Source organism: Kitasatospora sp. NPDC127121 (assembly GCF_042677305.1).
Classification (GTDB): Bacteria; Actinomycetota; Actinomycetes; order Streptomycetales; family Streptomycetaceae; genus Kitasatospora.
In genome coordinates, this window is sequence record NZ_JBHXTQ010000065.1 from 1 (window position 1) to 50,410 (window position 50,410).

A 50,410-nucleotide genomic window follows, 5' to 3' on the forward strand; every position below is an offset into this window, starting at 1 on the left:
GGGGACCCTGTGGGAGAGTAGGACGCCGCCGAACAATCATTCACAGAGAACCCCCATCCGGGAAACCGGATGGGGGTTCTTTGCATTTCCGGGGCCGTGGCCTGGTGGCCGGCTCTTTTCCGATGGGCAGCGTACGGCGGCGGGGCGCAGGACGGACAGGCCCCGGGGTGTCGCATGCGTGTTCGTGGGGGGCGCGTCGGCGCGGGTGGATGCGGGAAGAACAGGGGGAGAGGTCGCCTCTCGGATGCCCTGGAGGACCGATGCGCCGGAACGGACGGGTGGCGGATGCCCTGCTCGCGTTGCTGAGCCGGGACTGGCTGGGAGTGCCGGTCGCGGTGCTGGTGGTGGGTGTGGGGGCCGGGCTGGTCGGGGGCGGTGCGGGCTGGCTGGTGGCGCTCGGGTGCTTAATGGTGGCTGTGGGTGTGATGCTGGCGGTCGGCGCGGTGCGGCATCTGGTGCTGGTGGGCCGGGGAGTGGGGGCGGGCGGGGAGCCGGGGCGGCTGGTCGGGGTGGGCGGGCGCCGGATGCACGTCCTCGCGGAGGGGGTTGCCGGGGATGGGCCGACGGTGGTCTGGATGCCGGGCGGGCACGCGCCGGGCGAGGAGTTCGGGCAGTTGCACACGATGATGGCGGCCCGGACCCGCTCGGTGCTGGTCGACCGGTTCGGCTCGGGCTGGAGTGAGGTCGGGCCCTTCCCGAGGACGACGGCGGCCGAGGCGGAGGAGCTGGTGGCCGCGCTGGAGGCGGCGGGGGAGCGGGCCCCGTACGTGTTCGTCGGCCATTCCTTCGGCGGGCTGCTGGTCGCGAATGCCGCCAGGCGGCGGCCGGATCTGGTGGCCGGACTCGTGTTGCTGGATCCGACGCCCCTGGAGGTGATCGCCTTCGCGCCGCCCAACCGGTTGGTCGCGGGCATGCGCCGGGAGTTCCTGCTGACGGCGGTGCGGCACCTGTTCGGTGCTCACCGGGGCCGCGGCCGTGGCGCTCGGACCGGCCACTACTGCGCCGCCGCGTCGATCTTCGCGGAGCTCTCGCCCGCCGGCCTGGCGGAGGTGGGCTGGGAGACCGTGGTCTACGACGGGGACCTCGGCGACCTGCCGCTGGTGCTGGTCATACCCCGCGACCTCACGGGCGGGGAGACGGTGCTGGCCGCCGCCGGGGACGCCGCCGAGGCCGAGCGGATCGGCCGGTTCTACCTCGGGGCCCGGACCCGCTACCTGGCGGCGTCGACCGCGTCCCGGGTGGTGCACACGCCGGCGGGAACCGGCCATGACTTCCCGACCGAGGAGCCCGGGTTCGTGGTCGGGGTGGTCGCGGATCTGGTGAGCGAACTGCGCACCCTCAGCCCATGACCGTGCGGGCGGAGCCGGTCCGGACCGGGCGGCGGCGGGAGAACGCGCCCAGGTCGACGACGTTGCCGGTGTGCTCGCAGCGGTAGCGGACCGGGTCGCCGTCGTGGTCGTGGCCGGCTTCGACCAGGTCGATCAGGGTCGCGAGGTAGCGGCCCACCAGCGGGGCGTTCTTGAACTGGTTGCCGCTCGTGCCCATGGCGACGTAGTAGCCGTCGAGGGCGGTGCGGTCGTAGATCGGGGTCCAGTCGTCGGCGACGTCGTACACGCCCGCGACGCCGACGGGCCGGTTGGGGACGGTGATCCCGGGGAAGCGGCGGGCCGCGCGGGTCACCTGGGTGCGGAAGCGGTGGGCGGTGGGGCGCGGGTCGGCCTCGTCCGGGTCGTCGATCCACTCCGGCGGGTCGCAGGCCGGCTGGGTGCCGCCGATGAGCAGGCGGCCCCCGGCGGCCGGGCGCAGGTAGGTGCCGAGGTCGACGTCGGCGACGACGGGAAGCGGCCCGGAGTCGATGGCGGGGCCGGCGGCGAGGTCGGTGGTGGTGGTGTCGGGCGCGGCGATCTGGTGGACCTCCTCGCGCAGGGGACGTACCCCGATGGTGAAGTCGCTGCCGACACCCGCCAGCCGGTTGAGGCCCCCCGACCACGGGCCGGCGGCGTTGACCACGACCGGCGCGGCGATCCGGGCCCCGTCGGCCAGGCGGAGGCCCGCCACGCGGTCCGAGCGCCGGTCGACAGCCACCACGGTGCGGTGGAACAGGAAGCGCGCACCCAGCTCGCCCGCCGCATCGGCGAGGTTCTGGGCCGCGAGCTGCGGGTCGTCGACGAACCCGGCGTCCGGGGTGAACAGAGCACCGAGTTCACCGGCCGGGCCGTCGAAGAAGGCGTCGTCGTCCACGGGCTTCGGCGGCCAGTACCGTCCGGCGTCGATCCCGGGCAGGCGCTCGCGCAGGGCGGCGGTGTCCCACCGTTCGTACGGGACGCCGGCCAGGTCGAACAGGGCCGTGGTGTCGGCGGGTTCGGGGAAGGGCGGGTCGAGCAGCACGGCGCCGGTGCGGCGGAAGGCCGCGAGCGGGCGGCGGCCGGTGGTGAGCCCGAGGTGCTCGGGCCAGGACGCCCACAGGTGGAGGGACTCCCAGGCCGTGGCGACGCCGTCGAAGGTGGAGTAGTTGAACCGGACGATCGCGCTGGACGCGCCGGTCGATCCGTGGCCGGGCGCGCCGGCCTTGTCCACGACGACCACCTGCCGTCCGGTGCGGGCGAGTTCGAGGGCGACGGCGGTGCCGATCACCCCGGCCCCGACCACCACCGCGTCGGGTCGGTCGACGGTCATCGGGACCTCCGGGAGGGCGGTGGGCCGGACAGGCGGGGGACGGCGGCGAGGAGCTCCCGCGTGTAGGGGTGCTGCGGGTCGCGCAGGAGGGCGTCGGTGGGGCCCGTTTCGACGATCCGACCGAGCCGCATCACCGCCACCGTATCGGAGACGTAGCAGACCGCGGGCAGGTTGTGGCCGATGAACAGCATGGACAGGCCGAGCCGTCGCTGGAGTTCGCGGATCGTGTTGAGGACGGACGCCTGCACCGAGACGTCGAGGGCCGAGGTGATCTCGTCGGCGATCAGGAGGCCGGGTCCGACGGCCAGGGCGCGGGCGACGGCGACCCGTTGGCGCTGGCCGCCGGACAGCTGCCGGGGCAGGCGGCCGGCGAGCCGGGGGTCCAGCCCGACGAGGTCGAGCAGCTCGGCGACGCGCTCGGTACGGGCGTGCCGGTCGAGCCGGTGGAAGACGGTGACGGCCTCGACGAGGCTCTGGCGGACGGTCATCCGGGGGTCGAGCGCGGTGTCCGGGTCCTGGAGGACGATCTGGACCAGTCGGCCGAGCCGGCGCCGGGCACGGACAGTGTGGACCCGCACGTCCTGGCCGTCGACGAGGACCCGGCCGCCGTGCACGGGGGCGAGCCCGACGATCGCGCGGGCCAGGGTCGACTTCCCCGAGCCGGACTCGCCGACGAGCCCGAGCGTGGTGCCGGCCGGGACCTCCAGGGAGACGCGGTCCACGGCGGTGACCGGGCCGCGCGGGCCGTGGTGGCGGACGGTGAGGTCGCAGAGCCGCAGGCTGGTCATGACGGGTCCGCCTCCACCTGATGTTCCGTCGCCTGGTCTGCTGTTGTCTCCACCGGCTGGGGGTTCCAGCAGGCGACCTGCTGGAGCGCGTCGACGTCGTCCAGCCGCGGAGCCTCCCGGGCGCAGCGGTCGAGCCGGTACGGGCAGCGGGGCTCGAACGGGCAGCCCGGGGTGGGGGCGATCGGGTCGGGCGGCGCGCCCGCCACGGTGGGCAGCGGCCGGTCGCGCTCTGCGGTGAGGTCCGGCACCGAGGCGACCAGGGCCCGGGTGTAGGGGTGCCGGGCGGCGGTGGGGAGCCGGTCGGCGGGGAGGGCCTCGACGATGGAGCCCGCGTACATCACCAGGACGCGTTCGCAGAATCCGCTCACGAGCGCGATGTCGTGGCTGATGAACAGGACGGCGGCGGAGGTGTCCCGCCGCAGGTCGGAGAGCAGGTCGGTGATCTGCCGCTGCACGGTGGTGTCGAGGGCGGTCGTCGGCTCGTCGGCGATGATCAGGCCGGGCCGCATCATCAGGCCGGCGGCGATCATGACGCGCTGGCGCTGGCCGCCGGAGAGCTGGTGGGGGCGTGACCGCAGCAGGGTGGGGGGCAGGGCCACCCGGTGCAGGGCGTCCTCGGCGTCCCGCAGGGCCTGGGTGCGGCTCGTGCCGAGATGGGTACGGGGTGCCTCGGTGAGCTGGGTGGCGATCCGGAGTGACGGGTTGAGTGCCGTGGCCGGGTTCTGGAAGACCATGGCCAGGCCGGTCGCGAGGTGCCGGTCGCGCTGCTTCGGCGTCATGGCGTCCAGGTCGGCGCCGAGCAGCCGGAGGGTGCGGTGGGAGACCCGGGCGCGCTCGGGGAGCAGGTCGGCGATCGCGAGCGCGGTGAGCGACTTGCCGGAGCCGGACTCGCCGACGAGTCCGACGATCTCGCCCGGCCGCAGGGAGAGGCTCACGCCGCGGACGGGCCGGATCACGCCGTCGGGGGTGGGGAGTTCGACGCTCAGGTCCTCGACCTGGAGCACGAGACCGTCCTCGGCGGGCCCGCTCGGCGGGATCGGCGCGATCGGTCGCAGGGGCGTACGGGCCGCCGGGTTGCGCCGGGCGGCGCCTCCTGCCAGGACCTCGCCGAGCAGTTGGAACGTCACCGCCGCGTAGAGGATGGCCAGGCCGGGGGCGAGGGCGGGCAGCGGCTGGGCGTAGATCCGGTCGAGCCCCTGGTTGAGCAGTTGCCCCCAGTCGTAGCCGGGCGGCTGGACGCCCAGGCCGAGGAAGCTCAGCCCGGAGAGCGCGACCAGGGAGGTGCCCGCCGCCGTGGTCGCGCTCAGCAGCAGCGGTTCGGCGATGTTGGGCAGGACGTGCCGCCACAGCAGCCGGTGCCGGCGCAGGCCGAGGACCCGGGCCGAGGCCAGGTGGTCGGTGCCCGCGACGGTGGCGGCGAGGGTCTGGGCGAGCCGGGCGAAGCCGGGTACACCGGCGACGGCGAGGGCGAGCATCGCCCCGGCCGCGCCCGCGCCGAACACGACCGCGAGGAAGAGCGCGACCAGGAGTGCGGGGAAGGCGAGCAGGAGGTTGATCACTGCCGCGAGCAGGCGGCGGGCGCGGGGGCCGACGACGGCGGTGGACGCGCCGAGGAGGATGCCGGTGCTCGCGCCGATCGCGGTCGCGGCCAGCGCGAGCAGCAGGGAGGGCCGGGTGGCGGTGAGGACTCGGGCGAGGAGGTCCCGTCCGAGGTTGTCGGTGCCGAAGGGGTGGGCGGTGGAGGGGCCTTGCAGTACCGCCGAGGGGTCGGGGAGGTCTGCCGCCGCGCCCCAGAGGAGCGGGCCGGCCAGCGCGAGCACGATCAGAGAGGCCAGCATGGCGGTGGTGGCCCAGGCCATGGGCGAGCGGAGGTACCTGGTGGGAAGGGGCATCGGCACCTCAGCTCTCCCGGATCGTCGAGCGCGGGTCGAGCAGCGCCAGCAGCACGTCGACCAGGAGCGCGGCGAGCAGGACGGTCGTGCCCAGGATCAGCACCATCGCCTGGATCACCGGGTAGTCCTGCGAGCTCACGGACTGCGCCAGGGCCGAACCGATGCCGGGCCAGGCGAAGACCTTCTCCACCAGCACGGTGCCGGCGATCAGGGCGGGCAGCAGGCCTCCGGCGACGGTGAGTGCGGCGGTGGCCATGTTCGGCGCCGCGTGCCGCAGGTAGCGGCGTAGCGGTGACAGCCGTTTTCCACGGGCGGTGCGCAGGTAGTCCTCGGACAGCACTTTCAGCGCCTCCACCCGGACGATGCGCACCAGGACGGCGGTGGGCGCGACGGAGAGCGCGAGGACCGGCAGGACGAAGGATCCGGCGCCCGCCGTGCCGGCCACCGGCAGCAGTTGGAGGCCGACGGCCAGCAGCGCGGTGAGCCCGGCGGCCAGGACGAAGTCGGGGATCCCGGCCAGGCCGGCGGTGAGCGTCGTGAACGCCAGCTCGCTGCGCGGGTGCCGGCCGTCCCGGGTGCGGACGGCGGCGAGCAGGCCGCAGGGCAGGGCGACGGCGAGGGTGACGAGGAAGGCCAGGCCGGCGATTTCGAGGGTGGCCGGCAGCCGGGTGCGGACGAGCTCCGCGACCGGTGTCGAGGTGACCAGCGAGGTGCCGAGGTCGCCGTGCACGAGGCCGTCGACATAGTGCCGGTACTGGGACAGGAAGGGTTCGTCGAGCCCGAGTTGGTGCCGGCGTGCGGCCACCAGGGCGGGGGAGGCGTCGACGCCGAGCGCCGCGCGGACCGGGTCTCCGGGCACCAGGCGGATCATCGCGAACGAGGCGGTGAGCACGACCCCGAGGGAGAGGAGCAGCCGGGCGGTGCGCCGGCAGAGGAACACCGTCCACGGGTGCCGCAGGAGGTGGGGCATGAGGTGCCGCGGCAGACGCGGCAGAGGCGGCGAACGACGGGGTGTGGTCACGCGGGATCCCCCGGTCATCGGTGCAGGCGGATGCTGGTGGGGATGACCTGGCCGCCGAAGGTCGTGGCGAAGGTGGTGCTGCGCCCGTACACGGTGCTGCGGCCGTCGGCGATCGGCAGGGCGTCGGCGGAGCGGAAGAGCGCGGCGGCGGCCCGGTTCCAGGTGGCGCAGCCCGCGGTGTCCGGCTCCCGAAGGGCCTGGGCGACCAGGGCGTCGTATGCGGGATTGGCCACGCCCGCGAAGTTGAGGCCCTGGGCGGGGATTGGGCCGGAGAAGAACGGGATGAAGCCGACGGGCAGGGCGAAGCCGGGGGAGGTGCCGACGACGACGTCGAAGTCGCCGGTCTGGTACATGGCGTTGACGAGGGCGGGCAGGCTCTCGGTGACCAGCTTGACGTCCGCGCCCAGGGCCGTCCAGGAGCGGGCCATCAGCTCGGCGACGGGTGCCAGCGTCGGGCCGAGGTCGGGGCTGGTGATCAGGCGCAGCCGGAGCGGTCGGCCGTTCTTCGTCAGTCGGGCGTTGGCGGCGCGGGTCCAGCCGGCGGCGCGCAGCGCCTCGGTGGCGTCCTGTGCGGGCAGGTTGGCGGCGGCGAGGTCGGCGTGGCAGACGGCGCCTTGCGCGCCGAAGTCGGTGGCGGGGGTGCCGGTGCCGCCGACGGCGACGTTGGCGAGCCCCTGGCGGTCGAGTGCGGACACCAGGGCCCGGCGCAGGGCCGGGTCGGCGAGGGGGCGGCCGGGGCGCTGGTTGAAGAAGGTCAGCCCGATGACGGTCGCCACATCGGCGGTGGCCAGGCCGTGGTCGGCGAGCCGGGCGCGGTCGGGTCCGTTGACGCTCGCGATGTCGATGCCGCCGGTGAGCAGCAGGTTGGCGGCGGTGGAGGCCTGGGGCAGCACGGAGATGACGATGCGGGCGGGGAGGCCGGGTTCCGCCGTGGTCGCCCCGGCGGGCCCCCAGGTGTAGTCGTCGCGCACGGTGAACTCGTACGGGCCGCCCGGGGTGTAGTGGGTCAGCACGTACGGTCCGGTGCCCCGGGTGGAGCGGTCCAGCGACTGGGGCCGGTCGAGGCCGGCGGGGCAGACGATCGGCAGCAGTCCGAGGGTGCGGGTGAGGAAGGGGAAGGGGGCGGTGGTGGTCGCCGTCACGGTGCCGGTCGAGTCGTCGGCGCTCGCGGTGTACGGGACGGTGGGCAGGACGGTCTGGGCGCCGGCGAGCTGGTGGGCCGGGTCGCCGGCGTAGGTGAGTGCGCGGGCGACGGCCGTGGCGGTGAGGGGGGTGCCGTCGGAGCAGGTGATTCCCGGGCGGAGGGTGAAGGTGGCCGTGGTGGTGGTGGCCTCCCAGGAGGAGGCCAGGCCGGAGACCAGGGTGGCGTCGGCGGAGACGTTGACCAGCGAGTCGTAGGCGTAGCGGGCCGGAGCGGCGCCGAAGGCCGTGTACGGGTTGAAGCTGGGCGTCTCGCTGGCGGCCGCGATCCGTACGGTCCCGCGGTCCACGAGGGGACCGGTCGTGGAGGAGGGGGCGACGCTGCCGCAGCCGGTGAGTGTGCCGGCCGCGACGGCCGCGGTGGTCAGGGCAGCCGCCAGCGGGACCGGCAGGGGGCGACGGGGCATGGCGTCATGGTGCCACCGAGTGCTGACGATGGCGAGTCAACTCACCTGTACGGCAAGCCTGTTCGAAAGGTCTTGGCCGTGTGCCGCCTTGGCGGGCGGAAGGGGGCGCGGGTGGCGGGGGCCGATCCGGTTCACCCGTTAGGGGGATGCTGTGGCCGATTGTCCGCGGACCGGGGTGGCCGGGCGGCGCGTCCTCGACAGGATGGCCGGATGAGGACGAATGAACCGGGCCGGGAGATCGGTCGGCTGGCGGACCGCTACTGGGAGTTCCTGCTGGAGCGCGACCCGCTGCTGCGGGCCCGGCAGGGGCTCCCGGTCGAGTCGCTGCCGAGGGAGTCGCCGGCCGAGGCCGAGGAGCGGGCGCGGTTCGCCACGGGCGTCGTGGAGCGGGTCCGGGTGGTCGTGGAGGGGGTCCGGGCGCTCGACGGCGCGGGGCTCTGCGGCGCCGATGCCGATACGGCCGCCTTCCTCGTCGGGTCGGCCGAGCAGGAGCTGCGGGCCCACCGCTGCTACTGGCTGACGCCCGCCGTCACGCCGTACCGGCTGTTCCCGTTGTCGCAGTACGTCGATGCCGCCCTGCGGCCCCACCGCTTCGACCAACCATCCGACGCCGAAAGGTACTTGGTGCTCGTGCGTGAGCTGGCCCGGGTGGTCGGCTCGATCGGCGACAAGGCGGCGGGGCAGGCCGTGCGCGGCTTCCGGGTGCCCGCCCCGGCCCTGCCCGGGGTGCGCGCCACCCTCGCGGGCCTGCGGGCGTCGGTGGCGGAGCGCGTGGAGGTGGACGAGGGCCGGCTGGGCGGGCTGGGGCCGGCCGAGTGCGGACGGGTCCGAGACGGCGTGCGGCGGCTGGTGGAAGCCGAGTTGCTGCCGGCCTTCGACGGCCTGCTCGCCGCCGTCGACGGTCCGGACCAGCTGCGCGAGGCGCCGCAGGCCGTGGGCTGGGCGCGGTACGAAGGCGGTGAGGAGGCGTACCGGGAGTTCGTCCGGACGCACACGGGCGGTGGGACGCCGCCCGAGCGGCTGCACGAGCTCGGCCGCGAGCAGTGCCGCGAACTGGCCGAGCGGATGCGGGAGGTCCGTACCGCCCTCGGATTCCCGGGCCCCGAGGAGGAGTTCCACGAGCGGCTGCGGAGCGAGCCCCGGCTGTACGCCCGCACGCCGGAGGAGGTCGAGGCCCGCTACCGCCGGTACCTCGACCGGCTGGCGCCGCTGCTGCCGCGGTGGTTCGTTGCGCTGCCGGGCGCCCCGTACGGGCTGGCCCGGCTGGATCCGGCGCTGGAGGCGGGGCTGACGTTCGGGTACTACCAGCAGCCCACGGCGGCGGACCCGGTCGGGCGCTACCGCTACAACGGCGCGGGGCTGGAAGGGCGGTCGCTGCTGGGCGCGGCCTCGCTGATCTACCACGAGCTGGCTCCGGGCCACCACTTCCACCTGGCCCGCCAGGCGGAGAACCGGTCGCTGCCCCGGCTGCGCCGTGAAGTGGCCGGGTTCGGCGCGTTCAACGAGGGCTGGGCCGAGTACGCGGCCGGTCTGGGCTGGGAGATGGGCCTCTACGACGACCCGTGGGACGCGTACGGGCGCCTCGCGCAGGAGCGGTTCACCGCGCAGCGCCTGGTCGTCGACACCGGGCTCAACCTCGGCACCATGGGGCTGGAGCAGGCGCGGGACTTCATGCGCGCCAACTCCACCGAGGCGGACGCCCAGATCGCCTCGGACCTGCTGCGGTACTCGACGGACCTGCCCGGGCAGGCGCTGTCCTACCGTGCGGGGTATCTGGAGTTCGCCCGGCTGCGGGAGTGGGCCGAGGCCGGTCCCGGGGTCCGGGCCGAGGCCGGTCCGGGCGCCGGGTTCGAGGTGCGGGCCTTCCACGAGGCGGTCCTGGGCGGCGGCGGGCTGCCGTTTCCCGCCCTCCGGCGGCGGGTGGCACGTGAACTCGGCAGGCCCCAATGAGTAAAAAAGAATATAAGTGGATTGTCGGGTGGGTATTTGTTCGTTAATCCGAGCTACAAAAACGGGCCGAGAGCACTCGCACGAGTGAAACCGGATGGGAAGGTTTGGCTTCGACGGGCCCGGCTCGACTACGGTGAAGCGAGAGCGGGCGGTTGATCCATCGAGTGCGGAATTCATTCCGGCGGGAAATCCGGCGGGGAACGTCGAATTCCGCAGTCGGGTGCTTCCGTCCGCCTAGTCGTGCGGTGCTCCGGTGCGTCCGCAGTTGCCCGGGGTCCCTGTCATACGTCCGCGTAGAGAGGATGGAGCATCATGCCGCCCCTAGTACCGCCCTTCCTGGTCGGCCTCATCGTCGCGCCACTGGCCAAGCGTCTCCTCAAGCCGCTGGTGCGAGGCGTCGTCAAGACGTCCGTCGGCCTCGTCCTTGAGGTGAAGAAGGCGGCCCACGAGGCCGGAGAGAACATCCACGACCTCGCGGCCGAGGTGGCCGCCGAGGTGGTGGCGGCGCAGGTCTCCGCCGGCGACGGCGCAGCCCCCTCGGGTGACGGCCAGCGCGCCGCCGAGGGCGCCGCCCCGAGCAGCGGGAAGGACGAGGCCGCCGCCCGGGCCGAAGCCGAGGCGAGGAGCCCGAAGATCCGCGTGGGCGCCGGCGCCGGCAAGGTGCACTGACGGTCTGCCCGGCGACCCCGGCCGCCGCGTGAGCGCACATTCCGGTCGATTCGGAATGCGGCTCCCGCGCGGCGGCCGGCTGCGGGCCTTTCGGCAGCAGCAGTTTCCCCTCAAGAATTCCCACTTCGTCGCAGCGATCCCGTCGTGCCCGTGACGGTCTTCCTCGCGACCTCCGCAAACAGGTGATCGTACACATGCCCTCTCTGCTGGGTGCCGCAGCCGGATACCGCTCCGTGGACGTGGAAGCGGACGTGCGCCCGCGCTCGGTCATTCCGGGCCGGCAGCGCTGGGACGTCAAGCTGGTCGTCGGGCGGCCCCGGACGGCCGAAGTCCTCGCCGCGGCCCTGCGGCGCGTCCCCGGGATCAGCGAGGCGCAGGCCAGCCCGGTCACCGGTGGGGTCCTCGTCCGGCACGACGCGCGGGTGAGTGCCACGGACGTCGGCCGGATCGTCCGCAGAGCCGTCACCCTGGTCGCGCAGGGCCCGGCCGGCGCGGGACACCAGGCGCCCGACCGGCCCGGCGCCCAACCGGCTCCGCGGGTGGACCGCGGCGTCGTCGTGCGCCCCGTGCTCGCCGTCGGGGGCGGCGTGGCGGCCGCCGTCGCGCTGATCCGCGGGTCGGCGCTGAGCAGGCAGCTGGTCGCGCTGGGCGGCGTGGCGGCGGCGACCGCGGCCGTCGCCCGGAAGGCCTGGCGCCGGACGGTCGACACGACCCGGGAGCTGTCCGGGGCCGGAGCCGAACGCCACCCCCTGCTGGAGATCGTCGGACCGCACCGCCGACGGCTGCGCCGCGCCTGCGCGCTGTCGGTCGCCTGCCAGGTCTCGGAGATGGCGCTGGGCACCTTCCTCGGCTGGACGGGACTGGTGCTCATCAAGGGCGAGGCCGCGCCGCTGGTCAGCCTCGGCCTGGCCACCGCGTCCGCCCAACTCTGGGGTCTGGCCGGGCTGGTGGCGGCCGCCTGCGCCGCCGTGGCGGGCCTGTCGTACGCGTCGAACCTCCAGTGGCGCGCGCTCGGCCAGGACATCGAGCACGACTGGCGCAGCCGGACGTACGCCCACGTGCAGCACCTCGAACTGCGGCACCTGGAGGGCGAGCGGACCAGCCGGGTGGCCGGTGTGCTCACCGAGGACGTCGGTCAGCTGGGCGCGTTCTTCGCGACCTCGGCCAACGACGTGCTGCACCTGGGCACCAGTCTGGCCATCCTGGTGCCGGTGTTCCTGCTGATGGCGCCGCAGATCGCCTGGATCGCGTTCCTGCCCATCCCGGTCATCGCCTGGCTCTCCTTCCGCTACCAGGAGAAGGTCGCGGGCGACTACGCCGTCTCCGGTGAGCACCGGGCCCGGCTGCACAGCCAGCTGGTCAACACGCTGGAGGCCGGTGCCACCGTCAAGAGCTTCTGCACCGAGGACTACGAGGCCGAACGCATCGACGGGTTGAGCGCGGTCGCCCAGGACAGCCGGCACCAGACCGACCGGAGCACGATCCGCCACGCCGAGACCGTCCGGGCCTGCACGACCGCCTCGATGGCCGGCACCCTGCTGGTCGGCGGCCGCGCGGTGCTCAACGGCACGCTGCGCTTCGAGGTGTTCAGCCCGTTGATCGGGCTGCCCCAGATGGTGCTGTTCCGGATGAGCCGGCTCGGCGGCATCGTCGACCAGTACCAGCGCACCCTGGCCGCCTACGACCGGGTCCAGCGGCTGCGGGCCCTGCCCGTCGAGGCCGAAGGCACCGGCGGACCGCTCGACGTCGAGAAGGTCCAGGGCGAGATCGTCCTCGACGACGTGACCTTCGCCTACCCCGGCCGGCCGCCGGCGCTGGAGAACCTCTCGCTGACCATCCCCGCCGGGCAGGTCACCGCCCTCGTCGGCGCCACCGGCTCCGGCAAGACGACCGTCGCCAAGCTGCTGATGCGCTTCCAGGACGCTGAGTCCGGCGCCGTGTTGCTCGACGGGCGGGACGTGTCCGACGTGCCGCGCCGGGACCTGCGCGACGCGATCGGGTTCGTCGCCCAGGACCCGTTCCTCTTCGACGGCAGCATCGCCGACAACATCCGCTACGGCAGCTTCGCCGCCTCGGACGAGGCCGTCGTCGAAGCGGCCGCGACGGCCGAGGCGCACACCTTCATCGCGACGCTGCCGGACGGCTACGACACGGTGATCGGCGAACGCGGCGCCGCGCTCTCGGGCGGCCAGCGGCAGCGGATCGCCCTGGCCCGCGCGATCCTCAAGGACGCGCCGGTCGTCATCCTCGACGAGGCCACCTCCGCCGTGGACAACGAGACCGAGGCCGCCATCCAGCGCACGCTCCGCGGCTTCGCGGTCGACCGGACGATGGTCATCATCGCCCACCGGCTCTCCACCGTCCGCCACGCCGACCGGATCTACGTCATGGACAAGGGCGGCGTCGTGGCCGAACAGGGCACCCACGACGAACTCCTCGCCCGGCACGGACTCTACGCATCCCTCTGGCAGCTCCAGGCCGGCGAACTCGCCGCCTGACCGCAGCAGCCGCGCCACCCGCCACCCGCCCGCCGACCGCGTGACGCCACCGCGGTCGGCGCGCCCCGGCGCGTCCTCACGCCTGCCCACATTCCTGGAGGTACCCCCATGTCCCGTCGCGACGGCGACACCCTTCCCCTGACAGCGGCCCAGCGCGAGATCTGGCTGGCCGAACAACGGGCCCGCACGGCGATTCCGGCCTACCGCATCGGCGATTACCTGGAGATCCACGGCCCGGTCGACCCGGACCTGTTCGCGACCGCGCTGCGCCGCGTCGTCGACGAGGTCGACGCCCTGCACGTGGGTTTCGTCGACGGTGCCGAGGGCCCACACCAGGTCGTCCGCGCGCACACGCGGTGGGAGCCCGCGCAGGTCGACGTCAGCGGGGAGGCCGAGCCGCTCGCGGCGGCCCGGGAGTGGATGGACCGGGACCGGCTCCGGCCGCTGGACCTCGCCCGCGACCCGCTCTTCCGCTACGCGCTGATCACGCTGGCGCCGGACCGGTCCGTCTTCTACCAGAGCTACCACCACCTGGTGATGGACGGGTTCGGGTACTCCGTCGTGGGCCGGCGGGTGGCCCAGGCGTACACGGCGCTCGCCGAGGGGCGGCCGGTGCCGCCGTCCCCGTTCGGCTCGCTGGGCGACCTGGTCGCCAGCGACGAGGCCTACCGCGACTCGGAGCAGTACCTCGCCGACCGTGCCTACTGGACTGGACGGTTCGCCGACCGGCCGGCGCCGACCCGGCTGTCGGAGCGCCGGCCGGGCGGCCCCTCCGCGCGGTTGCGGCGCACCTCGCCGGCCGGACCGCTGCGCCCCGGGGCACTGCGCGATGCGGCCGAGCGCCTGGGGGTCCGCTGGTCCCGCGTCGTGCTGGCGGCGACGGCGCTGTACGCGCACCGGCTCACCGGGGCCCGGGACGTGCTGCTCGGCCTTCCCGTCACCGGCCGGGTGGGCGACCCGGTGCTGGCGGTGACGCCCGGCGCGGTGTCGAACCTCGTGCCGCTGCGCCTGTCGGTGCGGCCGGACCTGCCGTGGTCGGAACTGGTCGAGCAGGTGGACCGGGAAGTCGCCGCCGCGCTGGCGCACCAGCGGTACCGCAGCGAGGACCTGCTCCGGGACCTCGGGCAGGCCGGCACGATCGAGACGGCGTTCCCACTGGTCGTCAACATCATGTCCTTCGACTCCGAACCGAGCTTCGCCGGGCAGCCCGCCACGGTGTACGCGCCCCTGGGTACCTCCGCCGACGACTTGGCGGTCTGGGCCGTGGGCGGGCGCGACGAGTACGCCCCGAGGATCGAGCTCGGAGCCTGCGCGGAGGTGTGCACGGAGAGTGAACTCCTCGGCCACCAGCGGCGTTTGCTCGACCTGCTGGACACCCTCGCGGACTGCGACCCGCAGCAGCCGCTCGGCCGCATCGGCCTGATCGGGGCCGACGAGCAGCGCGAACTGCTGGCCCTCGGCACCGGGCCGACGGTCGAGCTCCCGGCCGAGACCCTGCCGGAGCTGTTCCGCAAGCATGTGCGGGCGACGCCGGACCTGGTGGCGCTGGTGTGCGGGGACGTTTCTCTGACCTATGCGGAGCTGGACGAGCGGGCGAACCGGCTGGCGAACGCCCTGGTCGCCCGGGGCGCGGGGCCGGAGCGGCTGGTGGCGGTCGCCCTGCCGAGGTCGGCCGAACTGGTCGTGGCGATCCTCGCGGTGCTCAAGACCGGGGCGGCCTACGTCCCGCTCGATCCCGAATACCCGGCCGCCCGGATCGCACTCCTGCTCGATGACGCGTGCCCGGCCCTGGTGGTGACCGACACCCTCAGCGAGGGCCGGCTGCCGGGGGAGGGTTCCGTCGACCGGCTGGTCGTCGACGACCCGGCGACGGCCGACCTGGTGAGTGGTCTGTCAGCGGCTGACCCGATGGCGGCCGTCGACCCGGGCCACCCGGCGTACGTCATCTTCACCTCCGGCTCCACCGGCCGGCCCAAGGGCGTGGTGCCGACCCACGGCGGCCTGCTCAACCTGCTCACCGACCTCCGGCAGGTCCACTTTCCGCCGGCGATGGGCGGACGGCAGCGGCTGCGGGTGGCCCTGACGACGTCGGTGTCGTTCGATGCCTCGTGGAACCAGCTGCTCGCCCTGTTCGCGGGCCACGAGCTGCACGTCCTGGACTACGAGACCTGGATCGACCCCGACGCCTTCGTCGGCTACGCGGCGCGCCGCGAGCTGGACTACATCGAAGCCACCCCTTCCTACCTGCACGTCCTGGTCGCCCACGGGCTCCTGGGCGACCAGAGGTGGCGTCCGGCGCTGGTCGCGGCCGGTGGCGAGGCCGTCCCGGAGCGGCTGTGGGAAGAACTACGGTCGGCGGACGGGGTCTCCTGCCTCAACCTCTACGGACCGTCCGAGTGCACTGTCAACCCGGTGATCGCCTCCGTGGGATCGAGTCCGCGCCCGGTCATCGGCCGGCCCGCCGGCAACGTCCGGTTGTACGTGCTCGATGGTGCCCTGCGGCCGCTGCCGGCCGGTACGCCGGGAGAGCTGTACGTCGCCGGGTCCTGCCTGGCGCGCGGCTACCTCAACCGGCCGGGCCTGACCGCCGGGCGGTTCGTGGCGGACCCGTTCGGTCCGATTGGCACGCGGATGTACCGCACCGGCGACCTGGTGCGGTGGGGCACGGACGGGAACCTGGAGTTCCTCGGGCGCACGGACGAGCAGGTCAAGATCCGGGGCTTCCGGGTGGAGCTCGGCGAAGTCGAGGCCGTCCTCGCCGAGCACCCGCAGGTCGCCCGGGCCGCCGCCGTGGTGCGCACCGAGGACGAGCCCCGACTGGTCGCCTACGTCGTCCCGACCGCCGGGGATCGGGTCGAGCCGGACGGGCTCCGCGCCCACCTGCGCGAACGGCTGCCGGAGCACCTGGTGCCCGGCGCGTTCGTCCTGCTGGACGGGCTCCCGCTGACGCCCACCGGAAAGCTCGACCGCCAGGCGCTCCCGGCCCCAGGCCCGGCGCCGGTCACCGCCGGACGGGCCCCGCGCAGCGCGGCCGAGCAGGTGCTCGCCGGCCTCTTCGCCGACGTCCTCGGCGTGTCCGGGGTCGGCGCGGACGACAGTTTCTTCGACCTCGGCGGGCACTCACTGCTGGCCACCCGGCTGATCGCCCGGGCCCGCTCGGTGCTCGGCGTGGAGCTGGCCCTGGCCGACCTGTTCGACGCGCCGACCGTCGCGGGCCTGGCGGCGACCGTGGACCGGGCAGGCCGGGCGCGGCCCGCGCTGTCGCGACGCGAGCGGCCCGACACGGTGCCGCTGTCCTTCGCGCAGCGCCGGCTGTGGTTCCTGCACAGCATGGAGGGGCCCGGCGCCACCTACAACGTGCCGCTGGCCCTGCGCCTGTCCGGGGACCTCGACCGGCGGGCCCTGGAAGCCGCACTGGCCGACGTCGTCGAGCGGCACGAGAGCCTGCGCACCGTCTTCCCGGTGGTCGACGGCGAGCCGTGCCAGCGGGTGCTGGACCCCGACGCCGCCCGGCCCCGGCTGCGCGTCACCGCGGTCGCCGCGGGCGACCTGCCGCAGCGGCTGGCGGAGGCGGCCCGGCACGGCTTCGACTTGGCGGCCCAGCCCCCGCTGCGTACCGAGCTGTTCGAGCTGGGCGCGGACGAGCACGCCCTGCTGCTGGTGGTGCACCACATCGCGGGCGACGGCTGGTCGATGGGCCCGCTGGCGCGGGACCTGACCGCCGCGTACGCCGCACGGGCGGCGGGCGGGAAGCCCGAGTGGGCCCGACTGCCCGTCCAGTACGCCGACTACACCCTGTGGCAGCGGGAGCTGCTCGGCGCGGAGAGCGACCCGGACAGCCTCCAGAGCCGGCAGCTCGCCTCCTGGTCGCAGCGGCTCGCGCGGCTGCCGGAACAGACCGAGCTACCCTTCGACCGGCCCCGGCCGGCCGCGATGTCCTTCCGGGGAGCGCAACTGCCGGTCCGGCTCGACGCCGACCTGCACCAGGGCCTGCGCGAGCTCGCCCGGGGCGGCGGCGCCAGCCTGTTCATGGTGCTCCAGGCCGGGCTGGCCGCCCTGCTCGGCAAGCTCGGCGCCGGCACCGACGTACCGATCGGCACCCCGATCGCCGGGCGCACCGACGAGGCCGTGGACGAGCTGGTCGGCTTCTTCGTCAACACGCTGGTGCTGCGCACCGACCTGACCGGCGACCCGACCTTCGCCGAACTGCTGGGCCGGGTCCGGGCCGGTGCGCTGGCCGCGTACGCCCACCAGGACCTGCCGTTCGAGCAGCTGGTGGAGGCGGTGAACCCGACCAGGTCGCTCGCCCACCACCCGCTCTTCCAGACCATGCTCGCCCTGCAGAACGCGCCCACGGGCACCTTCGACCTGCCTGAGCTCCAGGTGACGAGCGAACTGGTCGCCACCGGTACCGCCAAGTGCGACCTGACCTTCATCCTGACCGAACGGCCCGGCGAGGACGGCCTGTCGGGCGTGCTGGAGTACAGCACCGACCTCTTCGACGAGGCCACCGCGGCCGACCTCGTCGAGCGCTGGCTGCGTCTGCTGCGGGCCGTGGCCGCCGACCCGGGCCGCCGGATCGGCCGGATCGACGTGCTGTCGCCGGAGGAGCTGCGCGAACTGCTGCCGTCCGCGGCGGGTGCCGAGGACGACACTCCGCAGAGCACCATCACCGCGCTCGTCGAGGAGCGGGTGCGGGCCGACCCGGCGGCGGTCGCGGTGGTGTGCGGCGAGTCCGCGCTGACGTACGGCGAGCTGAACGCCCGGGCGAACCGGCTGGCCCACGCGCTGATCGGCCGGGGTGTGGGGCCGGAGCAGCTCGTCGCCCTGGCGCTGCCGCGCTCGGCCGAGCTGGTGGTGGCCGTCCTGGCCGTCCTCAAGGCCGGCGCCGCGTACCTGCCGGTCGACCCGCAGTACCCGGCGGCCCGGATCTCCTACCTGCTCCAGGACGCCCGCCCCGCGCTGTTGCTGACGACTCGTCAGATCGGTGACCTGCCCGGCGCGGAGTCCGTGGACCGGCTCCTGCTGGACACCGCCGACCTGGACGGCCTGCCGGACACGGACCCCGCCGTCGCCGTCGATCCCGGTCACCCGGCGTACGTCATCTACACCTCGGGCTCCACCGGGAAGCCCAAGGGCGTGGTGGTCCCGCACCGCAACGTGGTGCGGCTGTTCGGCACCACGCGGGCGCTGTTCGACTTCTCCGCCGAGGACGTCTGGACGCTCTTCCACTCCTACGCCTTCGACTTCTCGGTCTGGGAACTGTGGGGCCCGTTGCTGTACGGCGGCCGGCTGGTGGTCGTGGACTACGAGACCAGCCGCTCGCCCGGCCGGTTCCTGGAGCTCCTCGCCCGCGAGCGGGTGACGGTGCTCAACCAGACGCCGTCCGCCTTCTACCAGCTGATGCAGGCCGACGCCGAGCACCCGTGCGAACTCGCCCTGCGGACCGTCGTGTTCGGCGGCGAGGCCCTGGAGCCCGCCCGCCTGGCGCCCTGGTACGAGCGGCACCCGGACGACGCGCCGCGGCTGGTCAACATGTACGGCATCACCGAGACCACCGTGCACGTCACTTACGCCGCGCTCGACCGCTCTGCCGCGACCGCGGGGGCGGCCAGCGTGGTCGGCGCCGCCATCCCCGACCTGCGCGCCTACGTGCTGGACCCCCACCTGCGGCCGGTGGCCCCGGGCGTGGCCGGCGAGCTGTACGTGGCCGGTGCCGGGCTGGCGCGCGGCTACCTGAACCGGCCGGGCCTGACCGCCGGGCGCTTCGTCGCCGACCCGTACGGGCCGGCGGGCAGCCGGATGTACCGCAGCGGCGACGTGGTGCGCCGGGCCGTGGACGGCAGCCTGAGCTTCGTCGGCCGGGCCGACCAGCAGGTGAAGGTCCGCGGCTTCCGGATCGAGCTCGGCGAGATCGAGGCGGCCCTGGCCGCGCACCCCGGCGTCGCCCAGGCCGCCGTCCTCGCCCGGCAGGACCGCGCCGACGACACCCGGCTGGTCGGGTACCTGGTGCCGGCCGCCGACGTGGCCCCGCGCTCGGCCGAGCTGCGCGCGTACCTGCGCGAGCGGCTGCCGGAGTACATGGTGCCCTCGGCGTTCGTCGAGCTGGACGCGCTGCCGCTGACCACCAACGGGAAACTGGACCGCCGGGCGCTGCCCGCACCGGAACTCGTCTCGGCGGGGGCGGGAGCCGGTCGCGCACCGCGCACCCCGCAGGAGCAGATCCTCTGCGAGCTGTTCGCCGAGGTCCTCGGGGTGGCCGAGGCCGGCGTCGAGGACAGCTTCTTCGACCTCGGCGGGCACTCCCTGCTCGCCACCCGGCTGGCCGCCCGGGTCCGCGCGACCCTCGGGGTCGAGCTGGAGCTGCGCACCCTGTTCGAATCCCCGACCCCGGCCGCGCTGGCCGCCGCCCTCGTCGGCGCCCGCCGCGCCCAGCTGGCCCTGGCGCCCTACCCGCGCCCGGAGCGGACCCCGCTGTCGTTCGCCCAGCGCCGGCTGTGGTTCCTGCACCAGCTGGAGGGCGCCAGCGCCAACTACAACGTCCCGCTGGCCTGGCGGCTGACCGGACCGCTCGACCGCGAGGCGCTCACAGCGGCGCTGGCGGACGTGGTGGCCCGGCACGAGAGCCTGCGCACGCTCTTCCCGGCCGTGGACGGCGTGCCGTACCAGCAGGTGCTGGACGTCGTGGCGGCCCGCCCCCGGCTGCACCTGCGCCGCACCACCGAAGCGGAGCTGGACGCCGTCCTGGCCACGGCGCTGGCCTGCCGGTTCGACCTGGGGACGGACCTGCCGCTGCACACCGAGCTGTTCGAACTGGCACCGGACGAGCACGTCCTGCTGCTGGTGGTCCACCACATCGCGGGCGACGGCTGGTCGCTCGGCCCGCTGGCGCAGAACCTGACCGCCGCCTACGCGGCGCGCCGCCGGGGCGAGGAGCCGTCCTGGGAGGCGCTGGCCGTCCAGTACGCCGACTACACGCTGTGGCAGCACGAGCTGCTGGGCGACGCCGCCGACCGGGGCAGCCTGTTCGCCCGGCAGGCGGACTACTGGACCGGGCAGCTCGCCGGCCTGCCGGAGCAGCTCCAGCTGCCCACCGACCGGCCCCGCCCCGCGATGGCCTCGCACCGGGGCGACTTCGTGCGCAGCGGACTGGACGCGCAGCTGCACCAGGGCCTGCGCGAGCTCGCCCGCGCGCACGGCACCAGCCTCTTCATGGTGCTCCAGGCGGGGCTTTCGGCCCTGCTCAGCAAGCTGGGTGCGGGTGAGGACATCCCGGTCGGCAGTCTGATCGCGGGCCGGACCGACCAGGCGTTGGACGAGCTGGTCGGGTTCTTCGTCAACACGCTGGTGCTGCGTACCGACACGAGCGGGGACCCGACCTTCGCCGAACTGCTCGGCCGCGTCCGGGACACCGCGCTGGCCGCGTACGCCCACCAGGAGCTGCCGTTCGAGTACCTGGTCGAGGCCCTCAACCCGGCCCGGTCGCTGTCCCACCACCCGCTGTTCCAGGTCATGCTGGTGCTCCAGAACGCCCCGAGGGCCGACTTCGCCCCGCCCGGGCTGGAGATCGGCGAGGTCAAACTGACCACGACCACCTCCAAGCTCGACCTGATCTTCTCGATGTCCGAGCGGCACTCCGAGGACGGCGCCCCCGAGGGGATCGACGGATTCGTCGAGTACGCCTGCGACCTGTACGACCGGGCGACCGTCGAGACGGTGATCGCGCGGTGGGTGCGCCTGCTCACGGCGGCGGTCGCCGACCCCCGGCGACGGCTCAGCCGGCTCGACCTGCTCTCCGCCGAGGAGCGGCACGCACTGCTGCCGGCGGGACCGGTCCCCGCGACGACGGCCGAGACCACCGGGCTGCCCGCGCTGTTCGAGGCCCAGGCGCGGGAGCGGCCGGACGCGGTCGCGGTGGTGTGCGGCGAGGCCGCGCTGACGTACGGCGAGCTGAACGCCCGGGCCAACCGGCTGGCCCACGCGCTCATCGGGCGCGGGGTGGGGCCGGAGCAACTGGTGGCACTGGCCCTGCCGCGCTCGGCCGAGCTGGTGGTGGCCGTCCTCGCCGTGCTCAAGACCGGCGCCGCGTACCTGCCGGTCGACCCGGACTACCCGGCAGCCCGGATCGCCCACCTGCTCGATGACGCCCGGCCCGCGCTGCTCCTGACGGACCGCCGCAGCGGCGACCTGCCGGGCGCGGACGGCGTCGACCGGCTCCTGCTGGACACCGCCGACCTGGCCGGGCTGCCGGACACGGATCCGGTGGTCACCGTCGCACCCGACAGTGCCGCCTACGTCATCTACACCTCCGGATCCACCGGGAAGCCCAAGGGCGTGGTGGTCCCGCACCGCAACGTGGTGCGGTTGTTCGACGCGACCCGGCACTGGTTCGACTTCTCCGCCGAGGACGTCTGGACCCTCTTCCACTCCTACGCCTTCGACTTCTCGGTCTGGGAGATCTGGGGGCCGCTGCTGCACGGCGGCCGACTGGTCGTGGTGCCGTTCGACGTCACCCGCGCACCGGAGCGGTTCCTGGAGCTCCTCGCCCGCGAGCGGGTGACGGTGCTCAACCAGACGCCGTCCGCGTTCTACCAGCTGATGCAGGCCGACGCCGAGCACCCGCGCGAACTCGCCCTGCGCACGGTGGTGTTCGGCGGCGAGGCCCTGGAACCCGCCCGCCTGGCGCCCTGGTTCGAGCGCCACCCGGCGGGTGCGCCGCGGCTGGTCAACATGTACGGCATCACCGAGACCACCGTGCACGTCACCTACGCGGAACTGGACGGCGCGCACACCGCCGGCCCGGCGAGCGTCATCGGCACCGCGATCCCCGACCTGCGCGCCCACGTGCTCGACGCGTACCTCCAGCCGGTGCCCCCCGGCGTCGTCGGCGAGCTGTACGTGGCCGGTGCCGGGCTGGCCCGCGGCTACCTGAACCGGTCCGGCCTGACCGCCGGGCGGTTCGTCGCCGACCCGTACGGGCCGGCGGGCAGCCGGATGTACCGCAGCGGGGACCTCGTGCGCCGACGCCCGGACAGCGCACTGGAGTACGCGGGCCGGGCGGACGACCAGGTGAAGGTGCGCGGCTTCCGGATCGAGCTCGGCGAGATCGAGGCGGCCCTGGCCCAGCACCCGCAGATCCGCCAGGTCGCGGTGACCGCCCGGCAGGACCGCGCCGACGACACCCGGCTGGTCGCCTACCTGGTGCCCGTGGCCGGGGCGGCCGTCGAGCCGGACGAGCTCCGCGCCCACCTGCGCGAGCGGCTGCCGGACCACATGGTGCCGGCCGCGTACGTCGCCCTCAACGCCCTGCCGCTGACCGGCAACGGCAAGCTCGACCGGCGCGCCCTGCCCGAGCCCGACACCACCGGCGCCCCGGCCGGCCGGGCTCCGTACACCCCGCAGGAACACGTCCTCGCCGGACTGTTCGCGGAGGTGCTGGGGGTGTCGCAGGTCGGCGCCGACGACGACTTCTTCGCCCTCGGCGGGCACTCCCTGCTAGCCACCCGGCTGGTGGCCCGCGTGCGCGCGACCCTGGGCGTGGAACTGGAGCTGCGCAGCCTGTTCGAGACCCCGACGGTGGCAGGCCTGGCCGCCGGCCTCGGCGGGGCCGACCGGGCACGGCTCGCCCTGGGCCGCGCGGAGCGGCCCGACCGCGTGCCGCTGTCGTACGCGCAGCGGCGGCTGTGGTTCGTCGACCAACTGGAGGGCGCCAGCGCGATGTACCACATCCCGCTGGCCTGGCGCCTGACCGGCGACCTGGACCAGGACGCGCTGAGGGCGGCGCTCGGGGACGTCGTCGCCCGCCACGAGAGCCTGCGCACGGCCTTCCCCCAGATCGACGGCGTGCCGTACCAGCAGGTCCTGGACGCCGAGACGGCCCGGCCGCACCTGTCCGTCACCCGGACCGACGAGGCGGGCCTGCCCCAGGCGCTGACCGAGGCCGTGGGCCGCGGATTCGACCTGGCGGCCGAGGCGCCCGTGCGCGCCGAGCTGTTCCGGCTGGCGGCGGACGCGTACGTGCTGCTGGTGGTGATCCACCACATCGCGGGCGACGCCTGGTCGCTGGGCCTGGTGTCCGCCGACCTGTCCACCGCGTACGCGGCGCGGCTGCGCGGCGAGGAACCGGCCTGGGCGGACCTGCCGGTGCAGTACGCCGACTACACCCTGTGGCACGACCGGCTGCTCGGGGACCGCACCGACCCGGAGAGCCTGTTCGCCCGCCAGGCGGACTACTGGACCGGGCAGCTGGCCGGCCTGCCGGAGCAGATCCGGCTGCCCGCCGACCGGCCCCGCCCCACGGCCGTCTCCAGCAGGGGCGGACACCTCGCCGTCGAGCTGGACGCCGAACTGCACGAGGCGCTGGTCCGCTTGGGCCGTGAGCGCGGCGCGAGCGTCTTCATGGTGCTCCAGGCGGGGTTCTCGGCCCTGCTCAGCAAGCTGGGTGCGGGTGAGGACATCCCGGTCGGGAGCCTGATCGCGGGCCGGACGGACCAGGCGCTGGACGAGCTGGTCGGGTTCTTCGTGAACACGCTGGTGCTGCGCACCGACACGAGCGGGGACCCGACCTTCGCCGAATTGCTCGGCCGCGTCCGGGACACCTCGCTGGCCGCCTACGCCCACCAGGAGCTGCCGTTCGACCACCTGGTCGAGGCCCTCAACCCGGTCCGGTCGTCGGCCCGTCAGCCGCTGTTCCAGGTGCTGCTCGCGCTGCAGAACGCGCCGCGCTCCGCCTTCGAGCTGCCCGGCCTGGCCACCGAGCTCGTGCTGTTGCAGTCGCCCACCGCGATGTTCGACCTCTCCTTCCACCTGCTGGAGCGCGGCGGCACCGGCGGGGCGCCGGAGGGCATCATCGGCCACGTCGAGTACGCCACCGACCTGTTCGACCGGGCCACGGTGGAGACCCTGCTCGCCCGCTGGCTGCGGCTGCTCGCGGCGGCGGCGGCCGAGCCGGACCGGCCGCTGAGCCGGATCGACGTCCTCACCGCCGAGGAACGGCACGAACTGCTGGACGCGCGCAACGACACCGGGTGCCCGTACCCCGGCACCGGCCCGGCCGCGCTGTTCGAGGCGCAGGCCCAGGCCACCCCGGCGGCCGAAGCGGTGGTGTTCGAGGACACCGTGCTCACCTACCGGGAGCTGAACGCCCGCGCCAACCGGCTGGCCCACGCGCTCATCGGGCGCGGGGTGGGGCCGGAACGGATCGTCGCCCTGTGCCTGCCGCGCTCGGTACAGCTGGTGGTGGCCGTCCTCGCGGTGCTCAAGACCGGCGCCGCGTACCTGCCGGTCGACCCGGACTACCCGGCCGCCCGGATCGCGTACATGCTGGAGGACGCCCGGCCGGTCGTGGTGCTCGATGACCTCGCGGCCGTCGACGCGCCCGGGACGTACCCGGACACCGACCCGCTGGTCGCACCGGACGCCCGGCACCCGGCGTACGTCATCTACACGTCCGGCTCGACCGGCCGGCCCAAGGGCGTGGTGATGCCCTCCGGCGCCCTGACGAACCTGCTGCACTGGCACCACCGCGCCGTCGGCGGCGGGACGGGCACGCGCACCGCGCAGTTCACCGCGCTCAGCTTCGACGTCTCGGTGCAGGAGATGCTCTCCGCGCTGCTGTTCGGCAAGACCCTGGTGGTGCCGACCGACGAGCAGCGCCGCAGTGCCGAACTCCTCGCCCGGTGGCTGGAGCACCACCGGGTGGCGGAGCTCTTCGCCCCCAACCTGGTGATCGAGGCACTGGCGGAGGCGGCCGAGGAACACGGGCGGGACCTGCCGGACCTGCGGCTGATCGCGCAGGCCGGCGAGGCGATGCGCCTCGGCGGCGGACTGCGGCGCCTCCAGGCCCGCGGGCCCGGCCGGGTGCTGCACAACCACTACGGCCCGGCCGAGACCCACGTGATCACCGCCTTCCCGCTGCCGGCCGACCCCGCCGACTGCCCGCTGCCGGTGCCGATCGGCCGCCCGATCGCCAACAGCCGGGCGTACGTGCTGGATGCGGCCCTGCGGCCGGTCGCCCCCGGCGTCACGGGCGAGCTGTACCTGGCCGGGGCCGGGCTGGCCCGCGGCTACCTGAACCGGCCGTCCCTGACGGCCGGGCGCTTCGTCGCCGACCCGTTCGGGCCGGCGGGCAGCCGGATGTACCGCACCGGGGACCTGGTGTGCTGGCGCGCCGACAGGGAGCTGGAGTTCGCCGGCCGGGCGGACCACCAGGTGAAGGTGCGCGGCTTCCGGGTCGAGCCCGGCGAGATCGAGGCGGAGCTCGCCGCCCACCCCGGCGTGGCCCAGGTCGCGGTGCTCGCCCGCGAGGACCGGCCGGGCGACACCAGGATCGTCGCCTACGTCGTACCCGCGGCCGAGAGCGGGACCACGGCGCCGGTGCTGGCGTCGTACCTGCGCGAGCGACTGCCGGACTACCTGGTGCCGTCGGTGTTCGTGGTGTTGGCGGCGCTGCCGTTGACCCCGAACGGGAAGTTGGACCGGGCGGCGCTGCCGGCGCCGGAGGCGGGGTCGGTCGGGTTCGGTCGGGCGGCGCGGACGCCGCAGGAGCAGATCCTGTGCGAGCTGTTCGCGGAGGTGCTGGGCCGGGGCCAGGTCGGTGTCGACGACGACTTCTTCGATCTCGGCGGGCACTCGCTGCTGGCCACCCGACTGGTCTCCCGGGTCCGGGCGACCCTCGGGGTCGAGCTGGAGCTGCGCCGCCTGTTCCGGACGCCGACACCGGCCGGGCTCGCGGCCGGGCTGCACGACGCCGCCACCGCGCGGCAGGCGCTGGTGCCCCGGCCGCGCCGGGAACCGCTGCCGCTGTCCTTCGCACAGCGCCGCCTGTGGTTCCTGCACCAGTTCGGGGCGCCCAGCGCGACCTACCACATGCCGCTGGCACTGCGGCTGACCGGCGACCTCGACCAGGAGGCGCTGGGAGCAGCGCTGACGGACGTGGTGGCGCGGCACGAGAGCCTGCGCACGGTGTTCCCGCACACCGAGGGCGTCCCGCGCCAGCGCGTGCTGAGCGCTGCGGAGGCCACCATCCGGATCCCGGTGCGCCGGGCCGGCGAGTCGGAGCTGCCGGGGCTGCTGAGCGAGGCGGCGGTGCGCGCCTTCGACCTGACGGCGGACCTGCCCGTCCGGGCGCAGCTGTTCACGCTCGCCCCCGACGAGCACGTCCTGCTCGTCGTCCTGCACCACATCGCCGGCGACGGCTGGTCGATGAGCCCGCTCTCCCGCGACCTCGCGACCGCGTACACCGCCCGCCGGCGCGGCGACGCCCCGGGCTGGGCGCCGCTGCCGGTGAGCTACGCGGACTACACCGTGTGGCAGCACGAGATCCTCGGCGAGGAGTCCGACGCGGACAGCGCGTTCGCCCGCCAGGTCGGCTACTGGAGCCAAGCGCTCGCCGGGCTTCCCGAGCAGCTCGCGCTGCCCGTCGACCGGCCCAGGCCGGCGGTCATGACCTACGGCGGCGACCTGCTGGACATCCGGCTGCCCGCCGAACTGCACGCGGGGCTGGCCGAGTTGGCCCGGCGGTCCGGGAGCAGTCTGTTCATGGTGCTCCAGGCGGGCCTGGCGGCGCTGTTCACCCGGCTGGGCGCGGGGACGGACATCCCGATCGGCAGCCCGATCGCGGGGCGCACCGACGAGGCACTGGACGACCTGGTCGGCTTCTTCGTCAACGCGCTGGTGCTGCGCACCGACACGAGCGGCGACCCGAGCTTCCTCGAACTGCTGGGCCGGGTACGGGAGACGACGCTGTCGGCCTTCGCGCACCAGGACGTGCCGTTCGAGCACCTGGTGGAGGCGCTGAACCCGGCGCGGTCGATGTCGCTCCACCCGCTCTTCCAGACCGTGCTGGCGCTGCAGAACGCGCCGATGGGCGACTTCGAGCTGCCCGGGCTGACGGTCTCCGGGGTGCCGGTGCCGACCGGGACCTCGCGGGTCGACCTGACCTTCGGCCTCGCGGAGAACCGCGGGCCCGACGGCACGCCGGCCGGGCTGATCGGTGCGGTCGAGTACAGCACCGACCTCTTCGACCGGGGGACGGTCGAGGCCCTGGTCGCCCGCTGGGCCCGGCTGCTGGCCGCGGTCGCCGCCGATCCGGACCGGCCGATCGGTGCGATCGACCTGCTGGACGAGCGGGAGCGCGGGGAACTCCTGCCCGCCGCCGAGCCCGGGGTGGCCGGCGTGAGCCTGCCGGAGGCGTTCGCGGCGCAGGTGGCGGCGACGCCGGATGCGCCCGCGCTGACCGACGGGACAGTAGAGCTGACGTATCGTCAACTTGATGTCTGGGCCGTCCGGTTCGCGCATGCGTTGATCGCCCGTGGGGTCGGGCCGGAGCAGGTCGTGGCGGTGGCGCTGCCGCGTTCGGTGGAGTCGGTGGTGGCCGTGCTGGGTGTCCTGAAGGCCGGTGCCGCGTATCTGCCGGTGGACCCGTCGTACCCGGCGGCGCGGATCGCGTACATGCTGGAGGACGCCCGCCCGGTACTGGTGGTCGACGATCCGGCGCTGGTCGCCGAGGCGTGCGCGGTGTGCGAGGCGTCCGCCTGGCCGGACACCGATCCTGAGGTCGCGCTCGACGTCCGGCACCCGGCCTACGTGATCTATACCTCGGGTTCGACCGGTCGCCCCAAGGGCGTGGTGGTGAGCCACGGCGGGGTGTCGGGTCTGGTGGCGGCGCAGGTCGAGCGGCTCGGCCTGGCGCCGGGCAGCCGCGTCCTCCAGTTCGCCTCGCCCAGCTTCGACGCGTCGTTCTGGGACCTGTGCAGTGCCCTGCTGACCGGTGCCGCCCTCGTGCTGGCCCCGTCCGGGGCCCCGCTGGAGGCCTTGACGGACCGCCGGCTCGACGTCACCCATGTGACCCTGCCGCCCTCGGCCCTGGCCGCGCTGGACAGCACCGATGTCGCGGCCGGCACCCTGGTGGTGGCGGGTGAGGCGTGCCCGCCGGAGCTGGTGGCGCGGTGGGCGCCGGGGCGTCGGATGGTCAACGCGTACGGCCCGACGGAGACGACGGTGTGCGCGACGATGAGCGCCCCGCTGGCGGCGGGCTCCGGCGTGCCGCCGATCGGCCGTGCGGTCGCGGGCTTCCGGGTGTACGTGCTGGACGAGCGGCTGCGCCTGGTGCCGCCGGGCGTCGCGGGGGAGTTGTACGTCGCGGGGCCGGGGCTGGCGCGCGGCTACCTGAACCGGCCGTCCCTGACGGCGGGTCGGTTCGTCGCCTGCCCGTTCGGCGCGGTCGGCGAGAGGATGTACCGCACCGGTGACGTGGTGCGGCGCCGGGCCGACGGCGAGTTGGAGTACGTCGGCCGGGCGGACCAGCAGGTGAAGGTGCGCGGCTTCCGGGTCGAGCCCGGCGAGATCGAGACGGCCCTGACCGCGCACCCCGCCGTCGCCCAGGCCGCCGTCCTCGCCGACGGCGATCGGCTCGTCGGCTACGTGGCCCCGCGCCCCGGCGCCGACGCTCGCCCGGCGGAACTGGCGTCGTACCTGCGGGAGCGGCTGCCGGACTACCTGGTGCCGTCGGTGTTCGTGGTGTTGGCGGCGCTGCCGTTGACGCCGAACGGGAAGTTGGACCGGGCGGCGCTGCCGGCGCCGGATGCGGGCGTCGTCGGGGTCGGTCGGGCGGCGCGGACGCCGCAGGAGCAGATCCTGTGCGAGCTGTTCGCCGAGGTGCTGGGCCGGGGCCAGGTCGGTGTCGACGACGACTTCTTCGACCTGGGCGGGCACTCGTTGCTGGCCACCCGACTGGTCTCCCGGATCCGTTCGGCCCTGGGGGCCGAGGTCGGCCTGCGCGCGCTCTTCGAGGCGCCGACGGTGGCCGGCCTGGCGGCACGGCTCACCGAGGCCGACCGGGCCCGGCCCGCACTGGCACCGTACGAGCGGCCGCAGACGGTACCGCTGTCGTTCGCGCAGCGCCGCCTGTGGTTCCTGCACCGGATGGACGGAGCCGCCGCGGCCTACCACATCCCGCTGGCGCTGCGGCTGACCGGAACGCTGGACCGCAAGGCGCTGGAGGACGCGCTGGCCGAGGTCGTCGCCCGGCACGAGAGCCTGCGGACGGTCTTCCCGGAGCTCGACGCCGTGCCGTGCCAGCGGGTCCTCGACCCCGGGGCGGCCCGGCCCCGGGTGCGGGTGGCCGAGGCCGTGGAGGACGAGCTGCCGCAACGGCTCGCCCACGCGGCACGGCTCCCGTTCGACCTCGCGGCGGAACCGCCGCTGCGCGCCGAGCTGTTCGCGCTCGCGCCGGACGAGCACGTGCTGCTGCTGGTCATGCACCACATCGCCGGTGACGGCTGGTCCACCGGCCCGCTCGCCCGCGACCTCGCCGAGGCCTACGCTGCCCGCTGCCAGGGCCGCGAGCCGGACCGGGACGCCCTGCCGGTGCAGTACGCCGACTACACGCTCTGGCAGCGCGAGCTGCTCGGCGACCCGGAGGACCCGGACAGCCGGTTCGCCGGACAACTCCGCTACTGGACCGAGCAGTTGGACCGCCTTCCGGAGCGGATCCCGCTGCCCGCCGACCGGCCCCGGCCGGCCGTCGCCGGCTACCGGGGCGCCGTCTTCGGCCTTGAGCTGACCCCCGAACTGCACGCGGGGCTGGCCGAGTTGGCCCGGCGGTCCGGGAGCAGTCTGTTCATGGTGCTCCAGGCGGGCCTGGCGGCGCTCTACACCCGGCTCGGCGCGGGGACGGACATCCCGATCGGCAGCCCGATCGCGGGCCGCACCGACGAGGCGCTGGACGACCTGGTCGGGTTCTTCGTCAACACGCTGGTGCTGCGCACCGACACGAGCGGCGACCCGACCTTCGGCGAACTGCTGGAGCGGGTGCGGGAGACCGCGCTCGCCGCCTACGCCCACCAGGACGTGCCGTTCGAGCACCTGGTGGAGGCGCTGAACCCGTCCCGCTCGCTCGCGCACCACCCGCTGTTCCAGACGATCCTCGCCGTGCAGAACGCGCCGATGGGCGAGTTCACGCTGCCCGGCCTCCAGGTGTCCGCCTTCGCCGTGCCGACCGGGACGGCCAAGTTCGACCTCGGCTTCAACCTGAGCGAGCGGTTCGGCCCCGACGGCAGCCCGGACGGGATCGTCGGCGTGGTCGAGTACGCCACCGACCTGTTCGACCGTTCGACGGTCGCCGCCCTCGTGCGGCGCTGGACGCTCCTGCTGGAGGCGGTCACCGCCGATCCGGACCTGGCGATCGGGGGGATCGACCTCCTCGACTCCGACGAGCGGATTCGGCTGCTGGAGCGGGGCAACGCGACTGACCGTGAGGTGGGCGCCGTGCCGGTGCCGCAGGCGTTCGCGGCGCAGGTGGCGGCGACGCCGGACGCGCTCGCCCTGGTGTCCGGTGGTGCCGAGCTGACGTACCGCGAGCTGAACTCCCGGGCGAACCGGTTCGCGCATGCGCTGATCGCCCGTGGGGTCGGGCCGGAGCAGGTCGTGGCGGTGGCGCTGCCGCGTTCGGTGGAGTCGGTGGTGGCGGTCCTGGGTGTCCTGAAGGCGGGTGCCGCATACCTGCCGGTGGATCCGGCGTACCCGGCGGCGCGGATCGCGTACATGCTGGAGGACGCCCGCCCGGCGCTGGTGGTCGATGATCCGGCGCTGGTGGCCAAGGCCTCCGAGGCCGCCGAGGCCTCCGAGTCGCCGGACACGGATCCCGTGGTCGCTCTCGACGTCCGGCATCCGGCCTACGTGATCTATACCTCGGGTTCGACCGGGCGCCCCAAGGGCGTCGTGGTCGCCCACGGCGGCGTGGCCAGTCTGGTCGCCGCCCAGATCGAGCGGTTCGCGATCGACTCCGACAGCCGGGTGCTGCAGTTCGCCTCGCCGAGCTTCGACGCCTCGGTGTCGGAGGTCTTCACCGCCCTGCTGTGCGGTGCGGCCCTGGTGCTGCCTCCGGCGGCGGAGCCGGTCGCCGCGCTGACGGACCCGGGGCTCGCGGTGACCCACGCGACCGTGCCCCCGTCCGTCCTGGCGGCCCTGCCGGAGGGCGCGGTGACGGTGTCGACCCTGGTGGTGGCGGGCGAGGCCTGCCCGCCGGAGCTGGTGGCGCGCTGGGCGCCCAGGCGGCGGATGGTCAACGCGTACGGCCCGACGGAGACGACGGTGTGCGCGACGATGAGCGCCCCGCTGGCGGCGGGCACCGGCGTGCCGCCGATCGGCCGGCCGATCGCCAACGCCCGGGTGTACGTGCTGGACGAGCGGCTGCGGCCGGTGCCGCCCGGCGTGCCCGGGGAGCTGTACGTCGCCGGCGTGGGGCTGGCGCGCGGCTACCTGAACCGGCCGTCCCTGACGGCGGGTCGCTTCGTCGCCTGCCCGTTCGAGGCGGGCGGGAGCCGCATGTACCGCACCGGGGACGTGGTGCGCTGGCTGGGCGACGGGCAGTTGGAGTACGTCGGCCGCGCCGACGAGCAGGTGAAGGTGCGCGGCTTCCGGGTCGAGCCCGGCGAGATCGAGACGGCCTTGGCCGAGCACCCTGCCGTCGCCCGGGCCGCGGTCCTCGCCCAGGACGACCGGCTCATCGGCTACGTCGTCCCGCGCCGGGACACCGGCCGCGACGACAGCCGCGAAGCCGACCACGTGGGCGAGTGGCGGGACATCTACGACGCCCTGCCCATCACCCCCGAGGAGACCGCCTTCGGCCAGAACTTCGTCGGCTGGAACAGCAGTTACGACGCGAGCCCGATCCCCGTCGAGCAGATGCGGGAATGGCGGGACGCCACCGTGGCCCGCATCCTGGCCCTGCGCCCCCGCCGGGTGCTGGAGGTCGGCGTCGGCACCGGACTGCTCCTCTCGCAGATCGCACCGCACTGCGAGACCTACTGGGCGACCGACTTCTCCGCCACCGCGATCGACGCGCTGGCCGCCCAGGTCGCCCGGCAGGAGCAGCTGGCCGACCGCGTCGTCCTGCACACCCGCCCGGCACACGACACCGACGGCCTCCCGGTCGGGCAGTTCGACACCATCGTCATCAACTCGGTGGTGCAGTACTTCCCCTCCGCCGACTACCTCGCCGACGTCATCGGGAAACTGATGCAACTGCTCACCCCCGGCGGCGCGCTCTTCGTCGGCGACGTCCGCAACCTGCGACTGCTGCGCCCGCTGGCCACCGCCGTCCAACTGCACCGGGCCGCCGACGGCGCCGACTTCACCGCGGTGCGCCGCGCGGTGGAGCAGTCCCTGCTGGTGGAGAAGGAGCTCCTGGTCGACCCGGACTTCTTCACCGTCCTGCGGGAGAACGGCGCGGACGCTGGCGCGGTGACGGTGGAGGTCAAGCGGGGCCGCCACCACAACGAGCTGACCCGCTACCGCTACGACGTCACCCTGCGCAAGCAGCCCGCCACCCCGGCGCAGGGCGACGAGCCGGTCGAACTCCGCTGGGGCCGGGACGTGACCGCTCTGCCGGAGCTGTGCGAGCTCCTCGGGCGGCACGACGGCCGGCCGGTCCGGATCACCGGGGCACCCAACCGCCGCGTGGTCCGCGAGGCGGCCCTGGCCCGGGCCGTGCAGGAGGAGGACCTCCCGCTCGGGCCGCTGCTGGAGCGGCTGCGCGCCCCGCAGGAGGACGCGGCGCCCGATCCTGAGGACTTCCACGCCCTCGGGGACGCGCTCGGCCGCCGGGTGTCCGTCACCTGGTCGGCCACCGGCCCGGACGCCCTGGACGTGCTCTTCGGCGGCGCACCAGGCGGCGCACCCGACGGCGCACCCGGCGACGCCCCGGCCGAGGCGTACCGGCCCACCCGGGGCACGGGCGCGGCGCTGTCCGCGCTCACCAACCGCCCGGCCGGAAAGCGCGGTGCCCCGGCCCTGGCCGCCGAACTCCGGAGCTGGCTGGGCGCCCGGCTGCCCGACTACCTGGTGCCGTCGGCGTTCGTCGTGCTGGACGCGCTGCCGCTGACCGCCAACGGCAAGCTCGACCGCCGCGCGCTGCCCGCCCCCGACCTCGGGGCGGCCGCCGGCGGCCGGGCACCGCGCACCCCGCAGGAGCAGCTCCTCGCCGAACTCTTCGCCGACGTGCTCGGCCTGCCCCACGTCGGCGTCGAGGACAGCTTCTTCGACCTCGGCGGCCACTCGCTGCTGGCGACCCGCCTGGCCTCCCGGGTCCGGGCCGTCCTCGGCGCCGAACTGGAGATCCGGACGCTGTTCGAGCACCCGACCGTGGCCGCCCTGGCGGGCCGCCTCGACGGGTCCGTCACCGAGCGGCCCGCGCTGACCGCCCGCCCGCGCCCCGAGCGGCTCCCGCTGTCCTTCGCCCAGCGCCGCCTGTGGTTCCTGCACCGCATGGACGGGCCGAGCGCCACCTACAACATGCCGCTCGCCCTGCGGCTGACCGGCGACCTCGACCGGGAGGCGCTGGCGGCAGCGCTGGCGGACGTGGTCGCCCGGCACGAGAGCCTGCGCACCGTCCTGCGGGAGACGGACGGGGCGCCCCACCAGCAGGTGCTGGGCGCGGACGAGGCGCACCCGCCGCTCCCGGTGGTCGAGCTCGACGAGAGCCGGCTGGCCGAGCGGCTCGCCGAGGCGGCCCGGCGCGGCTTCGACCTGGCCGCCGAGCCGCCGATCCGGGCGGAGCTGTACGCGCTCGCCCCCGGGCGGCACGTCCTGCTGGTCGTGGTGCACCACATCGCCGCCGACGGCTGGTCGATGGGCCCGCTCTCCCGGGACCTGGCCACCGCCTACGCGGCCCGCTGCCAGGGCGGGGCACCGCAGTGGTCCCCGCTGTCGGTCCAGTACGCCGACTACACCCTGTGGCAGCGCGACCTGCTCGGCGAGGCCGCCGACCGGGGCAGCCTGTTCACCCGGCAGCTCGGCTACTGGAAGGAGGAGCTGGCGGGCCTGCCGGACCAGGTGCGACTGCCCGCGGACCGGCCCCGGCCGGCCGAGGCCTCCCAGCGCGGCGGCCGGATCGAGGTCCGGCTCGACGAGGACCTGCACCAGGACCTGCGAGGCCTCGCCACCGCGCACGGCGCCAGCATGTTCATGGTGCTCCAGGCCGGCCTCGCCGCCCTGCTCACCAGGCTCGGCGCCGGCACCGACATCCCGATCGGCAGCCCCATCGCCGGGCGCACCGACCAGGCGCTGGACGACCTCGTCGGGTTCTTCGTCAACACGCTGGTGCTGCGCACCGACACCGGCGGCGACCCGGGCTTCGCCGAACTCGTCGGCCGGGTGCGGCAGAAGGCGCTGGCCGCCTACGCCCACCAGGACGTGCCGTTCGAGTACCTGGTCGAGGCCGTCAACCCCACCCGGTCGCTGGCCCACCACCCGCTGTTCCAGGTCATGCTCGGCCTGCAGAACGCACCGGCGGGGGAGTTCACCCTGTCGGGCCTGGAGACCGCCCACCTGGAGGCCCCCACCGGCACCGCCCGCGTCGACCTGACCGTCAGCCTGGCCGAGCAGTACGGTCCGGACGGCAGCCCGGCGGGCGTGCTCGGCGCGGTCGAGTACGCGACCGACCTGTTCGACCCGGCCACCGTGGAGCTGCTGTTCGCCCGCTGGGTGCGGCTGCTGCGCGCGGCCGCCGCCGAGCCGGACCAGCCGATCGGCCGGCTCGACCTGCTGTCCGGCGAGGAACGCCGCGAACTGCTGGTCGAGTTCAACCGGACCGACGCCGAACTGCCCGAGGCCGCCCTGCCGGAGCTGTTCGCCCGCCGGGTGCGGGCCACGCCGGACGCGGTCGCGGTCGTCGCGGACGACGCCGAACTGACCTACCGCGAGCTCGACAGGCGGGCCAACCGCCTGGCCCGGGCCCTGATCGGCCAAGGCGTGCGGTCGGAGACCCCGGTCGCGGTGCTGCTGGAGCGCTCGGCGGACGTCGTCGTCGCGGTCCTGGCGATCGTCAAGGCCGGCGGCGCGTACGTCCCGCTCGATCCGCGGTTCCCGTCCTCCCGGATCGACCTGATCCTCCGGGAGACCGGCGCGGCCCTGGTGCTCACCGAGGACGTGCTGACCGCGCTGAGCCAGGCCGAGACCGATGACTCCGACCCGCAGATCCCGTGTGATCCCCGGCAGTTGGCGTACGTGATGTACACCTCCGGTTCGACGGGACGGCCGAAGGGCATCGGGGTGACCCACCGGGACGTCGCGAGCCTGGCGTTGGACCCCTGCTGGGCGAACGGCAGTCACCGGCGCGTCCTGATGCACTCCCCGACCGCCTTCGACGCCTCGACCTACGAGATGTGGACGCCGCTGCTCGGTGGCGGTCGGGTCGTCGTCGCGCCGGCCGGCCAGCTGGAGGTCGGCACGCTGGCGCGGACCATCAGCCGGCACGACGTCACGGGGCTGTTCCTGACGGTCGGGCTGTTCCACCTGGTGGCCGAGCAGCAGCCGGACTGCTTCACGGGGGTGCGCGAGGTGTGGACGGGCGGCGACGTGGTGTCGCCGGCTGCGGTCGCCAGGGTGATGGGGGCGTGCCCGGGGACCGCGGTGGTCCACGTCTACGGGCCGACCGAGACCACCACCTTCGCGATGTCCCAAGCCCTGGGCACACCGCCCGACCTCGCCCGCGCCCTTCCGCTCGGCCAGCCGATGGCGAACATGCGGGTCTACGTGCTCGACGCGGGGCTGCGACCGGTGCCGCCGGGCGTGGCCGGCGAGCTGTACCTCGCCGGGGCGGGCGTGGCCCGGGGCTACCCGGCCCGGCCCGGCCTGACCGCGGAGCGGTTCGTCGCGAACCCGTACGGGCCCGAAGGGCAGCGGATGTACCGCACGGGTGACCTGGTCAGGTGGCAGGCCGACGGCACCTTGGAGTTCGTCGGCCGCGCCGACGAGCAGGTCAAGCTGCGCGGGTTCCGGATCGAGCCCGGCGAGGTCGAGGCACTCCTCGCCGCCTGCCCGGGCGTGGCCCAGGCGGCCGTCGTCGCCCGCGAGGACCGGCCGGGCGACAAGCGCCTGGTCGCCTACCTGGTGCCCGCCGCCGAGGGCGCGCCCGCGCCGGACGGCCTCGCCCGCCGGCTCGGCCGCGAACTGCCCGACTACATGGTGCCGTCGGCCTTCGTCACCCTCGACGCGCTGCCGCTGACCGCCAACGGCAAGCTGGACCGGGCCGCGCTGCCCGCACCCGAGTCCGGGGCGACGGGCGTCGGCCGCGGCCCGCGCACCCCGCAGGAGCAGCTGCTGTGCTCCCTGTTCGCCGAGATCCTCGGCCGGGAGCAGGTCCACCTCGACGACAGCTTCTTCGACCTCGGGGGGCACTCGCTGCTGGCCGCCCGCCTGGTCTCGCGCATCCGCGAGACGCTGGGCGTCCCGGTGGGCCTGCGCACCCTGTTCGAGGCCCCCACCGTGGCCGGTCTGACCAGCCGGCTGGCCATGGACGACGCCGAGGACGCCTTCGACGTGGTGCTGCCCCTGCGGTCCACCGGCACCCGCCCGCCGCTGTTCTGCATCCACCCCGGCGGCGGCATCAGCTGGTCCTACTCCGGTCTGCTGAACCACATCGGCCCGGAGTACCCGGTGTACGCGATCCAGGCACGCGGCCTCGCGCACGCCGAGACCCTGCCGACGTCGTACGAGGAGATGGCGGCCGACTACGCCGACCAGATCCGCAAGGTCCAGGCCGACGGCCCCTACCGGCTGCTCGGCTGGTCCGCCGGCGGGCTGATCGCCCACGCGATCGCCTGCGAGCTCCAGGCCCGCGGCGAGCGCACCGAACTGCTGGCGACCCTCGACGCCTACCCGGTCAAGGACGTGGTGCTCGACGACTCCGCCGTGCCCACCGAGCGGGACGTGCTCGTCGGCATCCTCGACTGCGACCCCGCCGAACTGGGCGAGGGGCCGCTGTCCTACGCCGAGGTCGCCGAGATCCTCCGCCGCCGGGGCAGCGCCCTGGCGCACCTGGACGAGCGGCGCATCGAGGCCGTCGTCCGGATCATGATCAACAACGCCGAGCTGGCGGTCGCCCACGCCCCCGGCCGGTTCGAGGGGGACCTGCTGCTGTTCAACTCCACGATCGACCGCACCGAGGACTCGGCCGGCGCCGGCACCTGGCGCCCGTACGTCACCGGCCGGATCGACTCCCACGACATCACCACCCGCCACGACCGGATGACCCAGCCGGGCTCGCTGGCCCAGATCGGACCGATCGTGGCCGCCCGCCTCGCCGAGGTCACCGGCGACACCGCCCTTTCCCACCAGGAGGACTGACCCATGACCAACCCGTTCGACGACCAGGACGCCACCTTCCTCGTGCTCGTCAACCAGGAGAACCAGCACTCGCTGTGGCCGCAGTTCGCCGACGTCCCCGAGGGCTGGACCGTCGCCCACGGCCCCGACAGCCACGCCGCCTGCCTGGAGTACGTCGAGCAGTCCTGGACCGACATGCGGCCCAGGAGCCTCGCCGACGCCATGGACGCCAGGAAGTAGCGCGGCCGACGTGACCTCCACCGACACCCTCGGCACCGACGCCCCGGCCGAGGCCCGTGCCACTGCGGGCCCGGCCGGGCCGTCCGGCGACCTCGCCGCGGCCCTGTACACGCCCGAGGCCCGCCGCGACCCGTACCCGTTCTACGCCCGCATGCGGCGCGAGAGCCCGGTCCACCGCAGCGACCAGGGCATCTGGTACCTCACCCGGTACGCCGACATCGACGCCGCCCTGGGCGACCTGCGCCTGTCGAACGACCGGGACCGGATGACCCGGGCCCTCAGCGGCCTGGGCGGCAACCTGAAGGCCCTGAGCCGGCTCACCGACCGGCTCGGCCGGGTGATGACCAACACCGACCCGCCGGACCACGCCCGGCTGCGCAAGCTCGTCAACCGGGCGTTCACCGCCCGGCGGGTCGAGGCCCTGCGGGACGGCATCCAGACGGTCGTCGACGACCTGATCGACCGAGCCGTGGCCCAGGGGCCCGCCATGGACTTCATCGAGGCGGTCGCCTCCCCGCTGCCCCTGGCCGTCGCCTGCGAGCTGTTCGGCATCCCGCCCGAGGACCGCCCCGAAGTCAAGACCTGGTTCCGCCGGATCGGCAACCTGACCGCCGACATCGAGCAGGCCGAGGCCGCCGTCGACCAGTACGAGGAGTACCTGTCCCGGCTCATCCGGCAGCGCCGCGAGGATCCGGGCGACGACCTGATCAGCGCCCTGGTCACCACCCAGGCCACGGACGACCGGCTCACCGACTCCGAACTGCTGTCCACCTGCTTCGTCCTCATCACCGCCGGGGACGAGACCACCGCCAACCTGATCGGCAACGGCACCCTCGCCCTGCTGCGCCACCCCGACCAGCTGGCCCGGCTGCGCGAGGACCCGGCGCTGATCCGCACCGCCGTCGAGGAGCTGGCCCGCTACGACACGCCGACCCAGGCGATCGTCCGGGTCGTCGCGCAGGACGTCGAGATCGGCGGGCGGACGCTGCGCGAGGGCGAGCTGGTGTACCTGTTCCTCAGCGCGGCCAACCGCGACGAGGACCGCTTCGAGGACCCCGACCGACTCGACCTGGCGCGCACCCGCAACCGGCACCTGACCTTCGGCACGGGCCCGCACTTCTGCCTCGGCGGACCGCTCGCCAAGCTCCAGACCGAACTGGCGGTCGGCACCCTGGTCCGCAGGCTCCCGGGCCTCGCACTCGCCGACGGGACGGCCCTCGACTGGCGGCCCAACCCGCTGCAACGGCACCTGTGCGCACTGCCGCTCACCTACTGAACGACAACCTCGTCGGACGACAAGCCCGTCGAACGACAAGCCCGTCGAACGACAAGACCACCGAACGACAAGACCATCGACTGCGAAGGAGAACCGATCATGGCCCGAGAGTTCCAGGTGCGCCGGGAACAGGACCTGCCCGCCGCACCGCACCAGGTCTGGCAGGCGATCGCCACCGGGGCCGGCAACCTCAGCTGGCTGTACCCCATGGAGGTCGAGCCGCACGTCGGCGGGACGGTCTCCCGCGGCGGCGGCACCGTCGTGGCCTGGGAACCGCCGCACCACTTCGCCGTCCGGGCGACCAGGGACGGCGGCTTCTCGAACACCCTCAGCTACCACATCGAGGCGGCCAACGGCACGTCGAGCCACCTGCGGATGGGGATCCACTGGGTGCACGAGGGCGTCGTCGACGACGGCTGGGACACCAGGGCGGACGCGGCCGAGAAGCACGTCGACCTCTACCAGCACAGCCTCGCCCAGTACCTGACGCACTTCGCCGACCGCACCGCCGTCTACGTCAAGGCCGCCCGGCCCGGACCGACCGCCGACCCCGCCGACTTCGCCACGCTGCGCCGGCGCCTCGGCCTCGCCGACGACACGGCCGTCGGCGACCGGCTGTCACTCGACCTCCCGGGTGCGGACGGCGGCCCGGAAGAGGTGGTCGTGGACTACCTGAGCCCCGACTTCATCGGTCTGCGCGGCCCGGACACCCTGTACCGGTTCTACAACGGCAGCTCCTGGAACTGGCCGATCTGGCTGGGCCACCACCTGTTCGCCGGGGGAGCGGACGAGGAGCAGGCGACCAAGGCGTGGAACGCCTGGCTCAACGGCTCCTGACCCGCCGTACGACAGACAACCGGAGGGACCCCTGGTGGAAGAAACACTGCTCTACGCCGCCGAACTCGTCGAGGAGGGCGGCACCTACAAGCTCGTCGTGCAGGACGTGGTCCGGGACACCGTCCAGGTCACCCCCGTCCCCAAGACCGCGGTGGACAAGCTCCCGACCTTCCTGTCGGTGCTCAGCGCCAAGCTCAACCCCGCACCGGCCTCGTCGGCGCTCAGCCGCTGATGCTCGGGTGGCCGTTCTCGACGTGGCCCATGAGGCGGCGGCGGAAGGACGTGTCCTCGGCGATCGCGAGGTCCAGGTCGTACCAGCCGTCGGCGTCCTCGGTGTCCCAGGCGAGGACGAGGGGTTTGCCCGTGACGACGGTCCCGGTCAGTGCCTTCGCGGTGCTGTAGTGCCGGGGCGCCAGGGTGACGGCCTGCGGCGTGGCGCTCGGCGACGTGATCGTCAGGGTGAGGGTGCGCTTCGGGGCGATGGCGATGGCGGTGGCCACGGAGGTGTCGGCTGCGGCCCCGGCGGCCTTCCCGGCGAACTCGCGGCGGAACCCGTTGGGGCCGGTGAGGTAGAAGTCGTAACCTCCTTCGTGCACCGGCACGTTGGTGGCGGGCGTGGTGGTGCCGAGCACGTCGAAGTGCCGGGGCGCGTCGTAGCTGCCGGACGTGCCGACGTTGTCGTACAGGGTCAGGTGCACGGAGGCGGCGCCGGTGTTGGTCGGCTGGAGGACGAACGCGCCCTGCTGCTGGTCCAGGGCGCCGTGGGCGTCCGGCTGGTACGGCAGCGGGCGGGCCAGACGCCGGGTGGGGTCGGTGGGTTGCGACGGCGGGTCGCCGGTGCGGTCGAAGTCGAAGACCGAGGTGAGGTTGCCGGCCACGGTGCGCCGCCAGCGGCTGATGGCGGGCTGCCGTACGCCCAACCACTCCTCCAGGAACCGGACTTGTGAGGTGTGGTCGAAGACCTGGGAGTTGACGTAGCCGCCCACGGTCCACGGCGAGACCACGATCATCGGCACGCGCATGCCCAGGCCGATGGGCTGGTCGCCGACGTACTCGTCGTCGACGCCCTGCGGGGGCACCGGCGGTGGCACGTGGTCGAAGAAGCCGTCGTTCTCGTCGTAGCTGACGAACAGCACGGTGGAGTCCCACATGTCCTCGTCGGAGGCGATGACGTCCAGGACCTGGCAGACGACCTCCTCGCCGGTCATGGGGGCCGAACCGCCGTCGCCCGGGTGCTCCGAGTCCGCGTCCGAGGGCACCAGGTACGAGACCCGGGGGACCCTCTTCGCCGCCACGTCCTGGGCGAACGCGTAGACGAAGTCGCGGTAGTTCTTCGGGTTCTGCTTCGAGTCCGGCGGGGGCGGGCAGCGGAAGAGCCCGCGGTCGTAGAGGCTCCGGTCGGCCGGCGGCAGGTCGGCGACCGCTTTGGCGAGCGCCTCCACGTCCTCCGGGCGCACGCGCTTCGGATCCTTGTAGAAGTCGTACAGGCTCAGGTAGTCGAGCTCGGCGCTCTTCAGCACGGTCTGGAAGACCCGCTTGAACTCGGCGTGGAAGTCCAGGTTGTTGTCGTAGTAGTTGTCCCAGCCCTGGTAGACGCGCCAGCTGATCCTGTCGGACCCGAAGGGGTCGTTGTTGACCTCCAGGATCTCGGGGTAGCTGGACCAGTTGTACCCGGGCGTCCGGTCACCCGCGTAGGTCGCATCGGGATTCTCGCGGTCGTGCGCGGCCGACCCGGTGACCCGCGACCCGTCGGGCTCCCAGCCGCCGAATCCGCTGAAGAGGTAGTTGCGGTTCGAGGTGGTCTCGCTCATCACCGAGCAGTGGTAGGCGTCGCAGACGGTGAACCGCTCGGCCAGTGCCCGGTAGGTTCCGACGACCTCCGGCTGGTCGAAGTAGCCCATCGTGACGGTTCCCTTGGCCTTGATCCACTGGTCGTAGCGGCCGTTGTTCCACGCCTGGTGGCCGGTGGGCCAGTTGTGGGCCGCCGGCTCGGCCGTACCCTGGTCCGGTCCGAGCTGGTAGGGCCTTTGGGGCTTGGAGGGGTGGCCCGGGTCGGGCTGGTCGAGGACGGTGCGGCCGCCGGACCCGGGGAACGTGACGAGGTTGCGGTCCTCGTACCCGCGCACTCCTCGGAAGTTGCTGCCGAAGTAGTGGTCGAAGGAACGGTTCTCCTGCATCAGGAAGACCACGTGTCGGACAGCCTTCAGACCGCCGGGGCGGGGCTTGCGCTTGAGGGCCTTCAGCAGCGAGTCCGGCAGCGACGGAGCGCTCTGCGGGGAGTGGGGAGTGTTCACGCGTGCTCCTGGTCCGGCGTGGCGGGCGAACCGGAGGGTGCGTTCTCGGTGGCCCGGAGGTAGTCGAGGTAGATGAAGTCGCCCTTGGCGCCCTCGTTGAGATCCGTGTCGACGCGGGTGTAGCCCGTCTTGGGAGGGACCACCTTCGACCCGTCCTTCCAGTGCGTGACGGTGAGGTCGACGATGGGCCGGCCTGCTCCTTCCTGGCGGGTGGCGGCCAGGAACAGGGCCTTGTCGTGCACGGGGGTTCCCCTGTTGAGGTCGACCGGCAGCTTCTGGTAGCCGGCGGGCGGCTTCTCGTCGTCCTGGAGGACGCGGATGCCGGTGACGGGCCGGCCCTCGGTGGACCGTTCGAAGACGACGTACAGGTAGGCGCCGCGTGCGCCCTTGTTCAGATCGACGTCGATCCACTCCCACCCGGTGGGCGTGCGGAACGGGCTTCGCACTGGGTCGTCGTAGGCGACCAGGACGTTGAGGTCTGTGACGAACTGACCCATGGGCAGGTCTCCGATCGGAGCAGGTGTGCATGAGCGGGGAGATGGGGCCGACGAAGGGATCGACGGCTCGGGGCACGTACGGGTACGTGAGACGCCCGGCCGGGGTCGGCCGGGTCGGGCGTCCAGTGCTGGGTGCGGCGGGCCAGGTGCGGTCCGGGCACCCGAGACGGCCGTCAGCCCTTGGTGAGGCCTTCCCACTCGCTCAGCGGCACCGGACCACAGGCCCTGGTGTCCACGGTGATTTCCACGCGCCGGTGGTCGGTGTTGGAGAACACCCGGAACTGGTTCGGCTCGTCGGGTACGGCCATCACCGCGTCGACGTGGTCGAAGCCCATGGTTGAGTCCTTCTGAATCCATATGTGCGTGTGCTGCCGAAGCCTTGCCCGGGCGGATCCGTGGCTCGATCCCATGGCTCGCGCGCAGCGAGGAACGTCGGTGAGGAGCGCCACGACCCACGCTAGGTCGGCCGGTCCGGTGGCGCGATGCGAAAAGGTCCGGTGACCTGCATTCCAGTGACGGGTAATTTCGTTACGAACCTTCGACGCGAGAAGTCGGCCCGGCGCCTGGGGAGGCCTTGACGGCCTGCTCCGCGGCTGTCCGGGACCGAGGACGAGCCGCCTCCCCGTCGACGGCTTCCGCGAGGCTCGACGGCGGCGTTCGTTCGAGTGGGCTGGCGGCTGGTGACCGGTCGTGGCCGGGGGAGGGCGCCTGACACCCCACCCGACCGGCTGTGGCGCCGCACCCGGCCGTCAACGCGGGCGTCGAGGCGTGGGGCGGGGCGTGGGGCGGGGCATGGGGCGGGAATGGCTTGAGTCGACCGTGATTCATATGATGGAAAGCCAGTAGTTGTTTTGCCGGTGTCATGATCCTCGGAGGGCGCCCCGGACCAAGGTGCGCCCATGGAACCGGGCCGGTCTCCGGATTCGCTCCGGTCCTCGGGCTTGATTCAGGGAGTATCATGCGCGGCACCGTGCTCGCCGACCGCTACCGGCTGGTAGACCTGCTGGGCGGCGGGTCGATGGGCGACGTGTGGCTCGCCGAGGACGAGGTCCTGGGCCGCCGGGTCGCGGTCAAGGTGGTGAAGCCGGCCCTGCTGGACGAATCCGGCTTCGCCGAACGCTTCCACGCCGAGGCCCGCGTCATGGCGCAGCTGCGCCACCCGGGCATCGTCGGCGTGTACGACTACGGGCACAGCGCCGTGGACGGGCGGCCCTCGGTCGGCTACCTGGTCATGGAGCTGATCGACGGGGAACCGCTGAGCGCCGTGCTGGAACGCCGCGGCGCGCTGCCGGTGGAGGAGACCCTCCGGATGGCGCTCCAGGTGCTGGAGGGGTTGGAGGCCGCGCACGAGTCCGGGGTGGTCCACCGGGACATCAAACCGGCCAACCTGATGGTCCGCGGCGACCGGACGGTGATCGCGGACTTCGGCATCGCCCGGCCCGGCTGCGACGCCCGGCTGACCGTACCGGGCATGGTGCTCGGCACCGCCGCCTACCAGGCGCCGGAACAGGCCTCCACCGGGACGGTCACCGCCTCGGCGGACCTCTACGCACTCGGCGTCGTCCTCTACGAATGCCTCGCCGGCAAGCTCCCCTTCGACGGGGAGACCGCCCTCGAACTGATCCTCAAGCACCTGACGGAGCCCGTGCCGCCGCTTCCCGAGGACGTGCCCGCGCCGGTGTGGGCGCTGGTCGAGCGGGCGATGGCCAAGGAGCCCGGCGAGCGCTGGCCCGACGCGGCGGCGATGGCCGCGGCGGTACGGGACGCCCTCGCACCGGCCGAGGAGACGGCGCCGGCGTTGGTCCCGGTCGGGCCCCTGCCGGTCGTCGGACGCGCACGGTGGGCCAGGTTCCGCCTACGCGGGCTGATCGGCGTGACGGCGCTGTCACTGCTCTGCGTGGTCGGGGCCTCCGGAGCGACGGTGATCCGGTCCGATGAGGACGACGCTCCGGGCACCGCCGCCGTCGCGGGCCCGGTGGCCGGCCTCTCGGGCCCGGCCGTTCCCGCGGCGGTGGCAGCCGACCGCCAACCCGCCGGACAGCAGCCCGCCGAGCCGACGGCCCCGGTGCCGTCGACCGGACCGGAAGCGGGCGGGAGCCCCACGCCCGGCGCCGGACCCGCGCCGGTCGCCGGCCAGGACCTCGCTGTGCCCGTTCGGCCCGGTACGCCCACCCGGGGCACCGCCGCGTCCCCTCCCGCCTCCGCCACGGCCACCGGCGGCCAGGGCGCCACCACGCCCGTCCGGCCCGGTACGCCCAACCCGGCCCCCGCCGCGTCCCCTCCCGCCTCCACCGCGCCCACCGCGAGCCAGAACCCCGCCTCGCCCGCGCCGACCTCCGCCGTCCCGTCTCCGCCCGCTTCCCACGAACCGCCCACGCCCACGTCGTCCGCGACGTCGACGCCGCCCACGCCGCCCACGCCGGAGCCGAAACCGCAGCCGCAGCTGCCCTCCCAGACACAGATCACCGGCGTCAACGGCGCGCTGGACAACTCCTACTCCGTGGACGAGAACGGCAACCGGATCGGCACCTTCAACGTCAACGGCACGCCGGCCCAGGTGTGGCGGCTGGAAAAGGTCTTCGAGGGGAAGTACTTCCTGCGCAACGCCTCCAGCAACTACACCAAGGTGCTGGACCTGGACACGGGCGACGGGCGCGTGCAGATCTGGACGAGCCCGCCGTACAACAACAACCAGCTCTGGTCCTTCGTGCCGGTCCGGGGCGGCTACCAGATCGTCAACGGCGCCACCAAGGGCTGTCTGACGTCCGACGGAGTCGCCTACTACGTCAGGGTGGCGGCCTGCTCGAACGCGGAGAACCAGGTGTGGGCGCTGTCCTGAGCCGTCCGACCGGCAGCCGAACACCCCCGGGGCGAGGGGCGAATCAGGCCGGCAGCCAGGACGGCCACTGCCGGCGGGGCCGGTCGGCGGCCCAGCCGAGGCCGATCAGGGCGCGCAGCCGGTCGGCTTCGGGGGAGCCGATGGAGGCCAGGATGTCGTAGGCCTCCGACCGGCACGCCCGGGCCGCGTCCTCGGCGCCGCCGCGGTCGGCGAGCGCGTCACCGAGCGCCGCCAGGGCCAGTCCCCGCCCCCGGCGGTCGCCGTCGAGCGTCAGCACCTCGACCGCCCGGTCTGCCGCCTCCACCGCCTCGTCGCCGCGGCCGACGGCTCGCAGCGACTCGGTGAGCCGCAGGAGCGTACGGCCCGTCCGGCGCCGGTCGTCCGGCCGCAGCAGGGCGAGGGCGCCGCGGTGGTGGCGCAGGGCCTGCTCGAACTCGCCGCGATCGTGGGCGATCGTCCCCAACGAGTCGAGGGCGAGCGCCTGGAGCTCGTGGTCGGCGAGCTGGTGGCAGATCAGCAGGGACTGGTCGACGACGCGGACCGCCGCCTCGGGCCGGCCGAGCTCGGTGAACGCACCGGCGAGGTTGAGCAGTTCGCCCGCCACCGAGCGCCGGTCGCCGAGCCGCTCCCAGACCGCGATCGCCGCCGCGAAGCCGTCGACCGCGTCGCCCGGCCGGCCGACCTGGACGAACAGGGCGGCCAGCGAGGTGTGGGCCAGGGCGAGCAGCGGCCCCGGCAGGTTGTGGGCGATGCACAGGTCGCGGGACCTGAGCAGCTCGCCGAGGGCCGCGGGCTCGGAGCCGACCTCGGTCAGCAGCCGGCCGAGCACCAGCCGGGCCCTGACCTCGGCCGTTCGGTCGCCCTGTCGGACGGCGGCCTGGAGCAGGACCTTGGCCGCGTGCCCCAGCGGCCGGGCGGCCTGGCCGGTCTCGCACAACAGGCTTCCCCCGAGCAGCAGTTCGGCCGCCAGATCGAGCCGGGGTGGCTGGGGGAGCCCGGCGTACTGGCCGACCAGAGCGCCGATGCCGTGGTACTCGCCGCGACCGCGGGCCACCGTGCGGCAGTCGGGGGCGTACGGTGCGCCGGAGCCGGTCAGGGCGGCGCGGGTGGCGGCCGGGCCGAGGGCCGCGACGGTCTCGGCGTGCTGGCGGATCACCAGGCGGGTGAGGACGGCGGCCGGGCGGTCCGCCTCCGGAGCCGAGCCCGCGCCGGCAGCCTCGACGTCGGCTGCCGTCTCCGGGACGAGCCGCTGGGCGAAGGCGCGCAGCAGGTCGTGGTACCGGTAGCGGTCCGGTGGCGCGGTCTCCAGCATCGAGCAGTCGACCAGCGACTCGGCCAGTTCCTCGGCCTCGTGCTCGGGCAGGTCGAGCACCGCCGCGACCGCGCCCGGCGACAGGTCGGGCACGTCCGGCACCGCCAACAGACAGAAGGCGCGGGCCTGGTCGGGCGTCAGCTGGTCGTAGCCGAAGCGGAACGCCGATTCGACGGCGAGGTCCTCGGTGCGCAGCACGTCCAGCCGGCGACGATTCTCGGACAGCTTGTCGAGCAGCCGGGCCATGGTCCAGCCCGGCCGGCAGGAGAGGCGCGCGGCGAGGATGCGCACGGCCAACGGGAGGTGGCCGCAGAGCCGCACGAGCTCCCTGGCCGTGTCCGCCTCGGCCTGCAGCCGCTGCCCACCGACCACCTGGCCGAGCAGGTCGAGGGCCTCCTCCGGGGCGAAGGCCGGCAGCTCGACGACGTGCGCGTTGGGAAGTGAACCGAGCCTGGCCCGGCTGGTGACGAGCACGGCGCAACCGGGCCGGCCGGGCAGCAGCGGCCTGATCTGCTCGGCGTCCCGGGCGTTGTCGAGGACCATCAGCACGCGTCGGCCGGAGAGCAGCGAGCGGAACTGGGCGGAGCGTTCGGCGAGCCCGGCGGGCAGCGCCTCCGCCGGCACGCCGAGGGCGCGGAGGAAGGCGCCCAACACCTCCTCGGGCGGGGTCGGGCGGCCGTCGGCCCCGTGCAGGTCGACGTAGAGCTGGCCGTCGGGGAAGTCGGCGGCCAGCCCGTGCGCGACATGGACGGCCAGGGCCGTCTTGCCCATGCCGCCCAGGCCCGACACGGTCGCCACGGGCACGGTGCGGGGCGCGAGCAGGACGGCCCGCACCGCCTCGGTCTGCGCCTCGCGGCCGGTGAAGTCGGCGAGGTCGGCCGGTACCTGGGTCGGCCGGATCGGCGCGTGGTACGGCGGGCGGGCCGTGGTGGTGGTGTCGGGCCGGGGCGGCGCGGGCGCCACGAGGGCGGTGTCGGCCACCAGGATCCGGCGCTGCAACTCGCGCAGACCGGGCCCGGCGACGACGCCGAGCTGCGCCCGCAGCCGCCGGTCCGTCTCGCGGTACACGCTCAGGGCCTCGGCCTGCCGCCCGGACCGGTAGAGGGCGAGCATCAGCAGCTCGGAGAACCGCTCCCTGAGCGGGTGCTCGGCCGCGACCGCGGTCAGCTCGGCGACGGCCTCGCCGGACGGTCCGGCCTCGACCTCGGCCTCCAGACACGACTCCAGGACCGTCACCCGGCGTTCGGTCCACTCGCCGCGCTGCCGCTCGGCATAGGGGCCGGAGAGCCCGGACATCGGCTCGCCCTGCCAGAGGGCCAGCGCCAGGCGCAGCGCGGCGGCGGCGCGGGCGTGCTCCCCGGCGCCGCTGAGCTCCTTCGCCGTGGCGACGAGCTCCTCGCAGCGGTGGATGTCCAGCTCCCCCGGATCCACGGTGAGCAGGTAGCCCCCGCTGAGCGAGGTCAGCGGGGCGGGCCCGAGGACGCGGCGCAGCCGGTGGACGTACGTCCGGATCACGGCCATGGGCTTGGCGGGCGGCTCCTCGCCCCACAGGTCGTCCACGAGCTGACCGGTCGACACGGGGTGGTTGGCCCTCAGCAGCAGCGAGAGCAGCAGGTTCCGCTGCTGCGGCGACCCGAGTGCGAGCTCGCCGCCGTCCCGCCACCCCCGTATCGGTCCCAGCACCGTGAACCGCAACCCACCCACCGACCGTTCCCCTCTGCCTGCAATCGAACCCCCGGGCGCATGATACCGACCGCATCACCCCTGGCCGGGGCCGTCCAGGGGCCGTCCAGGGGCCGGCCACGGGTCGGCCAGGGGCTGGCCACGGGGAGACACGGGTGTCCGTGGAGGGCTGTCGACGCGGCACCGGTGAAAAAAGACCGGTGAAAAAAGAAGGTGCCTCGCCCGCGCGACATGCTGACGCCTTACGTAGTCATGAGGGGTATGCACGGGGATCACAGGACAAGGGAACAGGCGGGAACCGAGTGAAGTCAGCACAGGAGGATGAGTACCTGGAGTTCGCGGCCGCGAGGGCGAAGGCGCTGTACCGCTCGGCGTACGTCCTCGCCGCAGGCGACACGTATCTGGCGGAGGACCTGGTCCAGGAGACCCTCAGCCGGGTGTACGTGCACTGGAAGCGGGTGGCCAAGGCGGACAACCCGGCCGCCTACGCCCAGACGGTCCTGGTCCGCACCTTCCTCAGCCTGCGGCGTCGGCGGAGCAGCGGCGAGCGCCCCATCGGGACCATGCCCGACAGCGCGGCGGCCGGCCCGGACACCGCACTGCGGCTCACCCTGCTGGACGCGCTCGGCCAACTGCCGCCCCGCGACCGGGCGGTGCTGCTGCTGCGCTACTGGGAGGACCGCAGCATCGAGGAGACCGCCCGGATGCTCAGGCTGAGCAGCAGCGCGGTCCGCTCCCAGGGCACCCGGGCACTCGGCAAGCTGCGTGCGTTGCTCGGCGACAGCCTGTCCGACCTGGTCGCGCACTGAGCACCGGTGCGCGACCAGGTCCACCGCCGCAAAGCCCCCATCAGCATCAGCGACAGAAAAGGTGACGCCAGCATGCCGTTCGAAGCAGACCTCGCACACGCCCTGGACCGCACGACCGACTCCCTCGAACCCGATCTCACCGCGCTCCTGAGCGGAACCGTCGAGCGCGGGCGGAGCCGCCGGCGTCGGCGTACGGCGGGTGTCATCGCCGGGGTCGGCGCCTGCGCCGTGATCGCGGCAGCCGGCGTGGTGATCCCCGACGTGCTCACGGGGATGCACTCCGAAGGATCCGACATCGGGATCGTGGCGATGGCGATGCCGCGTTCCGCGATCACCGACACCCAGATGATCCAGGCCCTGGAGGCGACGTTCCCCGGGGGCCGGTTCAGCGCGGAGAGCGGGCAGAGCAACAACCCCTCGGACCCGTCCAACGGGCGTGTCGCCAACGGCGGACTGGTCCTCGACGACGGGCACGGCGCCGCCTTCGTCGGCGTCTCGGCCGTGCGGCTCCCATTGCCGCTCAAGGACGGCGACGGGCTGAGCTGCGAGTGGCAGCCCAAGAAGGACGGTGACACCTGCAAGATGAGCGAGCTGCCGAGCAGCGCCGAGATTCCCGGCGGGGCCCTGGTGATGTTCCAGCAGAACGCGGCCGCGCACCCGGTCCGTCCCGACACCGCCCGCCGCTGGACGGTGACGGTGACCCTGAAGTCGACCGGCGCGCAGCTTCAGATGGTGCAGTGGAACAGCACCGGCGGCGGCACCGGCGCCGAGACGCCGAAGCCGACCCGTCCCGCTCCTCCGCTCTCCGAGCCGCAGGCGGTGGCCGCACTCACCGGTGCCGCCTGGGCGCCGATCCTCGGCGCCGTCGGCTGAGCCTGCGCGTCGCGTTTGTAGGGGTTGCGTCCGCCGACGTTGCGTCCGCCGAGGTCGAGCACGTCTGTTCCGTTGTTCCGTGCGAGACCTCGGCGGGTACGCGCCCCGGGCCGGGCATTTGTTTCGAGCGCTGAGTAGGGGTACTGTCAGCCAGTCGCTCGGCAGGGAGCACCGGACACGCATCGGCGCGGACGGTCCCGGGGCGGCCAATCCTTTCGAAACACCACGTCCCGGTTCGGGCCGGGTCGGCTTGCCATGTGCGGGCGAGACTCGGTGTGTATATCGGTGTGTTCGTTTTATTGGATTGCGGCCGATTCGCTTTTCGGAGCAGGGATCGGCTAGAGTTTGAAACGTCGGACGGGGCGTCAAGCCGCAGAAGACACCAGCGAGTTGGATGAACGAAGCGCCGGAAACGGAGTGGAAAACATCTGGTAAGCTTGAAACAGGAAAGAACGAAGCGCCCGGAGGGCCCGCTGGAAGGCGGTCCGAAGGAAGTGTCCGTTCCTTGAGAACTCAACAGCGTGCCAAAAGTCAACGCCAG

21 protein-coding genes are annotated in these 50,410 nt (G+C 73.9%); 12 read left to right on the forward strand and 9 right to left on the reverse strand.

The window, feature by feature from the left end; all coding sequences use genetic code 11:
• Positions 1-260: 260 nt before the first annotated feature.
• A complete protein-coding gene (locus tag ACFVHI_RS27145) occupies positions 261-1,349 on the forward strand; it encodes an alpha/beta fold hydrolase (RefSeq protein ID WP_380343642.1) in 1,089 nt (362 codons plus the stop codon).
• Here ACFVHI_RS27145 and ACFVHI_RS27150 read toward each other — a convergent pair.
• The 5 genes from ACFVHI_RS27150 to ACFVHI_RS27170 form a co-directional block, all read right to left on the reverse strand.
• On the reverse strand, positions 1,339-2,676 hold the full coding sequence (locus tag ACFVHI_RS27150; protein ID WP_380343644.1) for an NAD(P)/FAD-dependent oxidoreductase: 1,338 nt from the start codon (positions 2,674-2,676) through the stop codon (positions 1,339-1,341). The two genes, ACFVHI_RS27145 and ACFVHI_RS27150, sit on opposite strands and share 11 nt — an antisense overlap.
• The gene (locus tag ACFVHI_RS27155; RefSeq protein WP_380343647.1) at positions 2,673-3,464 is read right to left on the reverse strand and encodes an ABC transporter ATP-binding protein; all 792 of its coding nucleotides are present in this window, start codon (positions 3,462-3,464) and stop codon (positions 2,673-2,675) included. The genes ACFVHI_RS27150 and ACFVHI_RS27155 overlap by 4 nt, the downstream gene beginning before the upstream one ends.
• Entirely contained in the window at positions 3,461-5,356 is a 1,896-nt protein-coding gene (locus tag ACFVHI_RS27160; protein WP_380343650.1) for a dipeptide/oligopeptide/nickel ABC transporter permease/ATP-binding protein, read from the reverse strand. Before ACFVHI_RS27160 ends, ACFVHI_RS27155 begins: the two co-directional genes overlap by 4 nt.
• Before the next feature lie 7 nt (positions 5,357-5,363).
• Positions 5,364-6,326 carry an ABC transporter permease gene (locus ACFVHI_RS27165; protein WP_063352353.1) on the reverse strand — a complete coding sequence of 321 codons (963 nt, stop codon included), beginning with the start codon at positions 6,324-6,326 and terminating at the stop codon, positions 5,364-5,366.
• Positions 6,327-6,391: 65 nt separating this feature from the next.
• Complete coding sequence (locus ACFVHI_RS27170) at positions 6,392-7,984, reverse strand: ABC transporter substrate-binding protein (RefSeq protein ID WP_063352352.1); 1,593 nt, start codon at positions 7,982-7,984, stop codon at positions 6,392-6,394.
• A 210-nt stretch (positions 7,985-8,194) separates the two neighbouring features.
• On the opposite strand from ACFVHI_RS27170, the gene ACFVHI_RS27175 reads away from it, so the two are divergent.
• The 8 genes from ACFVHI_RS27175 to ACFVHI_RS27210 all read left to right on the forward strand — a co-directional run bounded on the left by ACFVHI_RS27175 (position 8,195) and on the right by ACFVHI_RS27210 (position 39,794).
• Positions 8,195-9,934, forward strand: coding sequence for a DUF885 family protein (locus ACFVHI_RS27175; protein ID WP_063352351.1), 1,740 nt, complete (start codon positions 8,195-8,197; stop codon positions 9,932-9,934).
• A gap of 312 nt (positions 9,935-10,246) precedes the next feature.
• Entirely contained in the window at positions 10,247-10,603 is a 357-nt protein-coding gene (locus tag ACFVHI_RS27180) for a DUF5132 domain-containing protein (protein WP_063352350.1), read from the forward strand.
• Between the two features lie 194 nt (positions 10,604-10,797).
• Positions 10,798-13,101 carry an ABC transporter ATP-binding protein/permease gene (locus tag ACFVHI_RS27185; RefSeq protein WP_079136521.1) on the forward strand — a complete coding sequence of 768 codons (2,304 nt, stop codon included), beginning with the start codon at positions 10,798-10,800 and terminating at the stop codon, positions 13,099-13,101.
• A 108-nt stretch (positions 13,102-13,209) separates the two neighbouring features.
• On the forward strand, positions 13,210-37,230 hold the full coding sequence (locus ACFVHI_RS27190) for a non-ribosomal peptide synthase/polyketide synthase (RefSeq protein WP_380343657.1): 24,021 nt from the start codon (positions 13,210-13,212) through the stop codon (positions 37,228-37,230).
• A 3-nt stretch (positions 37,231-37,233) separates the two neighbouring features.
• Positions 37,234-37,449: an MbtH family protein gene (locus ACFVHI_RS27195; RefSeq protein ID WP_063352348.1), complete on the forward strand. Its 216-nt coding sequence runs from the start codon at positions 37,234-37,236 to the stop codon at positions 37,447-37,449.
• A 10-nt stretch (positions 37,450-37,459) separates the two neighbouring features.
• Positions 37,460-38,725, forward strand: a complete 1,266-nt coding sequence (locus tag ACFVHI_RS27200; protein ID WP_063352347.1) for a cytochrome P450 — start codon at positions 37,460-37,462, stop codon at positions 38,723-38,725.
• Between the two features lie 99 nt (positions 38,726-38,824).
• Positions 38,825-39,562 carry an SRPBCC domain-containing protein gene (locus ACFVHI_RS27205; RefSeq protein ID WP_380343661.1) on the forward strand — a complete coding sequence of 246 codons (738 nt, stop codon included), beginning with the start codon at positions 38,825-38,827 and terminating at the stop codon, positions 39,560-39,562.
• Positions 39,563-39,596: 34 nt separating this feature from the next.
• On the forward strand, positions 39,597-39,794 hold the full coding sequence (locus ACFVHI_RS27210) for a hypothetical protein (protein WP_380343664.1): 198 nt from the start codon (positions 39,597-39,599) through the stop codon (positions 39,792-39,794).
• Here the strand turns inward: ACFVHI_RS27210 and ACFVHI_RS27215 are convergent.
• From ACFVHI_RS27215 to ACFVHI_RS27225, 3 genes are all read right to left on the reverse strand, one after another.
• A complete protein-coding gene (locus ACFVHI_RS27215) occupies positions 39,784-41,856 on the reverse strand; it encodes an alkaline phosphatase family protein (protein ID WP_380343667.1) in 2,073 nt (690 codons plus the stop codon). The genes ACFVHI_RS27210 and ACFVHI_RS27215 overlap by 11 nt on opposite strands.
• Positions 41,853-42,353, reverse strand: coding sequence for a hypothetical protein (locus ACFVHI_RS27220; protein WP_380343670.1), 501 nt, complete (start codon positions 42,351-42,353; stop codon positions 41,853-41,855). The genes ACFVHI_RS27215 and ACFVHI_RS27220 overlap by 4 nt, the downstream gene beginning before the upstream one ends.
• Before the next feature lie 173 nt (positions 42,354-42,526).
• A complete protein-coding gene (locus ACFVHI_RS27225; RefSeq protein ID WP_380343673.1) occupies positions 42,527-42,688 on the reverse strand; it encodes a hypothetical protein in 162 nt (53 codons plus the stop codon).
• A gap of 623 nt (positions 42,689-43,311) precedes the next feature.
• Between ACFVHI_RS27225 and ACFVHI_RS27230 the strand changes: the two genes are divergently transcribed.
• Entirely contained in the window at positions 43,312-45,192 is a 1,881-nt protein-coding gene (locus ACFVHI_RS27230; RefSeq protein WP_380343676.1) for a protein kinase, read from the forward strand.
• A 43-nt stretch (positions 45,193-45,235) separates the two neighbouring features.
• On the opposite strand, the gene ACFVHI_RS27235 is transcribed toward ACFVHI_RS27230, so the two are convergent.
• The gene (locus tag ACFVHI_RS27235) at positions 45,236-48,187 is read right to left on the reverse strand and encodes a BTAD domain-containing putative transcriptional regulator (protein WP_380343679.1); all 2,952 of its coding nucleotides are present in this window, start codon (positions 48,185-48,187) and stop codon (positions 45,236-45,238) included.
• Between the two features lie 302 nt (positions 48,188-48,489).
• Between ACFVHI_RS27235 and ACFVHI_RS27240 the strand changes: the two genes are divergently transcribed.
• Positions 48,490-48,996, forward strand: a complete 507-nt coding sequence (locus tag ACFVHI_RS27240; protein WP_063352340.1) for a SigE family RNA polymerase sigma factor — start codon at positions 48,490-48,492, stop codon at positions 48,994-48,996.
• A gap of 72 nt (positions 48,997-49,068) precedes the next feature.
• On the forward strand, positions 49,069-49,869 hold the full coding sequence (locus tag ACFVHI_RS27245) for a hypothetical protein (RefSeq protein ID WP_380343681.1): 801 nt from the start codon (positions 49,069-49,071) through the stop codon (positions 49,867-49,869).
• Positions 49,870-50,410: the final 541 nt, after the last annotated feature.

What these genes read in the sequence shown, in the direction of transcription:
- ACFVHI_RS27145 (WP_380343642.1), top strand. Translation starts at nt 261, where the DNA reads ATGCGCCGGAACGGACGGGTGGCGGATGCCCTGCTCGCGTTGCTGAGC.
- ACFVHI_RS27150 (WP_380343644.1), bottom strand. Translation starts at nt 2,676, where the DNA reads ATGACCGTCGACCGACCCGACGCGGTGGTGGTCGGGGCCGGGGTGATC.
- ACFVHI_RS27155 (WP_380343647.1), bottom strand. Translation starts at nt 3,464, where the DNA reads ATGACCAGCCTGCGGCTCTGCGACCTCACCGTCCGCCACCACGGCCCG.
- ACFVHI_RS27160 (WP_380343650.1), bottom strand. Translation starts at nt 5,356, where the DNA reads ATGCCCCTTCCCACCAGGTACCTCCGCTCGCCCATGGCCTGGGCCACC.
- ACFVHI_RS27165 (WP_063352353.1), bottom strand. Translation starts at nt 6,326, where the DNA reads ATGCCCCACCTCCTGCGGCACCCGTGGACGGTGTTCCTCTGCCGGCGC.
- ACFVHI_RS27170 (WP_063352352.1), bottom strand. Translation starts at nt 7,984, where the DNA reads ATGCCCCGTCGCCCCCTGCCGGTCCCGCTGGCGGCTGCCCTGACCACC.
- ACFVHI_RS27175 (WP_063352351.1), top strand. Translation starts at nt 8,195, where the DNA reads ATGAGGACGAATGAACCGGGCCGGGAGATCGGTCGGCTGGCGGACCGC.
- ACFVHI_RS27180 (WP_063352350.1), top strand. Translation starts at nt 10,247, where the DNA reads ATGCCGCCCCTAGTACCGCCCTTCCTGGTCGGCCTCATCGTCGCGCCA.
- ACFVHI_RS27185 (WP_079136521.1), top strand. Translation starts at nt 10,798, where the DNA reads ATGCCCTCTCTGCTGGGTGCCGCAGCCGGATACCGCTCCGTGGACGTG.
- ACFVHI_RS27190 (WP_380343657.1), top strand. Translation starts at nt 13,210, where the DNA reads ATGTCCCGTCGCGACGGCGACACCCTTCCCCTGACAGCGGCCCAGCGC.
- ACFVHI_RS27195 (WP_063352348.1), top strand. Translation starts at nt 37,234, where the DNA reads ATGACCAACCCGTTCGACGACCAGGACGCCACCTTCCTCGTGCTCGTC.
- ACFVHI_RS27205 (WP_380343661.1), top strand. Translation starts at nt 38,825, where the DNA reads ATGGCCCGAGAGTTCCAGGTGCGCCGGGAACAGGACCTGCCCGCCGCA.
- ACFVHI_RS27220 (WP_380343670.1), bottom strand. Translation starts at nt 42,353, where the DNA reads ATGGGTCAGTTCGTCACAGACCTCAACGTCCTGGTCGCCTACGACGAC.
- ACFVHI_RS27225 (WP_380343673.1), bottom strand. Translation starts at nt 42,688, where the DNA reads ATGGGCTTCGACCACGTCGACGCGGTGATGGCCGTACCCGACGAGCCG.
- ACFVHI_RS27230 (WP_380343676.1), top strand. Translation starts at nt 43,312, where the DNA reads ATGCGCGGCACCGTGCTCGCCGACCGCTACCGGCTGGTAGACCTGCTG.
- ACFVHI_RS27245 (WP_380343681.1), top strand. Translation starts at nt 49,069, where the DNA reads ATGCCGTTCGAAGCAGACCTCGCACACGCCCTGGACCGCACGACCGAC.